49 protein-coding genes (1 of these 49 running past the window's edge) are annotated in these 57671 nt (G+C 67.8%); 20 read left to right on the top strand and 29 right to left on the bottom strand.

Annotated features, from left to right (window positions below; genetic code table 11):
- The 5 genes from N2652_08585 to N2652_08565 form a co-directional block, all read left to right on the top strand.
- A protein-coding gene (locus N2652_08585) for an efflux RND transporter periplasmic adaptor subunit (GenBank protein ID MCX7819249.1) crosses the window boundary here: on the top strand, window positions 1–830 show its 3' portion. Its footprint begins 352 nt before the window's first position; only the last 830 of its 1182 coding nucleotides appear in the window; the start codon falls outside the window, past its left edge; its stop codon occupies window positions 828–830.
- The gene (locus N2652_08580; protein ID MCX7819248.1) at window positions 827–3940 is read left to right on the top strand and encodes an efflux RND transporter permease subunit; all 3114 of its coding nucleotides are present in this window, start codon (window positions 827–829) and stop codon (window positions 3938–3940) included. The genes N2652_08585 and N2652_08580 overlap by 4 nt, the downstream gene beginning before the upstream one ends.
- A 92-nt stretch (window positions 3941–4032) precedes the next feature.
- Window positions 4033–4977 (top strand): HAMP domain-containing histidine kinase, encoded by a 945-nt coding sequence (locus N2652_08575; GenBank protein ID MCX7819247.1) that lies wholly within the window; start codon window positions 4033–4035, stop codon window positions 4975–4977.
- A 48-nt stretch (window positions 4978–5025) separates the two neighbouring features.
- Window positions 5026–5715 (top strand): hypothetical protein, encoded by a 690-nt coding sequence (locus N2652_08570; GenBank protein ID MCX7819246.1) that lies wholly within the window; start codon window positions 5026–5028, stop codon window positions 5713–5715.
- Entirely contained in the window at window positions 5712–7631 is a 1920-nt protein-coding gene (locus N2652_08565) for a hypothetical protein (GenBank protein MCX7819245.1), read from the top strand. Before N2652_08570 ends, N2652_08565 begins: the two co-directional genes overlap by 4 nt.
- Window positions 7632–7740: 109 nt before the next feature.
- Here N2652_08565 and N2652_08560 read toward each other — a convergent pair whose 3' ends face one another.
- A complete protein-coding gene (locus tag N2652_08560) occupies window positions 7741–9201 on the bottom strand; it encodes a glycosyl hydrolase family 57 (protein ID MCX7819244.1) in 1461 nt (486 codons plus the stop codon).
- Window positions 9198–9854, bottom strand: a complete 657-nt coding sequence (locus N2652_08555; protein ID MCX7819243.1) for a DUF502 domain-containing protein — start codon at window positions 9852–9854, stop codon at window positions 9198–9200. The genes N2652_08560 and N2652_08555 overlap by 4 nt, the downstream gene beginning before the upstream one ends.
- A 196-nt stretch (window positions 9855–10050) precedes the next feature.
- Between N2652_08555 and lpxK the strand changes: the two genes are divergently transcribed.
- The 3 genes from lpxK to N2652_08540 are packed head-to-tail and all read left to right on the top strand — an operon-like array spanning window position 10051 to window position 14160.
- Window positions 10051–11214, top strand: a complete 1164-nt coding sequence (gene lpxK, locus N2652_08550) for a tetraacyldisaccharide 4'-kinase (GenBank protein ID MCX7819242.1) — start codon at window positions 10051–10053, stop codon at window positions 11212–11214.
- The gene (waaF, locus tag N2652_08545; GenBank protein ID MCX7819241.1) at window positions 11192–12253 is read left to right on the top strand and encodes a lipopolysaccharide heptosyltransferase II; all 1062 of its coding nucleotides are present in this window, start codon (window positions 11192–11194) and stop codon (window positions 12251–12253) included. Before lpxK ends, waaF begins: the two co-directional genes overlap by 23 nt.
- Complete coding sequence (locus N2652_08540; protein ID MCX7819240.1) at window positions 12253–14160, top strand: glycosyltransferase; 1908 nt, start codon at window positions 12253–12255, stop codon at window positions 14158–14160. Before waaF ends, N2652_08540 begins: the two co-directional genes overlap by 1 nt.
- Window positions 14161–14949: 789 nt before the next feature.
- On the opposite strand, the gene N2652_08535 is transcribed toward N2652_08540, so the two are convergent.
- Complete coding sequence (locus tag N2652_08535) at window positions 14950–15507, bottom strand: NUDIX hydrolase (GenBank protein ID MCX7819239.1); 558 nt, start codon at window positions 15505–15507, stop codon at window positions 14950–14952.
- Window positions 15508–15579: 72 nt separating this feature from the next.
- On the opposite strand from N2652_08535, the gene N2652_08530 reads away from it, so the two are divergent.
- The 5 genes from N2652_08530 to N2652_08510 all read left to right on the top strand — a co-directional run bounded on the left by N2652_08530 (window position 15580) and on the right by N2652_08510 (window position 19075).
- Window positions 15580–16785: a hypothetical protein gene (locus tag N2652_08530; protein MCX7819238.1), complete on the top strand. Its 1206-nt coding sequence runs from the start codon at window positions 15580–15582 to the stop codon at window positions 16783–16785.
- Between the two features lie 3 nt (window positions 16786–16788).
- Window positions 16789–17358, top strand: coding sequence for an OmpA family protein (locus N2652_08525; protein MCX7819237.1), 570 nt, complete (start codon window positions 16789–16791; stop codon window positions 17356–17358).
- A gap of 64 nt (window positions 17359–17422) precedes the next feature.
- Window positions 17423–17863, top strand: coding sequence for a twin-arginine translocase TatA/TatE family subunit (locus N2652_08520; protein MCX7819236.1), 441 nt, complete (start codon window positions 17423–17425; stop codon window positions 17861–17863).
- On the top strand, window positions 17844–18662 hold the full coding sequence (gene tatC, locus N2652_08515) for a twin-arginine translocase subunit TatC (GenBank protein MCX7819235.1): 819 nt from the start codon (window positions 17844–17846) through the stop codon (window positions 18660–18662). Before N2652_08520 ends, tatC begins: the two co-directional genes overlap by 20 nt.
- On the top strand, window positions 18659–19075 hold the full coding sequence (locus N2652_08510; protein ID MCX7819234.1) for a response regulator: 417 nt from the start codon (window positions 18659–18661) through the stop codon (window positions 19073–19075). The genes tatC and N2652_08510 overlap by 4 nt, the downstream gene beginning before the upstream one ends.
- 37 nt (window positions 19076–19112) lie before the next feature.
- On the opposite strand, the gene N2652_08505 is transcribed toward N2652_08510, so the two are convergent.
- Window positions 19113–20180: a hypothetical protein gene (locus N2652_08505; GenBank protein ID MCX7819233.1), complete on the bottom strand. Its 1068-nt coding sequence runs from the start codon at window positions 20178–20180 to the stop codon at window positions 19113–19115.
- The gene (locus tag N2652_08500) at window positions 20177–21886 is read right to left on the bottom strand and encodes a chitobiase/beta-hexosaminidase C-terminal domain-containing protein (GenBank protein ID MCX7819232.1); all 1710 of its coding nucleotides are present in this window, start codon (window positions 21884–21886) and stop codon (window positions 20177–20179) included. The genes N2652_08505 and N2652_08500 overlap by 4 nt, the downstream gene beginning before the upstream one ends.
- Before the next feature lie 133 nt (window positions 21887–22019).
- On the opposite strand from N2652_08500, the gene N2652_08495 reads away from it, so the two are divergent.
- Window positions 22020–22928, top strand: a complete 909-nt coding sequence (locus tag N2652_08495; protein MCX7819231.1) for an AAA family ATPase — start codon at window positions 22020–22022, stop codon at window positions 22926–22928.
- 25 nt (window positions 22929–22953) lie between these two features.
- Here N2652_08495 and N2652_08490 read toward each other — a convergent pair whose 3' ends face one another.
- The 8 genes from N2652_08490 to N2652_08455 all read right to left on the bottom strand — a co-directional run bounded on the left by N2652_08490 (window position 22954) and on the right by N2652_08455 (window position 32662).
- A complete protein-coding gene (locus N2652_08490) occupies window positions 22954–24753 on the bottom strand; it encodes a glycoside hydrolase family 55 protein (protein MCX7819230.1) in 1800 nt (599 codons plus the stop codon).
- The gene (locus N2652_08485; GenBank protein ID MCX7819229.1) at window positions 24750–25610 is read right to left on the bottom strand and encodes a radical SAM protein; all 861 of its coding nucleotides are present in this window, start codon (window positions 25608–25610) and stop codon (window positions 24750–24752) included. Before N2652_08485 ends, N2652_08490 begins: the two co-directional genes overlap by 4 nt.
- A gap of 405 nt (window positions 25611–26015) precedes the next feature.
- Window positions 26016–26960 (bottom strand): sugar phosphate isomerase/epimerase, encoded by a 945-nt coding sequence (locus N2652_08480; protein ID MCX7819228.1) that lies wholly within the window; start codon window positions 26958–26960, stop codon window positions 26016–26018.
- A 14-nt stretch (window positions 26961–26974) separates the two neighbouring features.
- Window positions 26975–28321 (bottom strand): Gfo/Idh/MocA family oxidoreductase, encoded by a 1347-nt coding sequence (locus tag N2652_08475; GenBank protein MCX7819227.1) that lies wholly within the window; start codon window positions 28319–28321, stop codon window positions 26975–26977.
- Window positions 28322–28335: 14 nt separating this feature from the next.
- Window positions 28336–29826 carry an IMP dehydrogenase gene (gene guaB / locus N2652_08470; protein ID MCX7819226.1) on the bottom strand — a complete coding sequence of 497 codons (1491 nt, stop codon included), beginning with the start codon at window positions 29824–29826 and terminating at the stop codon, window positions 28336–28338.
- A gap of 219 nt (window positions 29827–30045) precedes the next feature.
- Window positions 30046–30588: a hypothetical protein gene (locus N2652_08465; protein ID MCX7819225.1), complete on the bottom strand. Its 543-nt coding sequence runs from the start codon at window positions 30586–30588 to the stop codon at window positions 30046–30048.
- Window positions 30585–31214 carry a sigma-70 family RNA polymerase sigma factor gene (locus N2652_08460; protein MCX7819224.1) on the bottom strand — a complete coding sequence of 210 codons (630 nt, stop codon included), beginning with the start codon at window positions 31212–31214 and terminating at the stop codon, window positions 30585–30587. Before N2652_08460 ends, N2652_08465 begins: the two co-directional genes overlap by 4 nt.
- Window positions 31211–32662: a hypothetical protein gene (locus N2652_08455; GenBank protein ID MCX7819223.1), complete on the bottom strand. Its 1452-nt coding sequence runs from the start codon at window positions 32660–32662 to the stop codon at window positions 31211–31213. The genes N2652_08460 and N2652_08455 overlap by 4 nt, the downstream gene beginning before the upstream one ends.
- Window positions 32663–32849: 187 nt before the next feature.
- On the opposite strand from N2652_08455, the gene N2652_08450 reads away from it, so the two are divergent.
- Window positions 32850–34595 carry a hypothetical protein gene (locus tag N2652_08450; protein MCX7819222.1) on the top strand — a complete coding sequence of 582 codons (1746 nt, stop codon included), beginning with the start codon at window positions 32850–32852 and terminating at the stop codon, window positions 34593–34595.
- A gap of 88 nt (window positions 34596–34683) precedes the next feature.
- Here N2652_08450 and N2652_08445 read toward each other — a convergent pair whose 3' ends face one another.
- The 3 genes from N2652_08445 to N2652_08435 form a co-directional block, all read right to left on the bottom strand.
- Window positions 34684–35007 carry an RNA-binding protein gene (locus tag N2652_08445; GenBank protein MCX7819221.1) on the bottom strand — a complete coding sequence of 108 codons (324 nt, stop codon included), beginning with the start codon at window positions 35005–35007 and terminating at the stop codon, window positions 34684–34686.
- 110 nt (window positions 35008–35117) lie between these two features.
- Window positions 35118–36644, bottom strand: coding sequence for an L-fucose/L-arabinose isomerase family protein (locus N2652_08440; GenBank protein MCX7819220.1), 1527 nt, complete (start codon window positions 36642–36644; stop codon window positions 35118–35120).
- A gap of 125 nt (window positions 36645–36769) precedes the next feature.
- On the bottom strand, window positions 36770–37609 hold the full coding sequence (locus tag N2652_08435; protein MCX7819219.1) for a PTS sugar transporter subunit IIA: 840 nt from the start codon (window positions 37607–37609) through the stop codon (window positions 36770–36772).
- Between the two features lie 315 nt (window positions 37610–37924).
- Here N2652_08435 and N2652_08430 point away from each other — a divergent pair, with 315 nt between their 5' ends.
- Window positions 37925–38575 (top strand): hypothetical protein, encoded by a 651-nt coding sequence (locus tag N2652_08430; GenBank protein ID MCX7819218.1) that lies wholly within the window; start codon window positions 37925–37927, stop codon window positions 38573–38575.
- 33 nt (window positions 38576–38608) lie between these two features.
- On the top strand, window positions 38609–39235 hold the full coding sequence (locus N2652_08425) for a PEP-CTERM sorting domain-containing protein (GenBank protein MCX7819217.1): 627 nt from the start codon (window positions 38609–38611) through the stop codon (window positions 39233–39235).
- Window positions 39236–39283: 48 nt separating this feature from the next.
- Here the strand turns inward: N2652_08425 and N2652_08420 are convergent, their stop codons facing one another.
- From N2652_08420 to N2652_08395, 6 genes are all read right to left on the bottom strand, one after another.
- Complete coding sequence (locus N2652_08420) at window positions 39284–40879, bottom strand: response regulator (protein MCX7819216.1); 1596 nt, start codon at window positions 40877–40879, stop codon at window positions 39284–39286.
- A gap of 6 nt (window positions 40880–40885) precedes the next feature.
- Window positions 40886–42931, bottom strand: coding sequence for a PAS domain S-box protein (locus tag N2652_08415; protein ID MCX7819215.1), 2046 nt, complete (start codon window positions 42929–42931; stop codon window positions 40886–40888).
- Between the two features lie 111 nt (window positions 42932–43042).
- On the bottom strand, window positions 43043–45166 hold the full coding sequence (locus tag N2652_08410; GenBank protein MCX7819214.1) for a hypothetical protein: 2124 nt from the start codon (window positions 45164–45166) through the stop codon (window positions 43043–43045).
- A 5-nt stretch (window positions 45167–45171) separates the two neighbouring features.
- Window positions 45172–46107: an ABC transporter ATP-binding protein gene (locus tag N2652_08405; protein MCX7819213.1), complete on the bottom strand. Its 936-nt coding sequence runs from the start codon at window positions 46105–46107 to the stop codon at window positions 45172–45174.
- A complete protein-coding gene (locus tag N2652_08400) occupies window positions 46104–47009 on the bottom strand; it encodes an ABC transporter permease subunit (GenBank protein ID MCX7819212.1) in 906 nt (301 codons plus the stop codon). Before N2652_08400 ends, N2652_08405 begins: the two co-directional genes overlap by 4 nt.
- Window positions 47006–47737, bottom strand: a complete 732-nt coding sequence (locus N2652_08395; protein ID MCX7819211.1) for a hypothetical protein — start codon at window positions 47735–47737, stop codon at window positions 47006–47008. The genes N2652_08400 and N2652_08395 overlap by 4 nt, the downstream gene beginning before the upstream one ends.
- Window positions 47738–48122: 385 nt before the next feature.
- On the opposite strand from N2652_08395, the gene purE reads away from it, so the two are divergent.
- Together purE and N2652_08385 are read left to right on the top strand one after the other, a co-directional pair.
- Complete coding sequence (gene purE, locus N2652_08390; protein MCX7819210.1) at window positions 48123–48644, top strand: 5-(carboxyamino)imidazole ribonucleotide mutase; 522 nt, start codon at window positions 48123–48125, stop codon at window positions 48642–48644.
- Complete coding sequence (locus tag N2652_08385) at window positions 48641–49789, top strand: 5-(carboxyamino)imidazole ribonucleotide synthase (protein ID MCX7819209.1); 1149 nt, start codon at window positions 48641–48643, stop codon at window positions 49787–49789. The genes purE and N2652_08385 overlap by 4 nt, the downstream gene beginning before the upstream one ends.
- A gap of 14 nt (window positions 49790–49803) precedes the next feature.
- Here the strand turns inward: N2652_08385 and purD are convergent, their stop codons facing one another.
- Window positions 49804–51084 (bottom strand): phosphoribosylamine--glycine ligase, encoded by a 1281-nt coding sequence (gene purD / locus N2652_08380; GenBank protein ID MCX7819208.1) that lies wholly within the window; start codon window positions 51082–51084, stop codon window positions 49804–49806.
- A 104-nt stretch (window positions 51085–51188) separates the two neighbouring features.
- On the opposite strand from purD, the gene N2652_08375 reads away from it, so the two are divergent.
- Entirely contained in the window at window positions 51189–51611 is a 423-nt protein-coding gene (locus N2652_08375; GenBank protein MCX7819207.1) for a GtrA family protein, read from the top strand.
- A 61-nt stretch (window positions 51612–51672) separates the two neighbouring features.
- Here N2652_08375 and N2652_08370 read toward each other — a convergent pair whose 3' ends face one another.
- From N2652_08370 to lexA, 6 genes are all read right to left on the bottom strand, one after another.
- Complete coding sequence (locus tag N2652_08370; GenBank protein MCX7819206.1) at window positions 51673–52449, bottom strand: MBL fold metallo-hydrolase; 777 nt, start codon at window positions 52447–52449, stop codon at window positions 51673–51675.
- Window positions 52440–53315 (bottom strand): 16S rRNA (adenine(1518)-N(6)/adenine(1519)-N(6))-dimethyltransferase RsmA, encoded by an 876-nt coding sequence (gene rsmA / locus N2652_08365; GenBank protein ID MCX7819205.1) that lies wholly within the window; start codon window positions 53313–53315, stop codon window positions 52440–52442. Before rsmA ends, N2652_08370 begins: the two co-directional genes overlap by 10 nt.
- Window positions 53312–54310, bottom strand: a complete 999-nt coding sequence (pdxA, locus tag N2652_08360) for a 4-hydroxythreonine-4-phosphate dehydrogenase PdxA (GenBank protein MCX7819204.1) — start codon at window positions 54308–54310, stop codon at window positions 53312–53314. Before pdxA ends, rsmA begins: the two co-directional genes overlap by 4 nt.
- Before the next feature lie 8 nt (window positions 54311–54318).
- Complete coding sequence (locus N2652_08355; protein MCX7819203.1) at window positions 54319–55314, bottom strand: peptidylprolyl isomerase; 996 nt, start codon at window positions 55312–55314, stop codon at window positions 54319–54321.
- Window positions 55315–55436: 122 nt separating this feature from the next.
- The gene (locus N2652_08350; protein MCX7819202.1) at window positions 55437–56765 is read right to left on the bottom strand and encodes a DNA polymerase IV; all 1329 of its coding nucleotides are present in this window, start codon (window positions 56763–56765) and stop codon (window positions 55437–55439) included.
- 4 nt (window positions 56766–56769) lie between these two features.
- Window positions 56770–57360, bottom strand: coding sequence for a transcriptional repressor LexA (gene lexA / locus N2652_08345; protein ID MCX7819201.1), 591 nt, complete (start codon window positions 57358–57360; stop codon window positions 56770–56772).
- Window positions 57361–57671: the final 311 nt, after the last annotated feature.

Raw genomic sequence — 57671 nt, 5'->3', positions numbered from 1 at the left:
GTCGCCGCGAGGCAGACGCGGCGGTGGAGGATGCGCGGGCCTCCCTGCGCAAGGCGGAGGCGGACCACGAGAGGGCGGCGCGGATGTTCGAGCAGGATGGCGCGATTCCGCTGGACGCGCTTGAGTTGGCGACGACCGGGCGCGATCGGGCGCGGGCCGCGGTGGAGCGGGCGGTCGCGGCGGCGGAGCTCGCGGCGGCGCGGGTGCAGCAGGCGGAGTCCTCGCTGGCGGTGGCGCGCCGGCAGTTGGCGGATTCCACGGTCAACGCGCCGCTGGCGGGCGTGGTGACGCGCCGGTTTTTGCGCGCGGGCGAATACGCGGCCCCCGGCGTGCCGGTGCTGCAGATCGAATCGCCGGACCGGATCGAAGTGGCCGCCACGCTGGACGCCTCGATGCACGGCCGTGTGGCGGCGGGCCGGGCGCGGATGCGCCTGCTCCGTGCGCAGGGGCCATCCCTCGAGGCGCCGGTGGACTATGTGGCGCCGACAGTGGATCCGAGGACCCGCACGTTTGAGGTGCGGGCCACCTTTGCGCGGGTGCCAGGGGCGCCGGCCCCCGGTGAGGCGGTGGAGGCGGAGATTCTGCTCGAGGAGCGCGAAGGGTGGGCGGTCCCCGCGGTCGCCGTCGCCCGGCGGGGCGACCGAGCCACGCTGTGGGTGGTGGCGGAGGGGCGCGCGCAAGCCAAGGAGGTCCGGCTGGGGGCGGAGACGGACGATCTGATGGAGATCGCAACGGAGGACATCCACGCGGCCGAGGTGATTGTGGACGGCCGCGGACTGGTGCGCGATGGCGACCCGGTGAGGGTCGCTACGCCGGAGCGAATGCGATGAGCACGATTCGCAGCTCCATTCGCCGGCCGGTGGCGACGTGGACCGCGGTGCTGGTCGTGCTGGTGCTCGGTGCGCTCGCCTACCGCCGGCTCGGCCTCGACCTGATGCCGCAGGTGAACTTTCCATTTGTGACGGTGTTGACCGTCTACCCCGGCGCCTCCGCGGAGGACATCGAAACCGCGGTGGCGCGAAAGATCGAGGATGCGGTCAGCGCAATCGACGGCGTGCGGCATCTCGATTCGATGTGCATGCCGGGTCTGTGCCAGACGCTGATTGAGTTTGAGCTGCATCGGGACGTGGACGCGGCGGCAACGGATGTGCGGGAGAGGATTGCACTGATTCGGCGCGATCTACCGGCGGCCGCGGAGGAGCCCCGTGTGCTGAAGTTTGACATCAACGCGCGGGCGATTGCGACGCTGGTGCTCACCGGCGCGCGTCCGGTGGACGAGCTTTACGATCTGGCCGACCAGCGCTTGCGCGACCGGTTCAGCGTGGTGGAGGGAGTCGCGGAGGTGGAGGTGCTGGGCGGTGCGCGGCGCGAAGTGCACATTCGCGCCGACCCGGCGCGGCTCGCGGCGAAGGGGCTGACGCCGCTGGATCTGGCCCAGGCGGTCGCCGCCGCGCATGCGAAATTGCCTGCGGGCAGCGCGCCGGAGAGCGGGGGCAGCCGGGAGGCGGCCGTCACGTTTGATGCGGAGGCGGGAACGTTCGCGGAACTCGGCGAGCTGCAGATCGGGCGCGCACCCGGCGACCGCGTGCGCGTGCGGGATGTCGCGATGGTCGAGTGGGGAACCGAGCGGCCCACCACCGCGGCGATGCGCAACGGGCGGCCCGCCGTCGTGCTCCGGGTGGTGAAGCGGGGAGAGGCCAACGCCGTCAGGGTTGTGCGGGAATTGCGGCGCCGGTACGCGGAGGTTCGCGCGGAATTGCCGCCGGGTGTCGAGCTGGAGTGGTTCCGTGACGATGGTGACTTCATCGAGGCGACAGTCCGCGACGCGTGGAGGAACGTCGCGCAGGGCATCGCGCTGACCGGTGGGGTGCTGGTGCTGTTTCTGGGTGAACTGCGAGCCGCGATGATCGCGTTGCTGAGCCTGCCGGTCGCGATCGTCGCCGCGTTTCTGGCGATGTCGTGGCTCGGCTACACGCTGAACACGCCCACGCTCACGGCGTTTGGCATCTCGGTCGGGATTCTCGTCACCAATTCGATCGTGGTGCTCGAGAGCATCGCGGCGCGGCGGTCGGGCCGTCCGGAGCGGCTGGCGGAGGACGTGGAGCGCGCGACCGTTGCGATCGCGATGGCGGTCGCCGCCAGCGCCCTGACGAACATCGCGGTGTTTCTGCCGGTCGCGATGATGCGCAGTCTGAGCGGCCGCTTTCTCTCGCCGTTTGGCGGGGTGGTGACCGCAGCGACGCTGGCGTCGTTGGCGGTCAGCTTTACGCTCACGCCGATGTTGGCCGCCCGCCTGTTCCGTCGCGAATGGGGTGTGAACCGAGTGGTCGAGCGTGCGCTGCGGGGGTGGACGAGCGCGTTCGAGGCGCTGGCGGAGGCCTACGGACGTTCGCTCGAGCGGCTATCGCATCGCAGCGGCCGTGCGGTGCTGCTGATCGCCGCGGTGCTCGCTGGTGCGACACTGTGGACCGCACCCCGGGTGACGACGACCTTTGTGCCGCAGTCCGATCTGGGCGAGCTCGCGGTGAAGCTCGAGTTTTCGCCCGATCTTGCACTGGCGGAAACGCTGCGGCGCGCGGCGGACGCGGAGCGCCGACTGCGCGGTGTGCCCGAAGTGCGCGACGCGCTCGTGATTGCGGGCAAGGTGCAGGGGATCCTCGGGCAGGTGTCGGAGGGAGCGCATCTGGCGGAAATTCTGCTCAAGCTGGCGCCCCGAGGTGAGCGGACCGCGGGCATTGAGGAAGTGCGCGCGCGCTGTCGCCGGGTGCTCCGCGAGGTGGTCGGATGCCGCGCCAGCGTGATGATCCCGGCGACAGTGGGCGGGGCCTCGAAGATGCTGGAGGTGAAGATTTCCGGCGAGGACCTCGCGGGGCTCGCGGAGGTGGGGCTGCGCGCGGCGCGCGCGGCCGAGGCGGAGCGCATGCTGGTGGACGTCGAGCACACGGTGCGGCAGGGCCGCCCGGAGGTGAGAATCCGCCCGGACCGGGCGGCGTTGCTGGACCTGGGATGGCCGGCTGCGGCCGTTGGCCGGGTGGTGCGGGGGCATTTGGAAGGCCTGCCGGCGGGTACGTTCACGCAGGGTGACCGAAGCTACCCGATCCGCGTGGTGTCCACCGCGGAGGCGGCGGGAGGGGTCGGCCGCGTCGTGCGGTTGCCGGCGGGGGAGGGGCAGGTCGTGCCGCTTACTGCGGCGGCGCGGGTGGAGCGCGGTGAGCAGGCCATTCAGATCACGCGCAGCGACAAGCGCCGGGTGGTTCGGATGTTTGCGGACCTTGCGCCAGGTGCCGGTCTCGGGACCGCCGCTGAGTCGCTGCGACAGCGGCTGGAACCGGTGGTGCCGCGGGGGTACCGCCTCGAGTTCACCGGCATGTGGGAGAAAATGGCCGAGGCGTTCGACGAGTTTCGAGAGGCGACGCTGCTGGCGATCGCGCTGACGTACCTGTTGCTGGCCGCGATCCTGGAGTCGTGGACCCAGCCGCTGCTGATTCTGACCACCGTACCGCTGGCATATTCCGGCCTGTTTGTGGGCCTGTGGCTGACCCGCCAGCCGCTTTCGATCCTCGGGCTGCTGGGCGGGGTCATGCTGATCGGCGTGGTGGTGAACAATGCGATCCTGATCATGGACGAGGTGAACGCGCTGCGCCGGACCCGGGCGATGGCGAAGCGTGAGGCGATGCTGCGCGCGGCACGAGACAAGTTCCGCCCGGTGGTGATGACGACGGTCGCGGCCGCGCTGGGCATGCTGCCGATGGCGTTCGGGCGCGGTGCGGGCAGCGAACTGCGGGCGGCGATCGGTACGGGTTCGTTTGCCGGGCTGGTGGTCTCGAGTGTGCTTTCGCTCTATGTGGTGCCGCTGCTCTACATTCGCGGAGCCCGACGGAGCGTTTCCCCCGCAACCTCAGCGCCGACAGCGAATGGCGCCGAGATCGGCGTGGACTGACGCCGGAGACTGTCGCGAAACCCAGACATTTGCGCGGGGGGGTGCGATGAAGTAGGCTCTGGCTCATCATGCGGACTTGCGGAACTTCCGGTATGGCGTCGTCGCGGCCGTTCCTGCCCCCGGACGCGCCGCCGCTGCGCACCGCGGTCATGATCGCGGTCTCGTACGGCGGGTTCTGTCTGGCGGTGATCTTGCTGTCGAGCTATCTGGTGAGCCTGCTGTCTGTCTCGCGGGTGCAGCTCACCGAGCTCGAGTTCTGGAAGGGCATCGCGTTCGTCGCGATTTCGACCGCGCTGGTGTTCTTCTTTTCGCTGGTGTTGCTGCAGAGGGTGACCGAGCGCGAGCGAGAGCTGGCGCGCCATCGGGAGGCGCTGTTGGCGGCGGAGCGGCGCGCGGTGGCGGGCGTGTTTGCGTCGGCGGTTGCGCACGACATCAACAATGCGCTCTCGGTGTTCCATGAGGTGCTGGGGGACCATGCCCCCTCGCCGGCGGACCTCGAGCGGTTGCGCGTTGCGCTAGCGATGCTCGACCGGATGACGCGGCTGCTGCTGCAGGCGGGCCGGGACAGCCGGGTGGGGGATCCTGAGGAGTTCGACCTCCCGGCGCTGGTGCGGGAGATGGTGGACCTGGCGCGGATTCATTCGCGGTGCCGGAGCTGCCGGATCGAGGTCGAGGTTCCGGAGCGATTGGTGTGCCGGGGACATCCCGGATTGATGCGGCAATCGTTGTTGAACCTGATCCTGAACGCGGCGGAGGCGACCGGCGGGGTGGGCCATATTCGCGTGCGGGTGGTGAGCGCACCGGATGGGGTGATCTGCGTGGATGTGGACGACAACGGACCGGGTGTGTCGCCGGCATATCGGGCGCGGCTTTTTGAACCATTCTTCACGACGCGGCCGCAGGGGACTGGCCTTGGGCTGGTCTCGGTGCGCGCGGCGGCGGAGCTGCACGGCGGCACCGCGGAGTATGACATTTCGGACCTCGGCGGAGCCCGGTTCCGGATCAGACTGCCGTCCCGACTGCGGGTCGGCATTTGAGAGGACGCGCAGCGGTCCGCATCGAGGAGGTCGCGGGGGGTCGAGCACGTGCGGAAGGGAGCGCCGCGGGGATGGTGGTGCCGGGGTGCCGCCGCGGTCTGGATCGCGGCGATCGCGCATGCACTGCGTCTGCCGGCGGCGGAGCCCCGCGGCTGGGCCGCCGGCGTGCGCGCCGGGACGATCGGGTTGGGCGGCGAGGTGGCGTGGGCGGCGGCGGACTGGAGTACGCTGCGGTTGGTTGGGCACGGCGGACGTCTCGAGCTAGAGGACCGCATCGGGGACGTTGAGTACGGGGCGGAGCTCGATTTTGCGAACGTGGGGATCCTTGCGGATCTGCACGCGCCGCAAGCCGCATTTCGGATCACGCTCGGCTATTTTTACCACGCCAATGAGTGGGTGGGTCGCGCGCGGCCGAGCCGTTCAGTTCGGCTTGGTGGAATCCGGTTCAGTCCCGCGGAAATCGGCACGCTCCGCGCCGAGGCCGAGGTTCCCGCGTCGGCGGGCTATGCCGGCGTCGGTTTCGGCAATCCCTTTGCCGGTGGCCGCTGGACGGTGACGCTCGACGTGGGCGCGTGGTGGTTCTTCTCGGAGCCGGACGTGCGGTTGAGCGGAGATGGCACCGCGTCGGGCCTGTGGGTGTTTCGCGAGGCGTTGCGCGAGGAGGAACGGCAGATCGCGGAAGAATTGCCGCAGTGGTGGCCGGTGCTAATGCTGGGGGTGGTGTATCGCTTCGGATGACGCTCGTGCAGACGACCGCCGCGGAGGGAGTTGAACCGGTGCGCTGGCAGGCGTGGCTGGTTCGTGGTCTTGCGCTGGCGCTGTTGCTGTTGGTGGTGTGCCGCACGACGACGCACCCGGCGGTCTGGACTGATCTGGCGGTGGGGCGCGCGATTGTCCAGGGCGGCATTCCGCGCACCGATGCGTTCACGTTCACCAGCGGCGGAGAGCGGTGGCTAGATGTGCAGTGGCTCTATCACGCGCTGCTCTGGCTGCTGTGGCAGGGGGGAGGCGCGGCGGCGGTCTCGGGTGGCGTGCTCGCGGCGGTCGTGGCGGCAATGGGCGTGGCGTTGTGGCCCGAATGGCGACGGGGAGCGCCGGGGGCGCTGGTGAGCCTGGCGCTCCTGGTGTGGTTGGGCGCGGGGCGGTGGCACGTGCAGCCGTGGATTGCCGGCATTGCGCCGGCGGCGGCGGTGGTGCTCGCCGCCCGGCAAGAATCGCTACGGTTGCGGGCTGCGGTGTCGTTGCTCGCACAATTGGTATGGATCAACCTCGACCCCTCCGCCGTCGCCGCACCGTTGGTGGCGCTGGCGGGTGCGGCGGGCGATGAATGGGCATATCGCCGAGGCGAGCGGCGTGGGGCTTCGCCGCGCGATCGCGTGCTGCGGTTCGCGTTGCCGTTGGCGATGGCGCTGGTGTTTCTGATTCAGCCCTATGGCGCGGCGGGAATCGCGTGGGTGAGCCGTCATCGCGCGCAGCTTTTCGGGCCGTTGGCGGAGGAGCCCTGTCTGCCGGCGGTTTGGTTGGGGGTGGCCGGACCGCCACGGATGATCGCGTTCTACGTGTCGGCGGGGATCTGTGCGGTCGGTCTGGCGATCAGCCGTCGTCCGCCACCGGCTCGGGAAAGCTTGTTGGGCGCGGTCGGGCTGCTGCTGGGGATGCTGTCCTGGCGGTGGATGCCGTTGCTGGTGATTGCGGCGGGACCGCTGCTGGCGTGGGTGGTGGAGGATTTGATGGCGTCGTTTCGTCGGCTACAGCACGGCGGGAGCGAGCGCGCGCGGCTGTCGGCGCTGGCGGTCGCCGTGCCGATTGCGGGGACCGCCGCCGGTATGGCCGTGCTCCAGGCGGTGCGGGTGGATCCGCTGTCGCGATGGGGGTTGGGGCTCGAATCGCGCACGATGCCGGTTGCGGCGGCGTCAGCGGTCGCGGAACGGCTGCTGCCGATGCGTTTCTATTGCTCGCCTGTGGACGGCGCGTGGTTGGGCTGGGCGTGGCCGGACCAGACGGTGTTTGCGGACCTGCGCGTGGGGTGCCGGGCCGCCGCACAGTATGATCCAAAGGTCTGGCTACGTTCGCGCGAGCAGGTGGAGCGGGAAATTCTGAACACCTGGCGTCTCGATGTCGCGCTTCTCAGCTGCCTGCAGCCCAGCGCGGTGGCGATGGCGGGACAGTGGCTGGCGGACGGCCGCTGGCAGTTGATTTATTTCGACGGCGTATCCGCGCTGCTCGCGATGCAGGGCTCCGAGACGGCGCGGCGTTGGGGCGGGGACGAGCGGTTGCAGCAGCAGGGGTTGGACCTGCTGAGGCGCGAAGCGATGGAGGTGCAAACGGCGCGTTTGCGGGGCCGCCGGCCACCAACGCCGGTTCGCCTGCTGGGCGCGGCCGCCTTTTATGAGGCGACAGGGCGTTGGCGGGCGGCTGCGGCAGCGCTCGAGCTGGCGGCGCAGGCGCGGCCGAATGCCGGCGTGCTGGATCTGCACCTGGCCCGCGCACGCTGGAAGATTGGCGACCGAGAGGGGGCGAGGGTTGCGCTCGAGCGCTTCCGCCGCCGCGATCCACAGTCGGAATTGGCCAGAGCGCTTGAGGAGGACATGCGGCAGGGGACCGACCGCATGGCTGGCACGGCCACCCCAACGAACGCGCCCCGCCTCCGGTGAGTGCCAACGAACGCTCTCGCCCTCGCCTGCGGAAGATCACCTGAACGGGACGGGAGCTTGTGGCGCACCGCGGGGTTCCGCGGAGGGCGCAACGGTTGCTGCGGCGCCCTCAGGTAGGAAAGTCGCGCAGAATGGCCTCTTCGGCGCGGCGGCAGAGCTCGCGGGCGTAGTCGGTCCAGACGCCCTGCCCCCAGTAGCGGAAGCAGGACGTCTCGCACAGCATCAACAGCACCAGCGCGCGCCGGTAGCGAGGGTCTGCGGACGGCACCCCAGCGGAGGCGACGCGCTGATGGAACAGGGCGCTCACCCGTTCAATTGGGCCGAGAACGTTCTCGTAACCGCGCACCCATGAGATGTTCGCGGTCCAACTTCCGCCCTCCATGTGGAAACGGTGGTCTTCTCGGCGTGCATCCTCGATGGCTGCGGCGACCCGTTCCGGACCCGAGCCTGGCGCCACCCGGTCCCAGATGCGCTTTTGAAAGACCGGCTGGATCACGGGTGCCTGGTCGGGCGACCATCCGTCGCGCCGGAGGAACTCGAGGTATTCGGTCACGTTCATCAATGGCCAAGGGCTGCCGGACGCCTCGCGCACGACCTCGTGGTACTTCGGCGGGAATTCGTTCATCATCACCCCGCCGTTTTCGCCGTCCGAAATCTGCGTGACCAGCGGCGGGCGCGAGCGGCCACCGAAAAAGCGGCGCCGCAGTGCTCGCGCCTCGTACCATGGTTGCATCTGGCCGACGAGCTTTGTATCGCTGCCCTTCGTCTTTATGATCGCGAGGATCGACGCCGTCTGGCCGACGCTGTTGTGGCAGACCAGTCGGTGCGGCTGGTGCGGCTCCGCGGGGTGGGCGCCGCTGTCGGGGTGTTCGACGGTGTGCTCCTGCACGAGCACCCACTCGTACCCGTGATCGAGCAATGTGCGGACGAACTCATAGGCGACATCGGGGTGGTTCGGTAACGCCATTTCCGGTGGGGAGAAACCGCGGACGCGTGCGAGGGCCTCCGGGCCAAAAATTGCGGCGAAGTGGTGCCGCCAGGCGGCGACGTGAAGCCGGAAATCCTGAACCGGCGTGGACGGCGCGACTGCATGCCCCCACGCGGTGCCCAACCACTCCACCGCGCGGCGCCGGCGGGGATCGGTGGTGATGCGCCGCAGCGCATCGAACACGTCCTCCGCGCCCATCTGCCGAAGGCCCCACAGCAGCGTGCCGGAGTAGTCCAGCATCACGCGGGGCTCCCGGCCCTCGTCCAGCAGCGACGGGACAAACTCGCCCATACGCTGATAGCACCACCGAAACACCGGCGCGTTGTGGTTATCGCCGATGTGCTGGTGCTCCATCATGTACTGCAGGTTGCTGATGATCGCGGCGGTTTCGAGATGGTCGCCCCCGGCCGGAATCTGGGGCTGGTGCATGTGCAGCGCAATCGCACAGGCCGCCTCGACGCGGTCGAACGCGATCGGGCTTTCCGGCGCGTAGAGTTCGCCGGCCACCGGCCAGCGGCAGAGGCGATCCTCATCGCCACAAACGTTGGGCCAGCCATCGATGATGTCGTGCGGGATGCTCATGGTGCAGGCAGGTTTGAACCGGTTTCGTGCGAGGACGGCGGCGGGCCAACGGGCAGCGATTCCGGCGCCAGCACGCCGCCGGAGATGACCATCCGGATACCCTCCTCGACACTCAGGGTGGTCTCCGAAAGCTGGTCTTCGTCGACCAACAGCAGGTAGCCGGAGGTGGGGTTGGGCGTGGTCGGCAGAAACACCCGGTACTGGCGCCGGCCATCCGCTCGCCTGCCGATGCCGCTCACGAAGCCCAACGCCTGGCAGCCGGGCCGCGGGAAGTTCACCAGCACCACCGAATTGAACGCATGCCGGTCGCGGGAGGAAAGCATCTCGACGAGGTTCTTTGTCCACGAGTAAACCGACTTCACCACGGGGATACGGCCGAGGAGTGACTCGCCGAACGCCAGCAGCCGTCGGCCCACGACCCAACCGGTCAGCAGACCCACCAGGTAGAGGAACAACAGCAGCGCGAACACCGCGAGGGCGCCGACCGCGTATTCGGGCAGCCATCCGTGCGGCATCAGGGCGACGATCGGCCGTAGGTACCCCAGCAGAAACCGGAAGAGGAACCGCAGCACGAGGAACGTCACGGCCAGCGGCACCAGCAAAAGGATGCCGGAGACGATGCGCGCGCGAATGTGACGAAAAACCCGGGTCATCGCCCAAATCGTGTCGCTTCAGACTAGCGCAAACCGGTTTCAAGTCCAGCAGGCTGATGTCGTTAAGCCGGCGGGAGGCGCCGCGCGATGCGGGCCGGTTCGGTGTGGCCGGCGGAGAGTCGCTTGCGAGGGGCTGGTGTGGACGCGATGATGAGGACACGTCCGCGGCGACTCCCACTGCGCGGGCGTGACGTTCATGGCGCAGAATCGCCGCGAGAAACTTGAAAGTTACGTCCTGGCCGTCATCGAGGGGCGGCGCACGGGGACCGGCCCCGCGGTGTTGCGGGCGGTGCTGCGGGTGCTCTCGGTTCTGTTCGGGGCGGGGGTTCAGCTGCGGTTATGGTTGTATCGGCGTGGTGTGTTGCGCCCGCACGAGCTTGGCTGCCAGGTGATCAGCGTCGGCAATCTGACGGTGGGGGGCACTGGGAAAACGCCGATCGTGGAGACGCTGGCGCGGGAGTTGCAGCGGCGGGGCCGCAAGGTCGCGATTCTGAGCCGCGGATACAAGAAGAAGCCACCGCCGCTCACGCGACGATTGAGGGAAGTGCTTCGCGGCCGCCGACCGCGGCACGAACCGCTGGTGGTGTCGGACGGGCGCCGGCTCCTGCTTGATTCGACGCAGGGAGGGGACGAGCCGTTTATGCTCGCTTCGAACCTGCCGGACGTCGTTGTGCTGGTCGGGAGGGACCGCGTGAAGAGCGGGCGGATGGCGATCCGTGATTTTGGCTGTGACACGCTGATCCTCGACGATGGTTTTCAGCATCTGCGGCTGAAGCACCGGCTCGACATCGTGCTGGTGGACCGCACCAATCCGTTCGGCAACCGGCGACTATTGCCGGCCGGCATCTTGCGGGAGCCGGTGCGCAACATCCGGCGGGCCGGTTTCATTTTCGTGACGAAGTGCGACGGTGGGGGCGCGGGCGAGCTGCTGCCGCAGTTGCGACGGTACAATCCCGACGCGGAGATTTCCGAGTGTCGTCATTGTCCCCGTTATTTGCGCGAGGTCTACACGCGGGAGGTGAAACCGTTGGAGTTTCTGCGCGGGCTGGACGTCGGGGCGGTCTCCGGGATTGCGGCGCCGAAAGGATTTGAGGACACACTGGTGAAGCTCGGCGCCCGGGTGCTGTACCACAAGCGCTACGCGGATCACCACCGCTACACGCAGCAGGAGATCATCTGGGCGATCAACAAGTCTCTTGCGCGGGGTGCGAAAGCGCTGATCACAACGGAGAAGGACGCAGTGCGTTTCCCGCACATCGAGCGGCGCGATCTGCCGATTTACTACCTCCGGGTGGAGATCGAGATGCTTTCCGGATCCGAGGCGTTTCGTGAGTGGATTGAACGCATCTGCTTCCGCTGAGGGAGGGGACTGGCCGCGGCGGGCGGCGATCCTGGGAGTTAACTGGATCGGCGACACGCTGATGAGTGCGCCGGCGGTGGCGGTCTGGCGGCGACGGTATCCTTCGGCGCGACTGCTCATCCTTGCGCGGGCGGCGCCGGCGGCGGTCTGGCGGCTGCTGGGTCTCGGCGACGAGGTGGAGGTGATCGCGCCGGGCGCTCTGGGGTCCTGGCGTGCGGCGGTGGCGCTGCGGGCATGGAGGGCGGAGCTGGTCGCGGTGTGTCCCCACTCGGTGCGGTCGTCATGGATGGCGGCGGTGTCGGGCGCGCCTAAAGTGGTCGGCCTGCCGGGCCCAATGCGCCGGTGGTTTGGGATCGATGTGGTCCGACCGGCGCTTCGTCCGGGCCGGCGGCATCAGCAGTTCGAATATGTGGATCTGCTCTTGGGGCCGGGCGCGGAGGTGTCCTTGGAGCCACCGCGTCTGAAGATCCCCGCGCCACTGGTGGACGAGGCGGAAGCGCGATTGGGGCGCGCCCGCGGCCCGCGCATCGCGGTCATGCCCGGGGCGGCCAGGGGGCCGGCGAAGCGGTGGCCCGCAGAGCGTTTTGCGGAGACGGCCCGACGGTTGGCGGGGGAGGACGGTGCGGACATCATCGTGCTGGGCAGTGGGGAGGACCGGGCGGCGGCGGCGCTTGTCGCGGCGGCGGCCGGCTCGCACGGTCACAACCTCGCCGGCGAGACCTCGGTGGAACTGTGGGCGGCAATTCTGTCACGATGCGATCTGGCGCTCGCGAACGACAGTGGCGGCATGCACCTGGCGGCGGCGGCCGGTGTGGCCGGTGTCGCGATTTTCGGTCGCACGGATCCCGAGGTTACCGGACCGCTGTCGCCGGTTTGGACGGTGGTGCGGGCGCCGGGAGCCGGCAGGCGGGATCTCCGGCGGTGTGATCGCGACGCGATCCGGCGGCTCCGCGCGGTGAGTGTCGACGAGGTCGTGTGCGCATGCCGGCAACGCCTCGCGATCTCTGGGCTGCGTGGTGCGCTGAGCACGGCGAACTGATGCGTTGGTTACTGATCAATCCGATCAAGTCGGCGGGTTGGGGCGGCATGGAGGGTTGGATGCTGCGGCTGGCCAGCGAACTGGCCGCGCAGGGGGAGGAGTGTGCGATCGCCGGCAGGATTCGCAGCCCGTGGCCGGCTCGCTGCGCGCGCGCGGGCATCGAGTTCGAGCCGCTCTGCTTCGGCGGCGATGCGGCGCCATGGGCGTGGCTCTCGTTGGCGCGCATCATGCGACGGCGCCGGCCCGATGTGGTCATCGTGAAGGGATTTCGGCAAGCGCGCTGGGCCCGGCTGACGGCACCGAGTGCGGCGATCGCGGTGAAGCTGCCGGCCGGCGGCGAATTGCGGGACACGTTGGCGGACCGCTGGACGGTGCGGTCGGTGGTGGACCGGATTCTGACCGACTGCCATGCGACGCGAGCGGAGCTGTTGCGACGTCGCTGGCTGCGGCCGGCGCGCGTGGTCGTCGCATACAACGGCGTAACGCCGATCTCGCATTGGCCGGACGAAGCGCTCAGGCGGCGTGCGCGCACAGTGCTGCTCGGCAATCGGAGCGACGTGGGCCCGATCGCGGTGGTTGTTGGACGGCTCGACGCCGCGAAGCGGGTGGACGATGTGCTGGGGGCGTTTGCGGCGGTGGGGGCGGACGTGGCGGCGCGGCTTGTGGTGATCGGTGATGGTCCCGACCGTGAACGGATTCAGGCGTTGGTGCGATCCTTCGGGGTGCAGGAGCGGGTGGAACTGCTCGGCTGGCGCGACGACGCGGCCGAGCTGATGTGGGGAGCCGACCTTTTGATTCACGCCAGTGAGCGGGAGGGGCTCAGCAACGCGATCCTGGAGGCGATGGCCGCGGGTCTGCCGGTGGTCGCGACGAAGAGCGGCGGCACGGCGGAGGCGGTTGAGGACGGCCTGACGGGGCGGTTGGTGGACTGCGGTGATCGCGCCGCGATGGCGGCGGCGATCGGGGAGCTGCTGCGCGATCGCGCGTTGGCGAGCCGCCTCGGAGCGGCGGGTGCGGCCCGCGTGCGGGAGCGGTTTACGGTGCCGGGCATGGTGCGCGCGATTCGGTGCGCGATGGGCGAGGTCGTCGCGCTGCGGCGGCGGCTCGTCCGACGGCCGGTTCAGCGACCGGATCGCAGCGCTTTGGTGGAAGCGGTGCCGGGCGCCGGCGGATGGTTGCCCGCCGATGGCCGCCAGGAGGAATGGAATCTCGTCAAAGCGACGCGGCGAGTGATGGTTCATCGCCGGTCCGGCGGGGAGGGCACGGAGCTCTACGCGAAGAGCTTTCTGGCGGTTCGATGGCGCGACCGGGTCGGCTCGTGGGTTCGGCGGCCCCGCGCGTGGGCGAACTACCGCACCGCGCAGCGGCTGGCCCTGCGGGGGTTTGAAACCGTGCCGCATCTGGCCGCAACCTGGAGACGCGGCGCAGGCGGCGGGATCGAGTCGGTGCTGCTGACGTGCGCGGTGCCGAACACGGTACGGATGGACGTGTGGGTCCGCTCCATCCTCGCGGAGCCACGCATGCGACGGCATGTGGCGGTGGCGGCCGGCCGCTGGCTGGCCGCGCTGCATGAGAACTGGGTCATTCCGCACGATTTGAAGGCCAGCAACATCCTCGTGCGCACCGCGCCACCGCTGGACTTTGTGCTGTTGGACCTCGACAACTGCACCACCGCGCGACCGCCATTGCATCGGGACATAGTGCGCAACTTTGCGCAGTTTCGCCGTTCGTTCGAACAGGATCTTGGCTTCGACGAATGGCGCCGCTTTTGTGCGGCCTATGCGTGCGCGCGCGGATGGTCAGTGGTCCGACTGCGCAGGCTGCTGTTGAGGGTGGAGCGAAGGGCGCGTCGGCGCGGAATGCGGGACTGCACCGCTGTGGCCGGCTCGTCACCGACCACGGCCTGAGGCCCGGCCGTCGCGGAGTTCCGGCGGAGCGGCGACGACGAGGACGATGCCCTCCGGCATTCGATGTTCGCGCGGGTTGCAGGCGTCAGCTCCGCGGCTTTGCGGATGCGGAATGATGGCCGGGTATCGCGGAATGTGGGACGATCTGGATGAGGACCAACTCCAAACGCTGGAGGGGTGCGGCGTCATGCGGTCCAACCGTTGGAGGCCATCTGCTGCCTCATCGGGCGGTGTCGCCGGCAGGTGCGCGCCGCTTGTGCCTGGCGCGAGCTACCGAGGCCGGCCAGCGCTCGCGATCTCGAGCAGCCACTCAGCGGTGGGACGGGTCGAATCCAACCACGGCGATGACGTCGCGATGCCGGAGACCACGGAATGCCGGGTTTTCTGCCAGCGGTGGTGGACCTGTGCGCGGTGCGAAGCGCTCGCGCGGCCGGCAATACCGCGAGTTCGGCTGTCCGTCAGGCGGGGGCGATCCGCAGGAAGTGGGGAGCGGCGTCGTCTCTGAGCCGCACCACCTCGTCGATGGGCCGGATCTAGTGAGCCCGAGGCATTGTTGTGACCGCAGCGTTTGCGGCCGAGAACGGTCAGCGGCCGCAAAGCGCACCTGGTTGGCCGGGCATCGAGGGAACCTGCGGTGCGCGCCGGTCGGTGGCTCGTCGCCCTCAGGGGAAGTCGAGCCTTTGCTGGCGGTCGGGCCGGCGCGCTGCGCGCAACACGGGCCGAGCTGCCCCTTGCGGTAGGGCGGGGCAGGTGATCAGCTGCTTCGAGAGGCGGTGCACCGCGCCCGGGTCAGTCGGCTCGCCGGTCGGCCTCCCACGCGGCGCGGCCGAGCGCCGCGCAGGCCGCCCAAGGGAGCGCACGAAAGGCGGCGTGGGACAATGCCTCATCAAGTTCCGCGGGGCTGAGCAAGCGCACCGATGGATGCTCGAGATCGTCGTCGACCGTGGGCCCCTGCGGCACCACATCGAGGGCGAGGAAGAAGTGTGCGCGGCCGGCGCCACGGTTCGCGTCCACCACATATGTGCCGAGCGGCCGCCATCGTCCGCCGCCATAGCCGGTCTCTTCCTGCAGTTCGCGGCGCGCTGCGGTCTCGGGCTGCTCGTGCGGTTCGATGAATCCGCCGGGCAGCGCCAGCGAGCTGCAACCGACCGCGTACTTGTGAACCTCTAGCGCGACGAGCTGGCAAATGGTGGTGACCGCGAAGACGTTCACGTAGTCCGGGGTGTCGATCCAAGTCCAGGGGTCAACGAGACGGCCGTCCGGCGTGCGCACGCGGCGCGCCTCCAGCATCAGGAAAGGGGAAAAATCCGCGATCCGACGGCGATCGAGTGTTGTCCATTCGTGCATTCCGCTATCCTAGGCGGGCCGCCGCGGGCGCGCCAGACGCACGTGGCGCCGGGGCGGGCTGGAGGACAGGATGTGGGCGGGAAAGTGACGGGATGGTTTGGGGCGCTGCTTGCCGCGGTCGCGATGTCGGCGGTGGCGCAGGACATTGTGGTGCGCAAGGGCGCGGCGGCGAAGGCGACGGTGGACTGGAGCGGGTTCTCCGCGCCGTCTTCCGGTGCGGCCGCGACGTTGTTGCAAGTGGCGCGGCAGGATCTGGAACGGTCGGGTTGGTTTCGCACGGTGAGCGCCGGCGCCGAGTTCCGGATATCCGGCGAATGTGCGGAGCGGGGCGGGCAGCTGGCGGCATCGGTGGTGCTGACGGATGCGGGGCGGGGAGCGGTGGCGCTGAGCCGCACGTACTCGGCGGAGGCGGGTCAGGCGCGCGCGCTTGCGCACCGGATCGCCGACGACATTGTGAAGGCGGCGACCGGTCGGGAGGGGTTTGCATCCTCGCGGCTGGTGCTGGTCGGCAATCGCACCGGCCGCAAAGAGCTGTATGTCTGCGACAGCGACGGCCACAATCTGCTGCAGTTGACGCAGGACCGGTCGATCAGTCTCTATCCCCGATGGGGGGCCAACAACGCGGCAATCACCTACACGAGTTATCTGCGGGGCTACCCGGCCGCGTTCCGCATCGAACTGGCCAGCGGCCGCCGCGAGATGCTCGCCGGGTTTCCGGGCCTCAACACGGGTGCGGTGCTCTCCCCGGACGGCCGCAGTTGTGCGCTGATCTTATCTCGCGAGGGGAATCCGGAGCTCTACGTACAGACGCCGCCGGGGGGGCCGGCCACGCGAATCACCCGGACGCCCAACGCGGCGGAATCGAGCCCGACGTGGAGCCCGGACGGTTCTCGGATTGCGTTTGTCTCGGACCTATCGGGCAAGCCGCAGGTGTACGTGGTGTCCCGTGCCGGCGGCGCACCGCAACGCGTGACGTCACGAGGCATTGAGAACGTCGCTCCCTGCTGGGGACCGGACGGCCGGATTGCGTACGCGTGCCGGCTGGGCGCGCGCTTTCAGATTTGTGTGGTGGACCCCGCGACCGGCGCGGTGGACGTGGTCACGCCGGAGGATGCCGACTACGAGGATCCGAGCTGGGCGCGGAACGGCCGGCACATTGCCTGCGCGCGGACCTCGGCGCATCGCAGCTCGATTGTTCTGATTGACACGGTGAGCCGGGAACAGATACCGTTGGTGAGCGGTTCCGGCGATTGGTTTTCGCCGGACTGGTCGAAATAGACGGTGGTGCGCGACGGCGACGAGGGACAGGGAAAGGACGTGATGGTCATGGCGCGAGCAATTCGTTGGTGCGCGGTGCTGATGGCGGCGGCGCTGGTGGTGGGCGGCGGGTGCCGTTCGCGTCCGAAGGCGGGGGCCGCGGGCGATTCGGGCGTCAACCCGCTCGGCGTGGCGCCGGTGCAGGTGGGGGCGGGCGAGGTGGGCATGACGGGCGAGCCGTTCTCCGGCACCGAGCGGCGCGGGGCATTCCAGCCGGTGTACTTTGCCTACGACAGCTCGGCGATCGAGAGCTCGGAGCGTTCGAAGATCGAAGCGGTCGCCGACGCGCTGCGCGCGGCGCCCTCGAAACGGCTGATCATTGAGGGGCATTGCGACGAGCGGGGGAGCAACGAGTACAACCTGGCGCTCGGCGAACGGCGGGCGTTGGCGATCCGCGCGTATCTGATCGGGCTGGGCATTGCGGCGGACCGCATTCAAACAAAGAGCTTTGGCGAGGAACAGCCGGTGGCGTTCGGGCACAACGAGGAGGCGTGGCGTCTGAACCGGCGTGGGGAGTTTGTGATCATCGAATAGCGGCCCGCGCGGACGGGCACGCGGCGGCGGCACGCCAGGTCCGTCGGTTCGAAGGAGTCGGCACGTGGCGCTGGCGTTCATCAGCGGGATCGGCGGCGGAGAGCTGCTGATCATCATGGTGATCTTCCTGCTGTTGTTCGGCTCGAAGAAGCTGCCTGGCATTGCGCGAAATCTGGGGCGGACCATGGCCGAACTGCAGCGTGCCGCGCGGGAGGTTCGGGAGGAGTTTCTCAACGCCGACCGTGAGCTGAATTCGCCCCCGCCCGCGTCCTCCCTGCCGCCCGCGCCGGAGGCGACGCCGCCGGAAGGTGGCGAGTGGCATCCGGACATGGAAGCCTACGGTTATCCGCCACCGTCCGAGCCCCCCGCCGAGGACGGAGGGAGCAGTGCCGCGCCGGCGGACGCGTCTGCGACACCGACCACCGAAACTGCGCCTGCCGACGCGGGGGTGCCGGCCGACACGCCGGCGCCGACGGAACCGGACGGTGAAACTCGGCCCGTTTAAGTTCAGTATTGACAGCGAGGACGTCAGCAAGCCGTTTCTCGAACATTTGGAGGATTTGCGGCAGACGATCCTGCGCAGCATTGGTGCGCTCGCGATCGGGATGCTGGTGGCCGCTCCGCTCGCGCCCACGATCCTGCGGTGGCTGAAACGGCCGTTGTTTCTGGTGTTCTCGAAGCCGGAGGAGGTGGATCAATTTCTCTGGACGTGGGACGTCACCGGCGCATTTGCGCTGGCGATGAAAATCATGTTCTGGGCCGGACTGGTCTTCGCGGCCCCCTTCATCGTGCTGTTCGTCGCACAGTTTGTGTTTCCGGGGCTGACCGCAAAGGAAAAGTACGTGATTCGCCGCAGCGCCGGGGCGGCGGTCGGGCTATTTGCGGCCGGGGTGTTTCTGGCCTACCGGTTTTGTCTGCCGGTGGGACTGCGGGCGATGTGGGCGATGAACCGGTGGCTGGGGGTGCGCCCGCAGTGGACGATCACCAGCTACATCGCGTTCACGCTGCAGTTTCTTCTCGCGTTCGGACTGGTGTTCGAACTGCCGATTGTGTTGTTCATTCTGGGGCGGCTGGGATTGATTTCGGCCAGCACGTTGCGGACCTACCGCCGCCACGTCTATGTCGCGCTGTTCATTGTGGCGGCGGTACTGACGCCGCCGGACGTGTTCAGTCAGCTGTTGATGGGGATACCGCTGGTGCTGCTGTATGAGGCGTGCATCGTGCTGATCGCGGCGACGGAACGCGAGCGGGAGGCGGCGGAGACGAGCCCGCCTGCGGCGCGGCCGCCGGGAGGAGCAGGATGAGCGAGGCAGGACAGCGGCGGATCCTCGTCACGGATGACGATGCCGGCATTCGAGCGGTCGTGCGCCGGGCGCTCGAGGAGCACGGATACACAGTGGAGGAAGCCGCGAACGGGGTGGAGTGTCTGAGGCGCGTGCGCGAGTGGGCCCCGGACCTGGTCATCTTGGATCTGTACATGCCGGAGAAGGACGGGCTGGAGACGCTGCGGGAACTGCGAGCGATGCGGCCAATGCCGCGACTGATCACGATGTCCGGCGGTGGCCCCACCTATGACATGACGATCCTGCAGTCTGCCCGGTTTCTGGGCGCGGAGTCCGCGCTGCTGAAGCCGTTTACCATCGCGGACCTGCTGGAGGTGGTGCGGCGCATGTTGGAGGTGCCGGCCGAGCCGGGCGCAGGGGGCAGCGGTGCCTAGGGGGGCGCCGGCAAAACCGGTGCCGCTGCGCCAGAGGTCAGGGCAGAGGCTGCGTCCATTCCTGCGCCAGCTCGGCAGCCCGCGCCCGGACCGCCGGCGATAGATCGCTGCGGCTCAGTCGGCGGACGAGCTCCACGGCGAGAGCGTCCGGGAAGCGCGCCAGGCTGTCCAACGCGGCAAGCCGCACGTCGTCGCCGGCGGCTCCGCGCCGGCCTTCCGCCGCGGATCGCAGCGCGGCGAGCGCCGGCGCGGTGGGGGTTGCCGCGAGCAGCGCGTCGCGCAGCGCGGCCCGCACGTCGTCAGACGCCGTGTCGAACTGATCGAGGATCTGATCGAGCGCCGGCGCGCTTCCGACGGAGGCCAGCCCCTGCAGCGCCGCGCGGGCGCGCGGTGAGCCGGGCTGGTTCACAATTTCGGCGGCCCACTGGGAGAGCAGGGGGACGGCCGCTTCAGAGCGGCAACGCCGGACGATTTCGAGAACCCTGGTGTAGGCCGCCACATCGCCGTCCACGCGATGCGCGGCTTCCAGCTCGGCGAGCAACGGGGCATCGGCGAGTCGGGCGAGCGTGTCGATCGCGGCCGTGCGCGCCTGCTCCGGCTCTGCGGGATCTAGCCACCGGGCGGCGGCCTCCCGCAGAACCGAGGGACTGGCCGCCCCAGCGGAGGTGCTTTCGCCGAGCGTGTCCGACGGCAAATCGTTGTGTCCGCCGGTGGCTCCGGGTGTGCGCGCTGCCGCGCCGACTCGGATCTCTGCCGGCCACCATCGGACCCGGTCCGGCAGCTGTTCGGCGCGCCAGACCACCGTCCAATCGACGCCGTACAGAAGATGGACGAGCGCGCGCTCGACCGGCACGCCGCTCATTGCGTAGTCGGCGGTGCGATCGGGCAGATCGGCCGGCCAGTTCAGCCGCGCACCCAGCGCACGGGCGAGCGCGTCGATCAGGATGCGACGGTTCCGCTGTCCGGGCTCGATCCAGACACGATCCCCATCGAGGCGCAGTCCGACGGGCTCCGCGGACGGACCGGCCGGGGTGGCCGGCGACGGTACGCTGGCAATCCAGCCGGCAATCGCAAGCACGATTCCGCTGAGCGAAGCGTTGGTCACCACCGCTTGATCAGCTCGAAGCCGTTCCAGTGCGGGGCGGCAGACCCGCGGGTCAGCCACTGCCAGTCGCGGAACTGCGACCACACACCTCGATAAGAGTAGTGCAGCACGCGCGCAGAGCGCAGGTTCTGGGGAACTCGTGGGTCGAACGAATATTCCAGCACCACGCTCTGCTTGGGCAGCGCGGGGTCGGGACGCACGAGGCCGGGGAGCTGCACAATCAGCTTGGTGCGCGGCTGGATGTTGACCAGGTAGGTCCCATCCGTCCGAGGTTGCAGCACACCCAGCAGGTCCCGTGAATAGTCGCCACTCAGGTTGACGAACCGGTAGGCCCACCTCAGCGGCACGGTGAGCACGCCCTTCGTGCCGCTGGCGTCCAGCGGCGTCCAGGAGAATCGCTCGAGATCCACGATGCGGCCGAGTGGCGGCAAGCCGGGAGCGGGCGGCGCGTTGGTGTTGACGTGGAAGGTGGCGGTCGCGATTGCGCTGGGTGTCCAATCGTCCCGAAATGCGCGGGCGCTGACGACGGTATTTTGGTGGAGGATGAATGGCTGGTTGGTCGGCGAGGTGAGCGTGGGGGGGGAACCGTCCAGCGTGTAACGGATCGTTGCGCCGGGCGTGGTGCAGCTCAGTCGAACTTCCACTGGTGCCCGGAAGGTGCCACCGGCGGGCTGAATCGTTGGCGTCGCGACGGTCGTCAGCGTAGCGTCACGCCAGTGAATGCCCCAGACCTGCAGTCCATGATAGGCGGCGCGGGCGTAAATCATCAGGTACCATTCGCCCGCGGCGGGATACATCACTTGGACCAACTCGGTATTTCCAGGCTTGTAGGGCCGGTAGTCGTATTGCGTGAGCGACGGGGGGGCGCCGTGGCGCACGTACATGTCTGCGTCGCCGGCGCCGCCGGTCATTCCGAACACCAGATGTGTTGGACCGTTGGGGACGACCAAACGGTAGAGGCTGAACTTGTGCTTTGGGTTCGACTGCTGCCTGAGGACCTGGCCGTTGACGAGCTCGATCACGCCGGCCGCCGGCGGCGAGGGCGGCGGTTGCGGGGGTTGCGGCACGATCTCATATCGTGCGCTGGCGACTGCGCTGGACTGGCTGCCGACGAATGCACGCGCACGCAGCGTGGTGGTCGCACTGACCAGCGCGGTTTGCACCGCGGGGGAGTTGAGGTGAGGGTCGGAGCCGTCGGTTGTCGCACGAACCACCGCCCCCGGCGTGGCGCAGCCCAGCACCACCCGCACGCTCCCGGTGTACATGCCCGCCGGGGGGGAAAAAACGGGCGGCGCAACGGCCGGTGAGGATGGCGGCGTTCCCTCCAGGACCGCCCACGCTTTTGCCCGGCTAACCGCCGTCTTCGCGAAGATGAGGAGATACCACTCTCCCGGCGGCGGGTTGCGCAAATCCACCCACTCCGCATTGCCAGGGCGCATGGAACGAGCGTCGAACTGTTTGCCATTGGGCAGCCCGCCGCGGCGGACGTAGAGGTCCGCATCACCAGTCCCGCCGAAACTGGCGAACACCAGGCGGCTGGCGCCGGCCGGCACGACCAGTCGATAGAACTGATGGCCGAAGCGCGGCAGCGTGACCGGCTCGATGAGCTGGCCGCTTGCCAGGTCGGTGACACTTTGCGCGAAGGCGGCCTGAGACCACGCCACACTGTACAACACCAGCAGCGCTGTGGTGGTTTTTCGTATCACGATCACGCTCCCTTGATTGGTCGTATCGCTTCCGCCGTAACGTGTGCACGCCCGTCGGGGCGGACGCTAGCGGAATCCGAAGCCGTCGACAAGCAGTTTGGAGCGGAAGGGAAAGTCCGCTAGGCTGCTTCTCATGCCGACGGAAGTGGTCGCCATCGCGAATCAAAAGGGCGGGGTGGGGAAGACCACCACTGCGATCAATCTCGCTGCCTGTCTGGTGGAGCGACGCCGGTCGGTGTTGCTGGTGGACCTCGATCCTCAGGCGAACGCGACCAGCGGCCTGGGGTGCTCGCCCGCCCGCGGTGGGAGCATCTATCGGGCGCTATTTGGCGAGCGTCCCTTCGCGGAGTGCATACGTCCGACGGACTACCGGAACTTTGATATCGTCCCGTCCGAGTTGGATCTGGCCGGAGCCGAAGTGGAGCTCTTGCGGCTGCCCGAGCCGGCCCTCGCACTTCGACGTGCGATGGCACCGTATCTCGCCGCGACACCGCACGAGTTCGTGCTGATCGACTGCCCACCCTCGCTCGGCATCCTCACGGTGAATGCGCTCTGCGCGGCGGACCGGGTGCTGGTGCCGTTGCAGTGCGAGTACTTCGCGCTGGAGGGGTTGAGCGTGATCACGCGTGTGATCGAGGACCTCCGCCGCGGTGCGAACCCGCGCCTCGAGCTGGATGGCATTGTGATGACGATGTACTCGAGTCGAACCAGGCTCGGCCAGCAGGTGGTTCAGGAGGTCGTCAATCATTTTCCGGGTCGTGTCTATGAGAGTCTGATTCCGCGGACCGTGCGACTCGGTGAGGCACCCAGTTTCGCGAAGCCGATCATCGTGTATGACAGTGGCGGCATCGGAGCGGCCGCCTACCGACTGCTTGCGAAGGAGTTTCTCGCCCGTCGCGCCGCGGCCGCCTCGGGCTCCGCGTCAGCCGCGCCGATGAATCAGCCGGAATCCCCGGCGCCCTCTCCGCCGCCCGTGACCGAACCAGCTGCCGAGGTAACCGTCTCGCCCCCCGCGAAGGAACTGGCGGATGGCCACGGCTGAATCGCGCAGCTGATCGCCTGCGCCGTCAGGGGGAGGCGCGCTGCGTCAGCCGCCGCTCCCGCTGGGCGGTGTGCAGATTGGGCGGCCAGACCGGCTTGAGCGGCTCGATCCATGGGCCGTCTTCTGCGTTCAGCAGCTTCGGTCCCGATCCGACCCCAATCAGGTTGATCAACGGCCAGTCCGGCGCTCTCGGGAACTCTCCCGAGCCGCGGATGTTCCAAAACGTCGTCCGAACGCCGGTTTTCGGACCACGGTCGTCCCGGCCGCCGCTTCGGTACAGCTGCTGGGGGTCACCCGCGTCGATGTCGGTGAAGAGATTTTCGTACGGAATGTTCGCATGATGGTCGCAGGTCAGCCGACGTGCGCGGCCCGCCGAGAAGACGTTGCCATTGGCGAGGCCCTCCACGCTGAGATCGTGTTCGAACACCGTCGCGATCTCGAAACGAGTCAGCAGGCAGTCCTGAGAATAGCCGGTCACCCACAGCGCGTGATGGCCGCTGGGATCCTTGCGACGGCGGGCGACGAAACGAACATCGCTGACTTCGACGAACCGGCAGCCGGAGAGGATCACTCCGTTGTCGCAGTCCACGAAGCTGACGTTGCGGACCCAGCCATTTACGACGCCGCGAAGCTGCAGCGCGTTGAAACCTTCCTCGAGCAAGTGCGCTTTCTTCGGCGTGCCTGGAAATTCGAATGAGAGGTGCTCGACGCCCATGTCCTCCGCGGTCGGCTGCCAGACCCACGCGCGCGGATCCCACTCGGGCCGCACGTCGAGCCGAAGTGGCCGGTCCAGCGTAACGCGCGAGTCCTCGCGCGCGACGATCCGCGCGACCCAGTCCATGAAATACTGCATCTCCTCAAACGTCGCCGCGCCCGCCTCGAAACGATCGCCGTGGAGATGGCGGCCGAGCGAGCGCTCGCTCGCCATCGTCAGGCGAAGATACGAACCGGTCGGGAACGCGGAGGCGTCATCCAGCACGAGGGTGCGCTCGCCCCGGCGGGCGGGCGCGACGACCTTCGCCGCCGGTGCGGACGCCGCACCTCCCTCCAGCGTGACGAAGCCCCCGCTGAACGCCCAGCGCGATTTGAAACCGTCCACAACGGAGCGGCCGCGGATTTCGGTGAATGACTTTGGGCAGACCAGTACACTGCGATCCGGCCCCTCGCCGCGCAGCACCACGCCCCCACGACGCAGTGTGACCACGTCGGTCAACACGTACCGGCCTGCGGGCACGAGGATCGCGCCGTGTGGGGTTGCGTCGATCGCGCGGCGAAATGCGGCGGTATCGTCGGTGACGCCGTCCCCCCGAGCGCCGTGGCGACGGACGTCCGTCGTCACCGGTACTGTGGGAATCGTGGCTTCGCCGTGACGATAGCCTGCGAACGAGAAGTCCGGCAGGCGGCTGGTTGCGCGCCACAGTTCGCCGCTGGCGCCCCACAGGCGGGACGGCTCCCCGCGGCGGCGCGGTGAGGGAGCGGCGGGGGAGGGCGGGGCGGGGGGTGATGGAGGCAGCGACGTCGCGGGTCGTTGGGTTGCACGCGCTTCCGGCGGTGTTTCGGGAGGCGGGGTGCGGCCGGAGGCGAGCGCGAGGATCCGGCGCTGGTCCTCGTCGCAGAGTTCGTCCAGTGTGATCGCGAAGCGTGTGCCACCGGGGCCGGCCATGATGACGCGGCGTCCGGTCAGCTGCAGGAATGTTGCCTCGAAGGTCTCGCCGCTTGCCCGTACCCACACGCGCCCGAACGCGGCAACGCCGATCGTGAGCGAACCGGCGACGAGCCAGGCGAGACCGAGCCGGTGCGCAGCGTGGCGGGCAAGGATGCTCATGGGGCGGGCCCCCGGTCTTTCGGGGCCACCACGGACGGGGGGTTGGCTGCGAAAGGTCGGTCCAGCCGGAAGTCCGGCGTGAACTCGTCCGAGAGCGGCTCTGGCTGGATCAGCACGTTCTCGAAACCGAGACGTTCGACTTCGTTCAGAACTTCCTCGTACTCCGCCGGGGTCACGCGCCGGTTGAGAAATTGACGTTCGTGGCAGCGAGGCGTCGGCCGGAACTGGCTCATCACGGAAATGGGAAGGAACCGTCCGAACTCACGGCGCAGCAGCCGCAACACATCGAGACTGTTGTGTACGTGACCCGGCAGCACAAGGTGGCGTACCAGCACGCCGCGTTGGGCGGGCCGTTCGCCGCTCGGATCCCACGGTTCGAGAAAACCGCGGGCATCCACCATGCGGCGCAGCGATTCGAGCGCCAGATCGGTGTACCGGCGATCGCCCATCACGTGCTGAGCGAGATCCGGCGAGGCGAACTTGAAATCGGGCAGGAAGATGTCGATCCAGCGCGCATATTCCTCGACCATTTCGGGACGGTGATAGCCGGAGGAATTGAAGAGGAAGGGGACGGCCTCGCCGGACCTACGAAGGCGCTCGCACAGTTCGGCGATGTGGGGCCAAAAGTGGTCGGGCGTCACAAAATTGAGGTTGTGGACGCGATGACGGCTCAGAAGGTGCCGAACCTGCTCCTCAAACTCGTCGGGCGTGAGGATGTCGCCCAGGTGCTCGAGAGAAATCTGCCAGTTCTGGCAGAACATGCAGCGGCTGGAACAGCCCGAAAAGAAGATCGTGCCGGAGCCCCGCGACGAGCTGATCGGTGGCTCCTCACCGAAGTGCGCAACGATGGAGGCCACTCGCAATTGCGCGGTCTCCCCGCATCGACCGCGGTGGCCGGCGCGGCGGTCGACCCCGCAGTCGCGTGGGCAGAGCCGGCAGCAGGCGTAGGCGTCGAGCACCACGGGAGGGATTGTGGGGGTATGACGGCACGGGATCAATAGCCGTGGTCGGGCGTTGTTCCCGCAAGAAGGGAGTCCCTTGCTCGCGGCGTGGCTGGATCCATCAGGCCGTACGGACTTGAGGCGGCGGGACTGCTCAGCGTGCGGGAGAAGTCCGGCGCGGTCGGTAAGAGGGGAACAGAGGTTGGGGAGAGGGGGTAGGGACGGCGGTTGTGGCGTCTCCCGCGATTCCAACGCGGGTCTACTGACCGGGCGGCAAGACACCACGAACCGCGGTCGGCAGCCTCGCAGCCACCCACGGTGCTAGGCCAGGCCGGCCGCCCGGACCGCTGTTCGCATTTTCTCGAGGCCGATGCGGGCGATCTCTGCCGCCGGCAGCTTCCAGTACTCTTCGTTGAACAACTCGAGCGAGAGCGTGACTTCTGCCCCGCTATCGGCGAGGATCCGGAGGATTTCCGCGAGCGGAGCGGCGCCATCGCCGGGCCAAACCCGGTGCGCATCTCGCAGCTGCTCTCGCGGCGGTTCGGCGGGGACATCGTTCATGTGGAAGCAGCGGAGCATCGCGCCATTGAACGCCCGCAGTCCCGACACGGGGCTTCCTCCCCGCACAATGTGGTAAACATCCGCGAGAAGCCCGGCGTTCGCCCTCCCCGAGCGAACCAGCACGTATGCGGCCTCTGCGAGCGTGCTCAGATGTGCAGATGCCCCCCAGATTTCGAGAAGTGGCGTAACGCCCTCCGAGGTGCCGATGGCGGAAACCGCGGCGAATCGTTCCGCGATCACATCCAGGCCAATCCGCGGTTCCGCTTTCGTGCCGCCCGCCGGCGGGGCGGCGATGCACTGTCCGCCGAGCGCAGCGATCATGCCCATTTCGCGGCGGAGCTGTTCGAGGGCGCGGGCCCTTTCTGCGGCATCCTCTACGATCCATTTGGCAAAACCAATCGCGTTGACGATCCGCAGGCCTCGGTCTGCGCACTCGCGCGCGAGGTCGCGAAGCGAGCCACCGCCGGCGACGAATGCTTCAATGTCGCTGAGCCATGGCTCGTAGCCCTGGTAGCCGGTGGCGGCCGCCAACCGGAGTTGTTCGGGCAGGGGCAGTCGATGGGAGCGGATCGTCGCCGCATTGAGGGCGTATTGGAAGCGGACGGCGGGCGCCGAAGTCCGCAGGGCCGTACTGGGCGCGGCGCCAAGTGGCGAGAACATCGCCGCGCCGAGCGAGACCAGCACTTCGCGACGGTTGAGCCGCATCGGACGCGAGGGGGTTAGAGCGTCCACCCGCTGCGGTAGGGCGGCGCAAGCCAGCGGTTCGCGTCGTCGTGGTTTGTGAAACGCATCGCGGCGGCGTCGTATTCCAGGCGGATGCCGGGATAACGGACCGCAATCGCGCCCAGCAGGCCGACCTCGCTCAGTCGAGCACCGTATTCGAAATCTGCATTGGCCGGGCGGCCTTCGCGTACCGCGTCCAGCCAGTCGCGGTAATGGCCGTGCGGGATGCGGGGAAGGGATTTCGGCGGCGCGCCGTACTCCTTCATCTTCGCCTCCGGGATGATCCGGCATCCGCCTGCGCCGTGGGATCCGTACATGATCTTGCCGCGCGTGCCGATCACGATCGCGCCAACGCCGGGCACGTTACGATCCGGCTCCAGCTCCTCCGGTCGGGGAGGCCGGATCTTGCCATCGTGCCAGATCAGCCGCACCGGTCCGCGATTGCCCCGCGCAGGAAACTCGAAGGTGATCCGGGTGCCGGGCGGGTAGAGATCCGCATGTTCGCGGGGGTCATAGTTCATGCACTCCGCTTGCACCGCAATCGGTGCATCGAGCTCAAGCGCCCAGAACACGGGGTCGACGACGTGGCAGGCCCAGTCGCCGATCGCACCGGTGCCGAACGGCATCCAGCCGCGCCAGCCCCACGGCACGTAGGCAGGGTGGTAGGGGCGCTCCGGCGCGGGGCCAAGCCAGAGCTCCCAATCGAGCTCGCGGGGGATCGTTGGGCGCTCCGAACGCACCGCCGCCAGCTTCGCGTACTGGCAGTACACGTCCGGGAAGGCATCACAGGCGCAGTGGACCTCGGTCACCTCGCCGATCGCACCGGCACGGACCATCTCCACGAACACGCGGATCGATTCGCTGGAATGGCCCTGGTTGCCCATCTGGGTGATCAGCCGGCGTGTGCGGGCCTCGCGCGCGAGCGCGCGAGCTTCCGCGACCGAGTGTGCGAGCGGTTTTTCGCAAAACACGTGTTTGCCATGGCGCATGGCGGCCATCGCGGCGACCGCATGGGTGTGGTCGGGAGTGGCGACCAGCACTGCATCGATTTGGTCGCTCATCTCGTCGAACATGCGCCGAAAATCGCGGTAGCGTTTCGCCTGGGGGAGCTCTTTGAACGCGTTCGCGGCGCGACGGTCGTCCACGTCGCACAGGGCGACCACGTCCTCGCTGAGCATGTTTTTCAGGTCGCTCCAGCCCTGGCCGCCGCAGCCGATCGCCGCAAGTCGCAGCTTCGAATTGGCGGAGGGCTGGCCGGGCCCACCGAACACGCGGCGCGGCACGATCTGAGCGGTCGCCGCGGCAGCAACCGCCGTCGCGAGGAATTCTCGGCGTGAGAGCATGAGAACCTCCTTGTTCACAATCGGTAGTTGGGGGATTCCTTCGTGATCTTCACGTCATGGGGGTGCGACTCGATGACGCCGGCCTGTGTGATGCGCACGAACCGGCCGCGGCGACGGAGCTCGGCGATCGTGCGGCATCCGCAATAGCCCATCGCGGCGCGGAGACCTCCGCAGAACTGCGCAATCACCTTGTCGAGCGAGCCGGCGTAGGGGACCATGCCTTCAATGCCCTGCGGCACCAGCTCCTCTTCGCTGGCGCCAGCCAGCCCATAGCGCTGTCGGCTGCCCTCTCGCGCCCGCATCGCATCCAAGCTGCCCATTCCCCGATAGGCGACATACTGGCGGCCCTGGTGGATGATCTTTTCGCCGGGGCTTTCATCCGTGCCGGCGAGCACGCCGCCCATCATGACCGACTCGGCACCGGCCGCGATCGCTTTTGGCACGTCGCCGGAGTGCCGGATACCGCCGTCGGCAATCACCGGGATCGAATCGTTCAGCGCGCGCGCGCACTCATAGATCGCGGTGATCTGCGGTACGCCCACGCCGGCGACGACGCGAGTGGTGCAGATGGAGCCGGGACCGATCCCCACCTTCACCGCGTCCGCTCCGGCATCGCGCAGGGCGATCGCGGCCTCGCCGGTCGCGATGTTCCCGGCGATCACGTCGAGGTCGGGAAAGCGTGTCTTCGTCCAGCGGGTCATCTCAATCACACCGCGGCTGTGACCGTGCGCGGTGTCGATCACGATCACATCCGCATGGTGTTCCGCGAGCGCTTCGACCCGCTCGTAGTCGCCGGGGCCGACCGCTGCGCCCACCCGCAGCCGGTAGTGCGCATCGCGGTTGTACTGTGGCTTTACGTTCCGCACGAGCGTGGCGACGTCGGAATAGGAGTACAGGCCGACGAGTTTGCGGCCGCGGACCAGCGGGAGCTTGCCGATCCGATGGCGGGTCATGATCTCGTAGGCTTCCTGCAGGGTCGTGTTGGGCGGCGCGGTGATCACGTTTCGGGTCATCACCTCGCGGATGGGGGCGTCGGGGGAGGGGGCGAACTTCACATCCCGCGCGGTGAGGATGCCGACCAGCCGGTCATTCCGGTCGAGGATCGGGAAGCCGGAGAATCCGTATCCCGCCTTCTCGCACGTTTCGCGGACGTCGCGCAGCGTCTGGTGGTCGCGAAACGTCACCGGCTTCGCGATCAGGCCGTTGAGGTGGCGTTTCACCGCGTCGACCATCTCGACCTGCTCGGCGATCGAGAGGTTTTTGTGAATGACACCCAGGCCGCCCAGCATTGCCATGCCGATGGCCATCCGGCTTTCGGTGACGGTGTCCATCGCGGCACTGATGAACGGGATGCTCATTGTGATGCGGGAGGTCAGCCGGGTGCGGATGTCCGCTTCGGGGGGGAGGAAGTCGCTGTACTGGGTGATCAGCGAAACGTCGTCGAATGTGAGCGCCTCATGAGGAAATGCGGCCATGAAGGCGTCCATTTCGGGATTGATGCTCATCGCACGTCCTTTTGGCATGAGGAGTCTAGACCTGCGGGGTCGCGAGCGTCAAATGAGTGAGGCGGCGCGGGACGGGAAACTTGGCGGTGCGACCGGTTGTTTGGGGCGCGGACGCCGGCCGCGGCCATCTCAGTGGCCGGGCAAAAAGGCCCTGGTGGTGCGCCCCTTTGGAGGGAGGCTCGGTTGGAGGGCGGGGCGCACACCAGGGCCCGAAAGAGATCACTGCTCCCAGTTCACCAGCCGAGAACCGGGAGCACCGTACTGAATTCCGGTGGCAGGTGCAAGCCGAATCACGGAGTGGGGAGGGTTGGTGGGCAGCTCCGGTTGCAGCGCCAAACGATGGTCGGGCAAAAACTCATCTGTCGGAGTGAGGGAATAGGGCTGTGATAGCGCGTCGCGGGACAGGCGTCCGGAGGGCGACGGAGCGTGAGCGAGCGCGCGCCACAGCACCGCGATGCCTGCGACCAGCGCGAGAGCGGCGGCGGCCCGCGCGGCGGCCGGCAGCGCGGTTTCTTCGAGCCACAGCCGCCAGACCGGAACCGGCCGTGCGTCCGCGATGGCCAGTCGGATCTTGAGGGCCACCCGTTCGGCCGCTGTTGGCCCGGCCGTCTCGCGCGACTTCAGTCTCAGCCAGGCGCGCACCCGAAGGTCGTGCTCCGCAAACACGCGGCATCTGCCGCAGTGGGCCAGATGGTCGGTGACGAAGGCCGCGAACGGCGGCTCTTGCTCGACGATTTGCTGCTGAATGTCGTCGCAGTTCATGGCGCGAACTCCGCGAGCAGCTCTTGCAGGCGGCGGCGGGCGTAGAACAACCGCGACCGGACCGTGCCGACCGGCAGCTGGAGTACCCGGGCAATGTCCTCGTGACGCCAACCTTGGATGTCGTGCAGCACCACCACCTGTCTATGTTCTTCAGACAACGTTTGGAGCGCTTCGTTCAACCGCTGCTGCAACTCTTTGAGGCCAACCTGCCGCGGGGGGGACTGCCCCCCACTGGCGAGGAGCTCCGAGGCCTCCCGTCCGACGTCCTCACCGAGGTCGGCGAGACTGACGTCGTCCGGGCGTCGGTGCCGGCGGGCGGCGGCGGTGTAGGAGGTGTTCAACGCGATGCGATAGAGCCAGGTGGAAAAGGCGGCGTCGCCGCGAAAGCGCCGCAGCGCACGATACGCACGCAAAAAAATGGTCTGGACGAGGTCCTCGGCATCCTGCCGATGGCCGATCATGTGGTAAACGAGGCCGAACACCCGGTCGAAATACCGGTGAACCAGCTGGTCGAAGGCGGCCGTGTCGCCATCGCGCGCCCGACGGACGAGTACTTCATCCGGGGGGTCGGCCGCGGTGGACTGGGCGGCCGGTGCGTTGGAGGAGGTGGGGGACGGGTCGCTCATTGAGCGGGGGAGGGGCTGGTCGGTTCGGCGGGCCCGTGGCCGCCGCGGTGGACAGCGGGCACCGCCAGTGAGCCATCGAAGTATTCGATCACATGGCCTCGTTCGACGAGCCAGGCGATGTGGCCAAACAGTTCGGTGCGCGCGGCCGAGTCGTGGGCGCGCTCGCGAAGCACGTCCGCCGCTACTGCCTCGCGGTGGATACCCGGATGAGCGGCGAGATAGGTCAGCGCCTCCCGAATCGGCGCCACCGCGTGGTCCGGCGCGAGCGGGCAGGGACGGATCGCGGTGACATAGGTGTGGTGGCCGTCCGTCTTGAAAAAGTGAAGGCGCATGTGGCGCAGCGCGGGCCGCAGCGCGTCCATCATGGTATGCGGAAAACGCTGTTCTTTGTGCCAAGCGGCGCGGAGGGATGCACGGATTCCCGGGTCGTTAATTTGCTCTGCGATCCGACCGGGAATGATCGCGCGCGAAACGCTCTTCACGCGCGTTGGCGCGAGCTCAAGCTCGAGTGTCCTTCGTGCTTCGGCCCAGCTCAGAGGTTCAGCCGGCGACTGATCGCGTCGGAAGTAGGCGCGGCGGTGCGCGTATTCGTGCCGCCACTGCTCGATCGCCGCCGGATCGCGGACCATCTCGAGCTGTAGCTGGTACTCGGCGACCGTCATTTTCCTCTCCCTCCCCGCCCCGGCCGCGGCCTCCGTCACTGCGCTGGCAAACGAGTGATGATTGGGCGGACCGATCAGCCGGCCGGTAAACGGGCAACGGGCGACGCAGGTGAACTGGCCAGGAGGAGGTTCTTCGGAGAGCTCGCGCGTCTCGAACCACACCTCCGCGTGGGATTCCACCACATGCGCCTGGGCAGCTCCCGCCGTTGAATACACCACGCCGCATTCAGCGCACTGAAACAACGTAACCTCGGCCGGTCGATCGGGGTCATTCGGCGAGGGAGCAGAAGGCGCGACCTCGATGCGGACCAGGTGGAACTCAGGACGGCTGAGGAAGAACTCTGCCAACTGCAGTAGCGGATAGGCGCGGTGACTGGCCTGAATGCGGTGGGCCACGACCGACAGACTGTGGCGCTCGGGAAGAAACGCGATGCTGAGCGGCAACGGCGGGCGAAGCTGTGGACGTGCCTCATCGCGCCGCTCTCGGGTGGATCGCGGTGATCGGCCGGCGTCACGCGGACGCGGTTCGCTCTGTCGCGGAGGTGCCCCAGTGGAGCGCTCGTGCCCTCGTCGATAGTCCCGGCGCTGCCGCGGTGGCGGTCGCCGTTCCCCATGCCGACGCTCGGTCTCGGGCTCGTCGGTCCCGGCGGGGAGGGCATTCTCATCGGCGGTCGACGCCGCCTCGGTCGACCCGTATTCCGTGGGCGGCCGCCGTGCCCAGCTCGGCACAAAGGTCAGGTGAAGCAGCAGGTCTTCCTGCGCGTCGTCCGGTCGTGTCGGGTCCATGAATTCTGGCTTCCGCCCGCTGGTGCGGTCCCAGCCCACGCCATTTTAGTGAGTTGCATCGGAGCGGGCGAGCTCCCGGGAGGGGCGTATTGGCGATCGTCCCCGAGAGGGCTCCACGATTGGCAGGAGTGGGGTAGCGGATTGCTTCACCGGCGAGAGATTCCTACGCTGGGCAGCGGAGATGCCGATGCGCCCGATCGAAACGGACATTCCCGGTGCCCCGCGGGTTCCGGATGAGCAGCTCGAGAAGTATTCGTCTGCCGCGACGCTCTCGGACATGGAGATCTTCGTGTTTCCGGAGCTACTCTATTCGCTGGTGCTGGCGAACCTCATGTCGCCGCGCGTATGGAGCTGGCGGGAGGATCCCTGGTTTCAGCATCGCGAGCGTTTGACGCCGTACCGGCGGGTGCTGCGACTGCGGCAGTTCATCATGGACCGCTTCGAGTTCAATCTCGACCTCGACACATGGGGGTTGACCACACAGGCGAGGGAGCTGGCGCGCTTCCGCCGCTACATGGATGAGGAAACGATCGCGCGCAGCAACGCGCTGTTCGGTTACGAGGGTGACCGGTACTACTTCGATCTCGACATCCGTCGGCACTTCGGGCTCGACAAGTACTCCAGCGACACGATTCCGTATTGGAAAACGGAGACGGTCGAGGCGATGGAGGCATTTCGGTATCGGCCTGGCTACACGAAAGGGGCCGGCGAATGCGTGTCGCTCTCGACGCTGTATGTGGCGGGGCTGTTCCTGATCTGTGGCGTGCCGCTGGAGGACATTTTTTTGATGGGGACGCCGCTGCACTCGCAGAACTTCGTGCTGCTGGGCGACGGGCTGCTGACGAACAACCGGCGGGTCGTCACGCGCGCGATGTGGTTCAACGGCACCGAACTCACGCGGAAGGCCCAGCGTGCGCTGCGGCACGAACAAGTGACGGTGGTGGCGCACTGCAGCGGGTGGATTCACTGCGTGTATCCGGAGGCGACGATGGACGAGGCGGAGTACCGCCGCTTCGCGGCGGCGCTGCGGGCCTTCCTGCACACCGACATCACGATGGAGGTGCTGCTGAACTTCTTGCGGGAAGCGCCCGAACGGCAGACCTGCTTTCAACTCCGGCACACACGGCACGGCCGCACGGTGTACCTGCCCGCGGAGACCGCGTACCGATACGAGGCGTCGTCGTCGTGCCGGATCAGCGATCGGACGCGCGAATCGTTGCTGGCAGAGATTGAGGACGACGAGTTCTTCCCCGAGCCGCTGCCGGACCGGGTGTTGCTCGACGACGTGGAGGCGGCGTTCCGTGGGCAGTCGGTGGACCCGACTGACGCGGAGGCGGTGCGGCGGCTGATCGGGCGGATTGGCTGCCGCCGTTTTCAGGCACAGCGAGCGATCGAGGAACTCGTCGCCTTTGCGCATGTGGAGCCCCGGCTGCCCGACCGAGCGGGAGAGCCGAAGCGATGGGTGGGGGGGCCTGGGATCCGTCTGCGCCCCGAGATGAGCCGCGAGGAGCTCTGCGCGGAGATCGCGCGGCTACGGGCTACGCATCCTATCGCGGACTTGGCGTTCTACGCCTACCGGGACCTCTCCACGACGGACTGGCGGCCGTTCGTGAAGGCGGCCATTGAACGCAGCCCGGTCTCGATTGCAGGCGCGCGCGAGCTGGACGACGAATCGGTGGTGGAACGTCTTCGTTTGCTGCCGGACGAGTCCATCTACGACGGGGCACGCTGCGCACAGCCAGACGAGGTTTGGAACTTCGGCCGCGGGGACGGGTTCGAGAAAGCGCTGTGTGCGGCGAACATCCTTTACGCACGTCATCCGGATGCCGCATTTGAGATTGAAGTGGAACCGGACTGCGTCCGGCTCACTGTGGACGGCGTCACGACAGTATGGCCTTCCCGGAAAGGGTTGCGCGGACGAATCCGGTTCTGAGATGGCCGCGTGGGCGGTGGTCAAAACGGGCGACGCCGCGGGATCTCCCCGCGGCGTCGTATCTCAACGCGATCGACTCCGGAGCGGATCAGAAGCGGTTCTCGTACCTCCGGCCTCCGCCTCCCGACTCGCGCCCGTAACCGCCCCCTTCGCGGCGAGGCGGCCGATCCTCGCGCGGACGCGCCTCGTTCACCTTAATCGGCCGGCCCAGCAAATCGCTGTCGTTCAATGCCTGGATGGCCCGCAGCGCCTCTTCCCGGTTCGGCATTTCCACAAAGCCGAACCCACGGGAGCGCCCGGTGGTCCGGTCCACAATGACGTTCGCGGACGTGACCTGGCCAAACCGGGCGAACGCCGCGCGAAGATCCTCATCCCCCGCCTGGTAGGAGAGGTTGCCCACGAATATATTCATTCCTCTGTCGCTTTCCTCGACTGTCGGCCGCCTTACCGTCACTCTCTTCGGCGCGTGCTGCGGGGCCCGCGGCCCGAACCGACGCAACCGCCACCGTTGAGCAGACTACCTCAACTGCCACCCGAGGTGCAACCCTCGCGCGCCGCGGTGGGGCGTCCCTCCGGCGCGGCCGGCGGGGTCGCCACGCGCTCCACCGCCAATCCGCGCAGGTACGCCAGCTTCGCGAGCGAGCCCGCCCGATGGCCAACGCCGATTGCGCAGTGGTGGGCGGGACCCGCAGCGGACCACGCCTGAACGAATTGTCGTGCGCCGATCGCGAAACGGTAGCGGCTATTTGTGTTGCCGATCTGCAGCGTCGGGCCGGGCACCGATTCGCCTTCCGCGATCAGTAGGCCCGCCCCGGCCTCGCCGCGCTCCACCACGGACAAGAGCGTCACCGGGCCGTGCCGGACGGTCATTTGGATCGAGAGGCCGCGGCCCGGTTTGCCGTGGTACACCGGCAGCGGCACCAGTCCCACCCGGCCCTCCGCAATCGCAAAATGAGCAGGGCCGTCATGTCCCAGCAGCACCACGTCATCCACGAAGTCCATCAGGTAAAACTCCGAGAAGGAGCCGCCCGCGTCGAGCGCGTCGAGCAGTTTCATCGCGATCGCGTTTTTGATCTCGCACTCGCCCGCCGCCGGCACGTGCCGGCCCGTGAGCAGAGTGAGTCCCGGAATCAGCGACGTGACGACCTCCTGGTAGGGGTGCCCTTCGACGCCCTCGTAGTAGTAGGCCAACGCACCGAGCTGATGGGCCTCGACGAGTCGGTCCAGCGCCACCGCCGTCCTTGCCGCGCGGTCGAGTTCCGCACGGGCGCACTCGGGCGAGACGTCGAACTCCCGGCGGAACTCTGCGATTTTGGCTCGGACCTCGGCGGCGCGCACGCCTTCGCGCAGCGCATGCAGTTCGCACATCTCGAGCAGCTCAAAGTGACATCCGAACGCGGCAGAGAGGCGCGTCAGGTCGCTGTAGACGTCGAGCATTCCACCGTAGTAGTGCCCGAGCACGCCGATGCGAGTGGCCCGCAGCGTGCGCGCCAGCGCCGCCGCGTCCACCCATTCGCCGATCTCGCGCCAGACGAGGGGCTCCTCGAGCACGCCGGTGATCATCTGAAATGGGATGCCCGCACGGCGGAACACGCACGCGATCTCGGGGCAGGCACAGGCCTGGCAGTGTTCGAGCCAGGCGCCGGTCATGCGGCCACGGTCGCCCAGCGAATTCAATACGGCATAGTCGAGCTGTGGTACCGGCTGCAGGTTGAGTACAACGATCGGCGCGCCGGCCTGCTGTGCGACGGGCAGCACCGTGGACGAAAGCGCATAGGTCGAGACGTAGAGGAAGACGAGATCCACCTCGCCGCGTCGCAGCGTGGCGGCCGCAGCGCGGGCGGCGTTGGGCGAGTCGACCAGACCGGCGTCCACGACGACTGCGCCGCAGTCCCTCAATCGCGCCGCAATCCGTCGCTGATAGCCGGTGAGACGTTCGTGAAGTCCCTCGAACTGGCCCCAGTAGGTGTCCAGACCGATGCCGAACAGTCCAATTCGAGGCGTGCACGCTGTGGGTGCGGCGCTCCGTTTCCTCGGCTCGCTCCTCACCGCAATACCTCCACCTGCTGGCCGCCGTCCGTGCTGAGGTGTGCCGCCGACAATAGCAACGGGCGGTTCCCTCCGCAATGGGGACGGGGACGTCCGGGGGCGGCCAACGGCGGAAAGACCGCGATCTACAGGACGGTCTTGCGCGTCAGCTGACAGAGCGCGCGGTACATCTTCTCCGGCGTGGCGGCGTCGAGCAGCTTCTCGCGCGCTTCCGCCTCCTGGAAGGTGCGCGTGAGGCCCGCGAGCAGACGCAGATAGAACGCGCTGGCAGCGGACGGAATCACGACGAAGAAGATGATTCGCGTCAGCGTGCGCTGCGAGGGCTCGAACCGCAACCCGCGGCGGCTCAGCGCCACCGCGACGGTCAGGCCGCCGCCCTCGACGCCGCGGGCGTGCGGGAATGCGATGCCGTGTTCCATCGCGGTGCAGGCGATGGCTTCGCGCCGCAGCGCGGCTTCCGCGAGGCTTTCCCCGCTGGTGACGAAGCCTTGGCGCTCCAGTTGCAGGCAGATTTCGCGGATCGCGGAGTCGCGATCGCTCGCGGTCAGCTCGGGCATCATCAGCTCTGGCGAGGTGTAGCGCGCGATGCCCACGCGCACGCCCGCCGCACCCGCGCGCTTGTCCGGCAGGCGGCGCGGTGCGGAGCTGTCGAGGTTGTACAGCAGCCGCGCACATGTCGGACAGGTGTGCAGCGCGGTCGCCGCGTGAATCGCGTGGACCTCGCTGATCGGAATCACCATTCCACAGCCGCCGCACACGTTGTTCACCATGGGCACGATCGCGGGCGGGCTGCGCTGCTGCAGGCGGCGGAACCGGTGAGCGTATTCGGCGGGGATGCCGGCCAGCATCCGTTCGATCGCGGCGTCCAGCTCGCTGAGTCGTTCCCGCCCCGCCAGCATCTCCTGCTGTGCGCGGGCCTCAAAAAGTTCCTGCAATTGGATCAGGTCATTGATCAGTTTTTTCATTGCAAATCCGGCGTTCATACGCGGGTGGTCTCCGCGGTCCGGCCGCACTGAGTATAGAGGTGGCCGTGCAGGAATGCGAACGGGTGCGGGCCGGATCGGCAAGGATGAAGTTCGGTTCTGTGTCGGTTGGGCAGGGGGGGCAGGTTGCACGCGCCGAGGAATTGACAGAGTGATGGGCCAGCAGCAAACTGCGCCGATGAACCCTGTGTGTGCGAAGGGCGAAGAAGAGCGCTTGAGGTGCGGTGAAAATCGCCCATGCGCTTGACACCTCGGCGGCGCGGGGTACATGATATGGTGGCACACAGGAGAACGACCATGAACATGCGGTGGGTCGCAATCGGGGTCGGCGTCGGGGTGGCGGGGGCGGCGCTTGCGCAAACCAACGTGTACAGCAAGAACGCGGTGGGCGTGATCCGGATTGACGTACCCACGAACCGGTGGACGCTCATCTCCTACCAGCTAAATCCATTGAACACTTCCAATCGGGTGGGGGACGTGCTGGGCACGAATGGGATTCCGGATGGCACCGTTGTGCTGCTGTTCAATGGTGTCCAATACGTCGGCGAGGAGTATCTGGAGGGCGAAGGTTGGCTGCCAGGCACGAATGTCTTGCAACGGGGGATTGGGTTCTGGATCCGGGCTCCGGTCGGATTTCCGCTCTACCTTACCGGCGAAGTGCCTGCGGAAACCAACACTGCCGTCAACATCGGCGCAGGCTATCGTTTGATTTCGTTCCCCTATCCTGTCGAGGTGGACATCACCAACAGCGTGCTGAACGTTGTCGCGGAGGACGGTGACGCGATTCTCCGGTTCACGGGCAGCGGGTATCAGGCCGCCGAATACATCGAGGGTGATGGGTGGATGCCAGGCAACTTCAAGCTCCGAGTGGGCGAATCGTATTGGTACAAATCGGGATCGTCGAAAGTCTGGAATGAGCCGAAGAACAAGCACTATACTTATCCGTAGCCAGCTCGGTTTGAGCTCGCGGGAGGCCATCTGATGACGATACGAGGGTTGTCGTGTGTGGTGGCATTGGCCATCGCGGGAGCGAGCGAGGCTGGTATCCGGATTAATTGGAACAGCCCGGCGAATACGTTTTATCAGCAAAATGGGGTGACGTTGATTCCCAATCAAAGCCTGTTTTTCGCGTTCTGGAGCCCGGACACGACGATGGGGGTCAACCCCGCCAGCCTTGAGAATCCGACGGGCGGCGATATCTTTCTGGGCGCTCGGAACATGAACCTTCTGGGCACCTCAAGCGGTCGAATCACCGGTTACGCGAGTGGTGACTACTTCCAGGAGTCGTCGTATAGTCTTCCCCCCGACGCGTTTGTGCCGGGTTACGTGTATATTGTCTTCTTCAACTTCCCTTACAGTTCATACATGGGGCCGGGCAGCATTCCGCTCGGAACGCATTTTGGCGTTGCGCCACTGACCCCGTTCGGGGGATTGTCAGATGCGGATCCCAGCGGTGGTCCGCCGCCGCCGCCTGACGTTGTGAACTACGGGGGGATATCGTATATGGCGTCGCAGTCGCTGATTCCGGAGCCGTCGGCGGCGGTGATGGTGCTGGTGGGGGCGGGCGCCGCGATTTGGTTCCGCCGGCGCCGGATGGAAAACGCCTAAGGAACGAGAACTCGTTTATCCGAGGGTTTGGGTGGAACCCCGGCGGCATCAATCGCCGGGGTTCGCATTTTCTCCGGCTTTCAGGCGGGCGGCAGCGTCGAGCGTGTGCTCGAGCGCCTCCGCCGTGAGCGGCTTTCGCAGGTAGGCGAGAGCGCCGGCCCGGCGGCCCTCCGTAATGCGAGCGAGATCTGCGAACCCGCCCATCAGGGCCACCGGGCAGGGGCGGCCGAACTCGATGACCTGTCGCAGAAGGTCGACGCCGTCGGTGGGTTCACCGAGCACAAGGTCCGCCAGCACCAGATCGTAGGGGGCGCCACCGCCGCAGCGCTCGCTGATTTTCCGGAGTGCAGTGGCCGAGGAGTCGGCCTCGTCGGGCTCGCAGTTCAAGGAGCGCAGCAGCTCCACCGCGTGGCGACGATGGTGGGGTGCGTCGTCCACCACCAATACGCGCCATCGCGGCCGCGCGGAGGTGCCCTGTGCGGAGCCGGAGTCCGGCCCGGGACGCGGCGCGGATGAGGCGGCCAACGGGAAAAGGAGCCGCACCTCGGTGCCGGCGGGTGACGGCGTCAACCGCACGAGAGACAGTCCGCGATGCGCCCGCATGCAAAGCAGGATTCGCGTCAGCGCGAAGCCGTCGCCGGAGATCACCGATTTGACGGCGTAGGGCTCGAAGAAGTGGTCCAGCTCTTCGTCCGTGAGTCGGGCGGACGTGTGCAGGTGAACCACACCGTAGTTTCCGCTGGCTCCCTGCACCAGATGCCCCCAAGGCTGCACGTGTTCTTCTTCGACAATGGCGATTGCGAGGCGGCCTCCAGAGGGCAATGCGCGCAGCATCGCGGCGACCAGCGGGCTGAGCGCGGCGCGGAACAGCGCGGGGTGGCCGCTGGTGCGGACCGGCGAGGGCGCGCGGTCCACTTCCAGAATCACGCCCGGACGTGCGGAACGCAGATGGTGAATCACCGGCGCATCGAGGGCGGCGTAAAGCGCGTCGCACAGATCGAACGTCTCCGGGGTCTCCGGGGGAGCCGTGACTACGCTGCGCAGCGTCTGCAGGCGGTCCAGCCCGGCATTGAGCGCTTCCCGCCATTCCGGCGGCCAGGCGTGGACAAGCTCTGCGGGCAGACCTTCCAACAGTCGGATCAGCCCTTGCAGGTCGGCGGCCAATCCGCGAGCAAGGCGGAGCGCGGCTTCAAACCTTTCGATCCGCACCGCGCGGGTTTCCCGAATGGTGGCTTCTTGCCGCGCCGCCTCACGTTCCGCGGCAAGCCGATGGCGCAGCCGCGCTGCGGCGATCGCCGCCTCAACGCGCTGCGCGATTTCGTCCGGGCGGGCTGGTTTTTGGATGTAGTCGGCGGCGCCCTGGCGGAGCGCCTCCACCGCGTTGGCGGCGGTGCCGTGGCCGGTGAGGATCAACACCGGAATGTTCGGGTCGCGCGCGCGGATCCGGCGCAGCAGTTCGAGACCGTCCATTTCACCGAGGATCATGTCGGCGATGACGGCGTCGACCGGATCGCGGGCGAGCTGTTCCAGCGCCGCGGTGCCGGTGTTCGCGCCGCTGACCTGATAGCCGAGGTCCTCGAGGCTGGCCGCCAGGCCGGTCAGCACCAAATCATCATCGTCCACGATGAGCAGGCGGGTGGTCACGGCGCGTCACCTCGGGTCCGCAGAGTGTGCGATGGGCAGTTCAATGGAGAACGTGGTTCCGACGCCCGGGCGGCTGCGCACCTCGATGCGACCATTCCGCTGGCGCACCAGGGACTCCGCGACAGTCAGGCCCAGACCCGTGCCCTTCGCGCCTTTTGTGGTGAAAAAGGGGGTAAAGATCTTCGGCAGCAGCTCTTCCGGGATGCCACAGCCGGTGTCGCTGATGTGGAGCACCGCCCGATCACCGCGCACCTCGGCGCCGATGGTGATGGTGCCACCCTGCGGCATTGCGTCACGGGCGTTCATCAGCAGGTTGAGAAGGATTTGAATCAGCTCTCGGGCGGGCATCGCAAGGCGGACGTGCAGCTCGCGGGCCTCGAGACGCAGCACGACGCCGTTGCGTTGGAACTGATTCGCGAGGAGGTCTCGCACGAAGGCGATACCGTCGGCGAGCACGCAACTTTCTTCCGTCGACTCCGACGGTCCACCGAGCCACAGCAGCTCCTTGACCAACGAGGCGATCGTCTCGATGCCGCGTTCGATCATTTCGAGATTCTTTGCGCGCGGAAAATCTCGCGGCAGCGCACGGCGGACCGCGTCGAGGTGGCTCAACATGCCCTGCAGCGGATTGCTGATTTCGTGCGCGAGGCCTGCGGCGAGAACGCCGAGCGAGCTGAGCCGGTCGGCGCGCTCGAGCGCCGCCCGCTGGCGCGCCTGCATCGCCTCCAGCTCCGCGCGCATCTGGGCCTCGCGCGCCTCGTGCGGTTCGGTGATGTCCTTCACAAGTCCGTCGTAGCCGACCAGCCGGCCGTCCGCATCGCGGCGCGCGGCGACATGACTGCGGACCCATCGGATCGCGCCATCTTTTCGGCGCAGCCGGTGTTCGATGGGCTCTGCGGTGCCGGTGGCGAGCACCTGCGCGGACTGCCGCCGCACGAGGTCGCGGTCTTCCTCCGGCACCATTTCGATCCAGAGGTACGGATCGGCGGCATATTCTTCCGGCGTGTAGCCGGTCACCGCGAGGCAGCCGGGTCCGTGGTGCGTCGCGACGGGCCGGCCGTTGCGGAGCTCAACGGTGTAGACATAGTCGGTCACGCTCTCGAGCAGGCGTTTGTAGCGCTGTTCACTTTCCGACAACGCCGCCTCGGAGGCCCGTCGGCGCGCGTTTTCCTCCCGCAGGCGGCCGTTGACGATTTCGAGATCGCGCGTCCGGTCCGCGACCATGTCTTCGAGCCGCGCGCGGTACCGACCCAGCTCCTCTTCAGCCTCGTGGCGGCGGGTCACGTCGATGACGATGCCCTGGTAACCCACCACGCGGCCGGCCTCATCGCGTCGGATGATGCCCATTTCCTCGACGTAGCGGACTGGCCCGCCCGGTACGACGAAGCGGTATTCGAGGTCGTAGGTGTCGGCGCCCGAGTCCACCGCCGCAGCCAGCTCCGCGCGCACTCGATCGATGTCTTCCGGATGGACCAGCGCGGCGTAGGGCATGCGGCCGCTGAGCAGCTGCTCCGGTTCGATGCCGAAGCGCCTTACGTTGTCGCTCACGTGCACCACCGGCCAGTCGTCGCTAGGGCCCCACTCGAACACGACCGCGGGGCTCCGGTTCACGATCGCCATCAGCTGCGCGTAGTGCTGCGCGTGGGCCTGTGCCTCGGCCTGCGCGCGACGCTGTTCGGTGATGTCGCGGGAAATGCCGAACGTGCCGATCACGCGGCCGTCGGGTGCGATCAGGGGGTGCTTGACCGTCGAGACCCAGGTCTCCCGGCCGTCGGGCCAGGTTTCGCGCTCTTCCTTTCGGATCACGTCGCACTCGCGGCGGATGAGGCGCTGCTCGTCGGCGAGCGCCTCCTGCGCGTGCGGGGGGGCGAACAGGTCGGCGTCGGTACGGCCGATCAGTTCATCGGGCGATGATTTGCCGCACCACCGGGCCATGCTGCGGCTGACGAGCACGAAGCGGCTTTCGAGGTCTTTGAAGTAAATGTTGTCCTGTGAGTGCTCGAGCAGCGCGTCCAGGCAGAGATCTCGGGTTGGGCGGTCGGCCGGATTCATGGTGTGTCCACGCGTACCGCCGGCAGTATAGCACAGGCGTGTGTGCTGAAGGCGGCGGGGTGAGGGGATCGCGCGGGGGCACCGGCTGCCCGGTGCGGCTGGTCCTTGTGTTTACCGCTCGAGTTCGATCAGGTACAGCAGTGCTGGGACAGCGCCCAGCTCGAGGATGAACCGGTCCCCCTCGTGACGCACGGGCAGGGTGGCAGCGACAGGGGCGCCGGCGGCAGTGAGCGGCGTCGCCACAAGGTGGTGAGCGGCGAGCCCGATCAGCTCGATGTGGCCGCGGACGACCTCGATGTGAACCGGACCCCGGCCCCACTCAAGGATCGCGTTGCGCCGCTCATTCCAGCGCATGTCAGGGTGGCCGCTCCACGAGGTGGCGCCGAGAAGCAGCCGACGAGACGCCCCAAGCGGGTGGCGATCGAGCGAAACCAGAGTGACGGCCGCAAACGCGTTCTGAACGCGCGGGCGCAGATGGCGCGGGGCAGGACCGCCCTCCCGGAGATGGCCGATCACCGCCTGCGCGGCGGGTGAGTCCACCGTGACCACGCCGCGGCCCGCGGGCGCATCGAACCAGCCCAGCTCGCCGGTGTCGGAGATGATCCGTTCGGGCGGCGGAGGTGGCGGAGGGGCCTGCGTGGGAGCGTCGTCGTGACGCCAACGCGTCGCGTGGACGAGCGTCAGCGTGCGGTCCCAGCCGGGCGTGAACAACGGGCTCTCGCGGCGGTCCATCCGGAGCGCATCCAGCATCCAGTTTGTCGAATAGCACCGCACGAGCGTGCTCCGGGCCGGGGAGATTGCGCGGGCGTGCCACATCGCGGCGCCGACAACGAGGCTGGCGATTTTCATCGGATCGCGGCAGAGGTCGAAGTAGGACCGCGGTGCGATTCCGCCCTCCGAGGGCTCGGGGCGGCCGTGGTCCCACGTGTACCAGTAGACGCCGTCCCAGTCGTGCAACATCGCGTAGGCGGCGAGGATGGGTACCCCCTCGCAAGCGAACTCGTGGGGAAAAGGATGGTTCACCTCGGAGATCGTGAACGCGCGGCCGAACAGCGGCGTGCGGGCGAACTGGACGACCGTCGAATCGAACGGATCGTTCACCATTGGAGTGTTCGCGATGGTGGGGGGATCGGCGCGCACGTTGGGGTGCTGCCAGTAGCCGTGCCCGTCGATCCAGTCGAGCTCGGCGTTAGCGAGAATGTGCGCATAGGCTGCGAACCGGTCGTTGTGGTCGGCAGTGGCGACGACCGGCGGACGCACGCGCAGCTCCTCCTTCAACAGGCGCCGCATGTCGCGAAAGAAAGAGAGTTCGGTTTCGAAATAGAATCTCGCCTCGGTGCGGAAGCGCAGCGGGGAGGCGGATGCAAACTCGGCGGGGCGCAGACGCGGCACCGGGGCGTCGGCCGGGGCGCCCGCCTCCTGACGAAGACGGGCGAGTTCGGCTGGGGCGCAGTGCGCGCGGAGCCAGTTGTTGTACAGGGCGGTGAGCTCCTCGGCATAGGAGACGGGCAAGGGGGACCAGGTGTGCGGGTTGGTGACGGTCTGGCCCACGAGCCGACCGGTGACCCAGGCTTCCAGCAGCGAGTTTTCGTTGACCAGCTCGATCGTCGCGACCGCCGGCTCGGCGCGGTATTCGGCTCCGGTGTACGGATTCGAGTGGGTGAGGAGCTGGCGCGCAAACTCGTGCTGGAGCTCGATCAGACGCGGGTTGAAAAACGTCGCCCCTTTCGCGTAGTGCAGCTGCGGAGCGTCCCGCACGCCGTCAGCGGGGCGGTATCGACGTCCGGCGTTCAGGTTCAGGTTTACGTAGATGCCGCGTCGTTTCAGCTCGGCGACCAGACGATCCATCCGGTCGAGCGCGTGGGGATCGAGGCGGCGCGTGTCGGCGGCGCCCGGCACGAAGAGCACTCCGCCATCCAACATGTGAAAACGGACCGCGTTTACGCCCAGTCGTGCGAGGCGGTCAGCGAGCACGGCGGCGTGCTCGGGCTCCGGTGCGCAGGCCGCCCCGGTCAGATTCACGCCCCAGATGCGGAAGGGGGTGCCGTCCTCGAACGCGAGGTGGCCTTCGCGTTCGCGAAGGAAACCGTGGCGGCCGGCGGGAGGGTCGAGGTAACGTTCCAGGCCGAGCGCGCAGCGCGGCAACGAGGTCCAGTCCATCGGGAATGGGACGCGCTCGCTCGCGCAGGCGATGCCGGTGAGCAGCGGTGCGGCGACGAGGGACCATCGGTTCATCGGGATTACCTCCGGGGGGGATCACCGGCGGCGTCGAGGTAGACAGACTCGAGCCGTTCTCCGCGCGATAGCTCCAGGATGGGCACCTGCGCATCAAGCAGCGTGCGCAGGAGCACGGCGTGCACCAGCTCGGCGCGGTCGCGGCGCGGGTCGTAGCGAATGGTCAGCATGCGTTCCGCTGGGGCCCAGCCGACGACTGCGCCGGGCAGCGCGGCTTCCACCGCGGCGAGCGGCGGTTCTGCGCCCGGGCCGAGATGCACATGGACGCTGTCGAGCGCGCCGGTCAGCGAGGCGAGCGAGCCCGACCGAACCGCGCGCCCACGCTCGATGAAGGCGACCTCGTCGCAGAGCAGCTCGATCTCGTGCAGGTTGTGCGAGGAAATCACGATCGTCCGGCGGCCGCGCTGCGCGGCGAGGAACTCCCGCATGTGAGCGACCTCGCGCGGGTCGAGGCCGCTGAGGGGTTCGTCGAGCAGCACGATCTGCGGCATACCGATGAAGCACTGCGCGATCATCACGCGCTTGCGCATGCCATGGGAGAGGGTTCGCGCGGGCACGCGAGCGCGATCCGTGAGATGCACGAGTTCGAGCAGTCGGTCTGCTTCCGAAGCGGCAGCGCGCGCGGAGAGTCCCTGCAGTCGCCCCAGGAAGGCGAGGAACTCCCGCGGGCGGCTGTCGCGCGGCAGCTCAGAATCCTGCGGCAGCAGCGTCAGCCGGCCCGCGTGACGGCCGGGGTCGAACGGACCGCCGAAGGTGTCCACGGTGCCCTCGTCCGCGCGGGTCAGGCCCGCTGCAATGGCGAACGCGGTGGTCTTCCCCGCACCGTTGCTGCCGACGAGCCCGAAAATCGAACCAGCGGGCACCTCGAGCGAGAGACCGTCCAGCGCCCGCAGGCGGCGATAGTGTTTGACGACGCGGCGCCAAGCGATCGCGGTGCTCACAGGTCGCGCCTCCGGAACATTGCGTAGCCGGCGGAGAAGTACGCCAGACTCAACGCGACGAGGTGTACCACCGCCACCATCCAGTACGCGGGATCGAGCCGCCAGAGATTGAGCCGTTGATGCTGCGGCGTGAGCCAGCGCACAAGATGCCAGAGCTCACGCCCCCCCGGCCCCGCCCATCGGTCGCACATCCAGGACAGCACGCTCAGCGCCAGTGCGCCGAGCATCGCGACCGCGGTTGCCCGGCCCGCCGAGCGCAGGCAGTGCGAGACGGCCGTGGCCAGACCCACGTACACGAGCGAGTACACCCACGTTCGCATCGCGGTGAGGGTCATGCCGACGATCACCGCCACACCCTCCGTCGCGGCCATTCGCACGGTCGCGACGAGCCAGGCGCCCAGACCGCCGGCCAGCAGCGCCAGCCCCACGAGCACCGACTGGCCGAGCCACTTGCCCAAGCTCCATGCCAGCCGTGACGTGCGCTGGAGGGGGTAGCGGGCTGAGCCGGAACCGAGCTCCTCCGACACGCGTGTCGAGGCGATCAGTACCACCAACAGCGGCGTGTAGAAGAACGCGAGCCCGCCGTAGATCAGTACGATTGGCGGGGTGCCGATGAGGTCGTTCACCAGCGAGTCCTCGCCGACCGCGCGAGCGACCATCCGGCGGAATCGGTCGGATTTCCAGATCGAGGCGCTCACGGAGCCGGCCACCGCCGGCGCGTCCAGCTGCAATGCGCCGCTGAGTTCCTCTTCGACCTTCTGCAGTACGTTGATGGAGGAATTGGTTGTCAGTACGCCCATCGCGACGTACAGGATCAGCACCATCAGCGCACGGCGGCTGCGCAGCGCCTCGAGGAATTCGTAGCCGGTGACGACCGCGAGCGCTCGTACGAACGGGTTCACGGGCGCCCGCCTCGGTCCGCGCGGCGCAACGTGTCCTCGATGCTGAGGAGCGGCTCCGCGACGGCCGGATCGATCAGGTCGCCGAGATCGAGGCCGTCGGCGTTCTGCCGCCAACGGGGAAGCTGCCGGTCCATTTCGTCGTAGGTCAGCACGACGGCGTCAGAAAGATTGCGGATCATCCGGGCGCCGAGCTCCGGCGTGATGGGCGCGCCGCTCTGGACCGTCGCGGAGAACTTCTCGAAGTGGTCGCGCAGCCGCAGGTTCATCGCCTGCACGAGCACGTCGAATTTGGCGGCCTCCTCCGGCCCTAAACCGGCGCGAGCAAGGAAGTTGTTGCGTGCGATGTCCGAGCGTACCCGCCAGGCCTCGATTGCCTCGTTGAGGCGCTCGCGGAGCGGTCGCTCGTCACCCGGGCGCGGGCGCAGTTCGGAGAACGGCAAACGGCGGCGGGGGCGGTTCGTCGGCGCGGCGGCGGTGTCGGCGGCTGGTGCGGGGGCAGGGGCCCCGGCGGCCGCCGCATTGGTGGTGGCGATGGCGCGAGGTGATTCCGGGATGCGCATGAACTGCGTCAGTTGCGAGAGGGTCCCCCCCGGCCGCTGTCGCTGGCGCAGCTGCTGGCGCAACTCCTCAGTCTCCCGCTTCAGCCGTGCGGCTTCCCGCTGCGCGGGCCAAGCTCCGAACGCCATACCGATCACGAGCACGAGCGGCATCCAAATCAAACCCTTCATGGTGTGATTCTGCTCCGCGGAGCTGGCCGATTCTAGGCTGACCTGTGTTGAACTCAATGCGCTTCGAGAGGTGGTGAACGTCTGCGCTACGATGGCGCTGAAAAATGCTGGGGCGTGCCGCCGCGCGGTGGGCCGCAGAAGGAGGAGGGGGGCGAGGGTGGTCGCGTGGGTGGGTGGCCGGCAGCGGAACTAACGGCGGGGGGTGGCGAGACGGCCGGGGACGGGGCTCGCGAATTTTGGGAAGGTGGCCGGGGCGCTGGGCTCCGAGGGGTGGAATGGCAGGGTGGCGTGGCTGACCGATGCTTGAGCCGTTGTGCGATGACGGCCTATCATCGCAGGCGGCGCCGAGGTGGTTCGCCCCACGATGGCGCGAGGGGAGACGGGGATGCAGAGTACGGCTGCGGAGAACGGTTTGGCAGCACCGCCGCTGGTCGGCGTGGTGATGGGCAGCCGCTCGGACTGGGAGACGATGCGGCACGCGGCGGCGACGCTGCGAGAGCTGCAGATTCCCTATGAGGCGCGGGTGGTGTCCGCGCACCGCACACCGCTGTGGATGGCGGAGTATGGCCGCGAGGCGGAGCGGCGCGGTCTGCGCGTTTTGATTGCGGGGGCGGGTGGTGCGGCGCATCTGCCGGGCATGTTGGCGTCGCATACGATCTTGCCCGTGATCGGGGTGCCAGTGCAGACGCGCGCGCTGCAAGGGTTGGACTCGCTGCTGTCGATTGTGCAGATGCCGGCGGGTGTGCCGGTGGGCACCGTTGCGATTGGCGAGGCGGGCGCGCGCAATGCCGCGCTGCTGGCGGCCGCGATTCTCTCGTTGGGCGACCCGGCGCTGCGCGAACGCTGGCGCGCGTTTCGGGAGGCGCAGACGCGCGCGGTGCTGGAAAGCGGCCCGCTCGAGGAATGAGCTCGACCGTGGAGCCCGGCGCGACGATTGGAGTCGTTGGCGGCGGTCAGTTGGGGCGGATGATGGCGCTGGCCGCCGCGCGGCTGGGGTTCCGCGTGCGCGTGTTGGCGCCCGAAACCGACGCGCCGGCTGCGCAGGTTTCCGCCGAACATGTCTGCGCCCAGTACGAGGACCCGGCCGGACTCGAAAGGTTCGCGCGCGGGCTCGCTGCGGCAACGTACGAGTTTGAGAATCTCCCGTTGGGAGCGATGGCCGCACTGGCGGAACGTGTGCCGCTGCGGCCGTCGCCCTCGGTGCTGGCGATCGCGCAGCACCGGATCCGCGAGAAAGAGTTCTTGCAGCGGCATGGGATTCCGGTGACGCCATTCCGGCCGGTCTTCTGTAGCGAGGAGCTGCCGGCCGCCGCCGCTGCGCTGGGTGGCCGGGTCGTGGTGAAGACCAGCGAATGGGGATATGACGGGAAAGGACAGACGCTGTATGACGGCGGCGAGGATCCCGCGGCGGCGTGGCGACGACTTTCTCCCCGGGGCCCCTGCATCGCGGAACGCCTCATCGATCTGGCCGGTGAGTGTTCGGTGATCGCGGCGCGGGACGTTCGTGGCCAACTGGTGCTGCTGGGGCCGTTTCGCAATGTGCACAGCCGACACATCCTTGACACCACGACGTGGTCCGCGAACGACCATTCGCCCGAGGCCGCCACCGCTCGGGAGATCGCGCGCGCCGCGGCGGAGGCGTTGGACCTCACCGGTTTGCTCTGCGTGGAGATGTTCATCGCGACGGATGGTAGCATCATGGTGAATGAGCTCGCGCCACGTCCGCACAACTCCGGGCATCTGACGATTGAAGCGCTCTCGATCAGTCAGTTTGAGCTGCAGGCGCGATTGACGGCCGGGTGGCCGGCGGTCGAACCCTTGCCGCGCGCCCCGGCCGCCGCGATGGCGAATCTGCTGGGGGATCTGTGGGCGGCGGGCGAACCGCTCTGGCGGCGGGTGCTGGACGACCCGGCGGTCACCTTGCACCTCTACGGTAAGCGCGAGCCGCGCCCTGGCCGCAAGATGGGCCATCTGACGGTATTGGCCGATACGCCGACGGAGGCGCTGCGGCGGGTGGTGGAGGTGCGGCGAGCTCTGGTACCGCGGCAGTGAGCTGCCGCTCGCGGTCAGGTGGCGGGTCGGGCCAGGGCGCGGGCTGCGATGTCCCGCCGGTAGTGCGCGTCCGGAAAACGAATGCAGGCGACGGCGTCGTACGCGCGCTGAACCGCCTCGCGGATATCGGTGCCGAGCGCGGTGACACCCAGCACGCGTCCGCCGGCCGTCACGGGCCGGCCGTCGCGTAGCGCGGTGCCGGCGTGGAACACGATCACGCCGGGCAAACGCTCCGCCTCGGCGATTCCCTCGATCGGATCACCTTTTCGGTACGTGCCGGGATAACCGCCGGCGGCGAGCACCACGCACACGCACGCGTCGGGTCGCCACCGGATCGGCGCAGGGTCGAGACGGCCGAGCGCACAATCGAGCAGCGGCTGAAGAAACGGGCCTTCCCATCGTGGGAGGATCGCCTGGGTCTCGGGGGCGCCAAAGCGGCAATTGAACTCGAGCACCTTGGGCCCGTCGCGGGTGATCATCAACCCCGCGTAGAGCACGCCGCGATAGTCGATCCCGCGTCGTCGAAGTTCGCGGACGACCGGCTCGAAGATGCATGTGCGCAACCCCGCCGCCTCCGGGTCGGCGACAACCGGTGCGGGCGAGTAGGCGCCCATGCCGCCGGTGTTGGGGCCGCGGTCGCCATCTGCCAGTCGCTTGTGGTCCTGCGCGGACGGCAGCAGCACGATGCGCTCGCCATCCACCAGCGCGAGGACAGAGACCTCCTCGCCCACCAGCCGCTCCTCGACAAGAACCATCTCTCCCGCTTCGCCGAACACGCGGCGGTCGAGCGCCTCGCACACCGCCCGCTCCGCTTCCTCGACGGTGTCGCAGACGGTGACGCCCTTGCCGGCGGCCAGACCGTCCGCCTTGACCACCAACGGTGCGCCATGGCGTCGGATCCATGCGATCGCGTCGTCGGACCGCACGAACGTTTGGGCTCGGGCGGTGGGCACACCGGCGGCACCTAGAATTTCCTTGCAGAACGCTTTGCTGCCTTCAATTCGTGCGCCGTCGCGACCGGGGCCGAACACCGGGATGTGGAGAGCGCGCAGCTCGTCGGCGAGCCCCGCGCAGAGGGGCGCCTCGGGTCCCACGATGACGAGGTCCGGCTGCTCGCGCAGTGCCAAGTCTGTCAGGGCGGCGATGTCGGAGGCGTCCACGGGGACGTTTCGAGCAAGCCGGGCGGTGCCCGCGTTGCCGGGCGCGACAAGGATCTGGGGGCGTAACGGGTCGCGCGACAGTCGCCAGACCAGCGCGTGTTCGCGTCCACCGCCGCCGACCACCAACACCTTCATGGGTTGCTCTCCCATCGCGCCCTGCGCAGCGCAGGCGCCGCGCACTGATATCGGATGCCGCGGTGGGGATCAAGCCGTGCGGCTACTCATGCTAGACTGCGGCGATGCGGCTGCGGATCCCTTGGGCATGGACGGGCGACCTGGTGCGGTACGCGATGGCTGGCATCACGGCCGCGATCGCGGACCTGACGGTGTATGTGCTGCTGAACCATTTCGGCTGGCATCCGCTGGCCGCGCATCTGGTCAGCCGGCCGGTCGGCGGGCTGGTGAGTTTCTCGGTGAACCGATGGTGGACGTTCGGTGGACGCCGCTTCGCGTGGACTCTGGCGGGGCAGTTGTGGCGCTACGGGTTGGTCTGGGTGGGGGCGTATCTGACCACCGAGCTGCTGATCTGGATCTATCTTCGATGGATCCCTGACCGGCCGGTGACGGTGAAGGTGATGGCGGAGCTGACCGCCGGATTCATCGCGTTCTGGGTGCAGCGGCATTGGACCTACCGCGGCGAGCGCGCGCAGCCACGGCGATGATGTGCCGGCCCTGAAACCGCTCCCGCGGGGGGCTGCGGGCAACACCCGGAGGGTGCGCACCTCAGAGCTGGAGAGACAGCCCGTCCCACGGCACCTCAATACCGGGGGGTAGGCGGCGGCAGGTGGTCTCGTGCTCGAGCGCGTGGCAAATATGGGTGATGAACGATCGGCGGGCACCGATTCTGCGGAGCATCTCGACAGACTCCGAGAGGGTGAAGTGGGTCGGGTGCGGCTCATCCCGCAGGCCGTCGAGAATCATGAGGTCGAGATCGGACAACCGGGCGAGCGTCGAGTCGGGCAGCTGATTGCAGTCCGGGAAGTAGGCGGCACGGCGTCCGCCGCTTTCGAAGAGGAAGCCGTGGATCTCGAATGGGCCGTGTCGGCAGGGCAACGGCGTGATGTGCAGCGGGCCGATCTGAATGATGCCATCGGGGAACGGACATAGCGTCAGCGCTGGGCGGGTGGGGCCGATTGGTTCGCGCTCGAACGCATACGCGAATGCCCGCCGCACCACCGCCAGCGTGGCTTCGGCGCCGAAGATGGGCACGGGACCACCCTGGAGTTCGTTGAAGCGACGCAGGTCATCGAGCCCCATGATGTGGTCCGCGTGCGCGTGGGTGAGCAACACCGCATCAACGCGCCGGACGTCGCAGCGAAGACACTGGCGGCGAAATTCGGGGGTGGCGTCCACCACCACCGCATCGCCCGAGATCGCCTGAACATACAGGCTGCTCCGGTCCCGCTGGTTACGGGGATCGGGGGAGCGGCAGACGGTGCAGTCGCAACCGATCGCCGGCACGCCGTGCGAGGTGCCAGTGCCCAGAAAGGTCACGCGCATGATCCGGCTCCCACACGGGGTGGCGGCACACCCAGCGCGCGCGCCAGGCGCGTCCACTTCGCCGGGTCCAGTGCGTCTGGCCGGTCGGTCGGCGAGATGCCAAGACGCCGCCATCCGTCGTCGTGGTCGAGCTGTTCAGGGTGGAGATTCGCCCGCTCGAGCGCCCGGCGAAGCTGTTTGCGGCGTGCCCCGAACACGTCTTTGAGTCGGCGCACCAGCGGGGCGATCTCGACCGGATCACCAAGGGGTGCGTCACGCAGATCCATCCGCACGAGTGCCGACTCCACCTCGGGTGCGGGATGGAAACACGACGGCGGAATCACTCGGGGCCGAGAAATCTGGTAGAGGTGCTGTGCGACGATCGAGAGCAGACCGTACGAGGGAGCGCGTGGAATGGCGATGAGCCGCTCCACCACCTCGCGCTGCAGGGTCACCACCAACCGCCGGGGCGGGGGGTGCAGCTCGAACAACCGAATGAGAATGCGCGTGCCGACGGAGTAGGGGAGGTTCGCGACGACGACATCAAAACCCTCGCGGATCCATTGGCCGAGGTCCGCGTTCAGCGCGTCCGCACAGTAGAGGGCGAGGCGGGGCGAAGCTCCGAAGCGTTGGCGCAAAAGATCGACAAGCCGGCGGTCCACCTCGACGGCGGTGACCCGGCAGTGCTGGGCGAGCAACAGTTCGGTGAGCGCGCCGCAGCCCGGGCCGATCTCGAGCACGCCGTCGCCGGGGCAAAGTCCGGCGAGGCTCACTGCGACCCGCGCGATGTTCCCGTCCACGAGAAAGTTTTGGCCAAGTCGACGCGAGGGGCGGATGTTCGCCTCGGCGAGCCACCGTCGAACCTCCGTGGGACGGGTGGAGTTCATCGCGTTGCCCATGGATTGGGACGTGAAGCGAGCTCGGCGGCGACACGAATCGCCTCGAGCATCGACGAGGGGGATGCGATGCCACGGCCGGCGATGTCCATCGCGGTGCCGTGGTCCGGCGAGGTCCGCACGATCGGTAGTCCCAGCGTGAGGTTGACACCGGTGTCCATCGCGAGAGCTTTGAGGGGGCCGAGACCCTGGTCGTGATACATCGCGATCACCATTGCGTAACGATCGAGGCGGGCGAAGTGAAAGACCGAATCGGCGGGCAGCGGGCCCACCAGCGGCCAGCCTTTTCGGCGGCCTTCGCGCACCGCGGGCGCAATGATCCGCTGTTCCTCGGTGCCCAGCGCGCCACGATCGCCGGCATGAGGGTTGAGACCGCAAACGGCGATTTCGCCGCGCAGCCCGAGCCACTCGAGCGCTACGGCGGCGATGCGGAAGGTGGTCAGCAACCGCTGCCGGCTGATCATCCGCGGCACCGCGCGTAGCGGGAGGTGGCGAGTCGCGAGCAGCACGCGCAGGTTTCCGCCCACCAGCAGCATGCCCGCGTCGTCGCGACCGCACAGCCGTGCGAGATACTCGGTGTGACCGCCGGCGCGAAGTCCCGCCGCGGACCATGCTGCCTTGTGGATCGGCGCGGTGACGATGCCGGACCACCAGCCGCGGAGGACGCCGTCCGCGGCCGCGCGGACCCAGGCGGCGGACGCGCGGCCGGCCTCGGCGCAGACGCGGCCGGGGCGGCGGCGCACAGGGGGCGAATCGGGCGGCCTCCAGATTGACAGGCGCGTCCCAGGCGGACGTGTAGGGTCATCCGCGATGGGGGGCGGCGGGCAACCGAGTTCCGCCGCCGCCGCGCAGAGCACCTCGGGTTCGCCCACCACCACCGCACTCACGGCGCGCGGCCATCTTCGATCCCTCGCAGCCTTCAGCACAATTTCCGGGCCGATGCCGTTGGGATCGCCGAGCGTAATCGCGAGCAGGAGGCGGCTCATCTTCAGTCTCAGGGGCGGGTTTCCTGCAACACGCGAACGTAATGGCGGACCCGCAGCTCGCTCAACCATTCGTCCAGCCGCTGCTCGGTTTGCTGTTTGAGGAGTTCCCGTTCCAGTTCCGGCGCGACCTCTGTGAAGGGGCGCACGCGCGCTTCGCGTCGGGCCTCCAGGGCGACGAGATGGAATTCTTCCGGCAGTTCGATCACGGGGCTCACCTCGCCGGGACGCAGTGTCCGCACCGTGGCGGCGATCTCCGGCCGCAGTTCCGCAGGTTGGCGCCAGCCGAGGTCGCCGCCCTGCGCGGCGGCGGGCCCTTCGGAAAACTCTCGGGCAAGGTCGGCAAACGACTCGCCCCGGCGGACACGCTCGACGAGAGTTTCCGCGAGACGCCGCCGTGCCGCGGCCTCTTCCGGCGTCGCCCCTTTACGGAGCACCAGCAGCCGAATGCGGACCTGTTCGGGCTGCTGGTAGGAGGCCAATCGGGCGAGGTAAGCCGAATAAAGTTGCGCGGGCGGCACCGTTACCCGGTCGTTCACCTCTTGGCGCCGTAGCAGCATCACTCGCAGATCGTCCCGGATCTGACGGCGATATTCCTCGTAGGTGAGACCTTCCGCGGCGAGCGCGGCAAGCAGCGCGGCTCGCCCCCCCTCAAACCGTTCTCGCACGAGCTGGTTGATGTGGGCGTCCACCACCGCGTCGGGGAGGTCCAGTTTTCGTCGCTCGGCTTCGGCCAGGATGAGTTCGCGCTCGATCAACGCGCGCAGTCCGGCCTGGTAGTTGCGCTGGAGCGCCTCTTCCAGTTCGGGGCCGCTGAGGGTTTTTACCGCCTGTCGGTCCGCGCTCTGCGCATACCGCAGCACATCGCTGATCAGAATCGGCCGGTCGTTCACGAACGCCGCATAGCCATCCAGCAGCACGCGTTCGGATTTCTGCGCCGGGGCGACGGTGACACCGGCGAGCAGTCCGGCGGACAGGGTTGCGCAGATGCGGAGCAGCGCGAGCATGGTCGGAACTTCGTACTCCAGATCGGGGGCGGATTCAAACCGTGGCCGAAAGAGGTGGTGGGGCTTGGGGAGGTGGCGGAGGGGAGTGCGGGGGCAAAGTGGAGCCGCACGGGAGATGGAGGTCAGACAGTGATGCGCCAGACGGGGATGCCGAGGCGGCGGCGGGCGGTTTCGCCGGGCAGCCGCAGCGCGTGGCGCCAAGGCTCCTCGTCGCGGTCGGTGCGGGGGTGGCGGGGCAGAAACAGAGCGGTGCCGAGGGCGAGGCGGTGTTTGCCGTACAGTTCACGGACCGCGTCCATCACCCGCGAGGCAGCGGTCATCCGTTCGATGCGGGGGCGATCTTCGAAAAGTTCCGGCTGCTCGATATGGTCGGGTTCCAGTTCGCTGAGGACCACCATCGTGGCTCGGTAGGGCACGTTCGGTTCGTGGAGCTGGTCGAATAGGGTTCGCAGCGCGGGTAACGCGTCGTGGATGGCGGCGGTGGCACGATCGAACCGCGCGCCGGCGGCGCGCCGCCGGAAGTCCTGGCGCACCAGCACCGCCAGCAGCGAGCGGGCCCGGAGATGGTGGCGACGCAGTTTGATGAAGGCCGACTCGGCGTTGCGGATCAGGCGGGCGTAGATGAATTCACGGTCGATGGAAGGGGCGGTGAAGGTTTTGCCCTTGCTGATGGTGACCTGCGGTGGTTTGGGCGCCGTTTGGACGGGATAGACCAGATCGCCGCGGAGCTCGTTCCAAATGTCGAGGCCGATTTTTCCAAGGAGCCGTTGTGCCCAAGTAGCGGGTCGTCGAACGAAGTCCAGCGCGGTGCGCAGACCGTGTTTGTGCAACAGTGCCACCGTGTTGGGACCGAAGCCCCACACTTCCTCCAAGGGTCGGTCGGCGAGAAAGCGGTGGAGCTCGATGCCCGGGACAGCGGTCAGTCCGGCGGGTTTGCGGAGGTCTGAGGCGAGCTTGGCCAGACTCTTGGTGAGGCTCAGTCCGATGGAGACGGTGAGGCCGAGTTCATCGGCGATGGCAGTTTGGATGCGTCGCGCGATGCCGAGGTAGTCGTCCCGGAACAGACGGCGAAGGCCGGTGAGGTCTGCAAAGCCCTCGTCAATTGAGTGCTCCTCCACCATCGGCGTGAAACGGCGGACGATCTCAAACATTCGCAGCGACATCAGGCTGTAGGTCTCGTAGTCGCTGGGGAGCACGACCAGGTCGGGACAACGGCGGCGTGCTTCCCACAGTGGCAGACCGCGGCGGATGCCCAGCGCTTTGGCTTCATAGGAGGCGCAGGCGATGATGCCGCGCTCTTTGCCGGTGACGACGGGCCGGCCGCGGAGGGCGGGGTTGAGGGCTTGTTCGACAGAGGTGAAAAATGCGTCGCCGTCGAAATGGATGATTGCGTGCGGAAAGTCATCGAGCCGCCAGGGAGGGGGGAGGGATGAGAGGGCGGGGGGGTTCATCGTCTCAGCGATATTTTCGGATTACGGCACGGACCACGCCCCCGATGACCAGGGAACGGCGCGGTCGGATGGGGGAGTACTTGCGGTTGGCGGGATCCAATCGGACGCCCTCTTGGTCGCGGATGAAATACTTCAGGGTCCATTCGTCGTCCACTTGTGCAACGACGATGTCGTTGTTTTTGGGCTGGGCGCCGCGTTCCACCAGCACGAAATCACCGGGGTGGATACCTGCTTCGATCATCGAATCGCCGGTGACGGTCAGCAGAAATGTCGCTTCAGGACGGCGGATGAGAAATTCATCCAGGCTGAGAATGTCGGCGAGCTCCTCCTCGGCGGGGGAGGGAAATCCGGCGGCGACGGTGCCGAGCATGCGGAGGGTGCCCCGCAGTCGCACGGTGGGGGCGAGCTTGCCGGTGGAGTCTTTGCGGACGTAGCCGAGGCGGACGAGTCGTGTCCAGAGTCGGAACGCGGAGTGACTGGATCGGAATCTCATCAACTTCATCAGTTCTTGGTAACCGGGCAGGCGGCCGTTGGAACGGACGAACTCGCGCAGCCGCCGAAGCTTCTCGTCCCACTTCAATCGTCGAGTGGTCATCGTACTGACTCTCCATCTTGGCACCCGCGATGATACTTTAGTGAACGATCGTTCACTTTCAAGTCGGTATCGGTGGAGACGGCCTTGGGGGGCAGGGCAGGGGGCGGTGTGTGGGGATTGTGTGAGGGCAGGATCAGTAGGGACGGAGGTGGCGGAACAGTGGTGAGTTGGTAGGGACAGAGCTTTTTCTGGGAGGGGTGCGGAAATGGTGGGGGCTGGTGTCTTCTGTGGGGTTAGGGCCGGCCGATGGGTGCCATCGCCATCGGGGAGGTCCTCGGGAAGGAGACCTTTTATGCGAACAGCGCGGCAAC

This window comes from Kiritimatiellia bacterium, from assembly GCA_026417735.1.
Taxonomy (GTDB): domain Bacteria; phylum Verrucomicrobiota; class Kiritimatiellia; order PWTM01; family PWTM01; genus CAACVY01.
Note: the sequence above shows the minus strand (reverse complement) of the source record. Positions and strands in the feature narration are given on the sequence as shown.

What these genes read in the sequence shown, in the direction of transcription:
- N2652_08580 (MCX7819248.1), top strand. Translation starts at nt 827, where the DNA reads ATGAGCACGATTCGCAGCTCCATTCGCCGGCCGGTGGCGACGTGGACC.
- N2652_08575 (MCX7819247.1), top strand. Translation starts at nt 4,033, where the DNA reads ATGGCGTCGTCGCGGCCGTTCCTGCCCCCGGACGCGCCGCCGCTGCGC.
- N2652_08565 (MCX7819245.1), top strand. Translation starts at nt 5,712, where the DNA reads ATGACGCTCGTGCAGACGACCGCCGCGGAGGGAGTTGAACCGGTGCGC.
- N2652_08560 (MCX7819244.1), bottom strand. Translation starts at nt 9,201, where the DNA reads ATGAGCATCCCGCACGACATCATCGATGGCTGGCCCAACGTTTGTGGC.
- N2652_08555 (MCX7819243.1), bottom strand. Translation starts at nt 9,854, where the DNA reads ATGACCCGGGTTTTTCGTCACATTCGCGCGCGCATCGTCTCCGGCATC.
- lpxK (MCX7819242.1), top strand. Translation starts at nt 10,051, where the DNA reads ATGGCGCAGAATCGCCGCGAGAAACTTGAAAGTTACGTCCTGGCCGTC.
- N2652_08540 (MCX7819240.1), top strand. Translation starts at nt 12,253, where the DNA reads ATGCGTTGGTTACTGATCAATCCGATCAAGTCGGCGGGTTGGGGCGGC.
- N2652_08535 (MCX7819239.1), bottom strand. Translation starts at nt 15,507, where the DNA reads ATGCACGAATGGACAACACTCGATCGCCGTCGGATCGCGGATTTTTCC.
- N2652_08510 (MCX7819234.1), top strand. Translation starts at nt 18,659, where the DNA reads ATGAGCGAGGCAGGACAGCGGCGGATCCTCGTCACGGATGACGATGCC.
- N2652_08495 (MCX7819231.1), top strand. Translation starts at nt 22,020, where the DNA reads ATGCCGACGGAAGTGGTCGCCATCGCGAATCAAAAGGGCGGGGTGGGG.
- N2652_08490 (MCX7819230.1), bottom strand. Translation starts at nt 24,753, where the DNA reads ATGAGCATCCTTGCCCGCCACGCTGCGCACCGGCTCGGTCTCGCCTGG.
- N2652_08480 (MCX7819228.1), bottom strand. Translation starts at nt 26,960, where the DNA reads ATGCGGCTCAACCGTCGCGAAGTGCTGGTCTCGCTCGGCGCGGCGATG.
- N2652_08475 (MCX7819227.1), bottom strand. Translation starts at nt 28,321, where the DNA reads ATGCTCTCACGCCGAGAATTCCTCGCGACGGCGGTTGCTGCCGCGGCG.
- guaB (MCX7819226.1), bottom strand. Translation starts at nt 29,826, where the DNA reads ATGAGCATCAATCCCGAAATGGACGCCTTCATGGCCGCATTTCCTCAT.
- N2652_08465 (MCX7819225.1), bottom strand. Translation starts at nt 30,588, where the DNA reads ATGAACTGCGACGACATTCAGCAGCAAATCGTCGAGCAAGAGCCGCCG.
- N2652_08460 (MCX7819224.1), bottom strand. Translation starts at nt 31,214, where the DNA reads ATGAGCGACCCGTCCCCCACCTCCTCCAACGCACCGGCCGCCCAGTCC.
- N2652_08455 (MCX7819223.1), bottom strand. Translation starts at nt 32,662, where the DNA reads ATGGACCCGACACGACCGGACGACGCGCAGGAAGACCTGCTGCTTCAC.
- N2652_08450 (MCX7819222.1), top strand. Translation starts at nt 32,850, where the DNA reads ATGCGCCCGATCGAAACGGACATTCCCGGTGCCCCGCGGGTTCCGGAT.
- N2652_08445 (MCX7819221.1), bottom strand. Translation starts at nt 35,007, where the DNA reads ATGAATATATTCGTGGGCAACCTCTCCTACCAGGCGGGGGATGAGGAT.
- N2652_08435 (MCX7819219.1), bottom strand. Translation starts at nt 37,609, where the DNA reads ATGAAAAAACTGATCAATGACCTGATCCAATTGCAGGAACTTTTTGAG.
- N2652_08430 (MCX7819218.1), top strand. Translation starts at nt 37,925, where the DNA reads ATGAACATGCGGTGGGTCGCAATCGGGGTCGGCGTCGGGGTGGCGGGG.
- N2652_08425 (MCX7819217.1), top strand. Translation starts at nt 38,609, where the DNA reads ATGACGATACGAGGGTTGTCGTGTGTGGTGGCATTGGCCATCGCGGGA.
- N2652_08415 (MCX7819215.1), bottom strand. Translation starts at nt 42,931, where the DNA reads ATGAATCCGGCCGACCGCCCAACCCGAGATCTCTGCCTGGACGCGCTG.
- N2652_08410 (MCX7819214.1), bottom strand. Translation starts at nt 45,166, where the DNA reads ATGAACCGATGGTCCCTCGTCGCCGCACCGCTGCTCACCGGCATCGCC.
- N2652_08395 (MCX7819211.1), bottom strand. Translation starts at nt 47,737, where the DNA reads ATGAAGGGTTTGATTTGGATGCCGCTCGTGCTCGTGATCGGTATGGCG.
- purE (MCX7819210.1), top strand. Translation starts at nt 48,123, where the DNA reads ATGCAGAGTACGGCTGCGGAGAACGGTTTGGCAGCACCGCCGCTGGTC.
- N2652_08385 (MCX7819209.1), top strand. Translation starts at nt 48,641, where the DNA reads ATGAGCTCGACCGTGGAGCCCGGCGCGACGATTGGAGTCGTTGGCGGC.
- purD (MCX7819208.1), bottom strand. Translation starts at nt 51,084, where the DNA reads ATGAAGGTGTTGGTGGTCGGCGGCGGTGGACGCGAACACGCGCTGGTC.
- N2652_08375 (MCX7819207.1), top strand. Translation starts at nt 51,189, where the DNA reads ATGCGGCTGCGGATCCCTTGGGCATGGACGGGCGACCTGGTGCGGTAC.
- N2652_08370 (MCX7819206.1), bottom strand. Translation starts at nt 52,449, where the DNA reads ATGCGCGTGACCTTTCTGGGCACTGGCACCTCGCACGGCGTGCCGGCG.
- rsmA (MCX7819205.1), bottom strand. Translation starts at nt 53,315, where the DNA reads ATGAACTCCACCCGTCCCACGGAGGTTCGACGGTGGCTCGCCGAGGCG.
- pdxA (MCX7819204.1), bottom strand. Translation starts at nt 54,310, where the DNA reads ATGAGCCGCCTCCTGCTCGCGATTACGCTCGGCGATCCCAACGGCATC.
- N2652_08355 (MCX7819203.1), bottom strand. Translation starts at nt 55,314, where the DNA reads ATGCTCGCGCTGCTCCGCATCTGCGCAACCCTGTCCGCCGGACTGCTC.
- N2652_08350 (MCX7819202.1), bottom strand. Translation starts at nt 56,765, where the DNA reads ATGAACCCCCCCGCCCTCTCATCCCTCCCCCCTCCCTGGCGGCTCGAT.
- lexA (MCX7819201.1), bottom strand. Translation starts at nt 57,360, where the DNA reads ATGACCACTCGACGATTGAAGTGGGACGAGAAGCTTCGGCGGCTGCGC.